At 65.9% G+C, this 47,407-nt stretch carries 46 protein-coding genes, 1 other RNA gene and 1 pseudogene (1 of these 48 cut by a window edge); 13 read left to right on the forward strand and 35 right to left on the reverse strand.

All coding sequences use genetic code 11. The annotated features are described in order from the left end of the window. From tilS to QX108_RS31395, 11 genes are all read right to left on the reverse strand, one after another. Positions 1 to 882: the 5' portion of a tRNA lysidine(34) synthetase TilS gene (tilS, locus tag QX108_RS31345; RefSeq protein WP_315786336.1), read on the reverse strand. Its footprint begins 222 nt before the window's first position; only the first 882 of its 1,104 coding nucleotides appear in the window; its start codon is at positions 880 to 882; its stop codon lies beyond the left edge, outside the window. A gap of 103 nt (positions 883 to 985) precedes the next feature. Next, entirely contained in the window at positions 986 to 2,026 is a 1,041-nt protein-coding gene (gene ybgF / locus QX108_RS31350) for a tol-pal system protein YbgF (protein ID WP_315786339.1), read from the reverse strand. A gap of 187 nt (positions 2,027 to 2,213) precedes the next feature. Next, positions 2,214 to 2,708, reverse strand: coding sequence for a peptidoglycan-associated lipoprotein Pal (gene pal, locus QX108_RS31355; RefSeq protein WP_172133860.1), 495 nt, complete (start codon positions 2,706 to 2,708; stop codon positions 2,214 to 2,216). 309 nt (positions 2,709 to 3,017) lie between these two features. Then, positions 3,018 to 3,740: an N-acyl amino acid synthase FeeM domain-containing protein gene (locus QX108_RS31360; protein ID WP_315786257.1), complete on the reverse strand. Its 723-nt coding sequence runs from the start codon at positions 3,738 to 3,740 to the stop codon at positions 3,018 to 3,020. Positions 3,741 to 4,025: 285 nt separating this feature from the next. Next, positions 4,026 to 6,365, reverse strand: coding sequence for a putative bifunctional diguanylate cyclase/phosphodiesterase (locus QX108_RS31365; protein WP_315786260.1), 2,340 nt, complete (start codon positions 6,363 to 6,365; stop codon positions 4,026 to 4,028). 251 nt (positions 6,366 to 6,616) lie between these two features. Further along, on the reverse strand, positions 6,617 to 7,951 hold the full coding sequence (gene tolB / locus QX108_RS31370; protein ID WP_315799632.1) for a Tol-Pal system beta propeller repeat protein TolB: 1,335 nt from the start codon (positions 7,949 to 7,951) through the stop codon (positions 6,617 to 6,619). A gap of 26 nt (positions 7,952 to 7,977) precedes the next feature. Further along, positions 7,978 to 8,997 carry a protein TolA gene (locus QX108_RS31375; protein WP_315786265.1) on the reverse strand — a complete coding sequence of 340 codons (1,020 nt, stop codon included), beginning with the start codon at positions 8,995 to 8,997 and terminating at the stop codon, positions 7,978 to 7,980. Further along, positions 8,994 to 9,473 carry an ExbD/TolR family protein gene (locus QX108_RS31380; protein ID WP_172109961.1) on the reverse strand — a complete coding sequence of 160 codons (480 nt, stop codon included), beginning with the start codon at positions 9,471 to 9,473 and terminating at the stop codon, positions 8,994 to 8,996. The genes QX108_RS31375 and QX108_RS31380 overlap by 4 nt, the downstream gene beginning before the upstream one ends. Before the next feature lie 39 nt (positions 9,474 to 9,512). Continuing rightward, positions 9,513 to 10,187: a protein TolQ gene (tolQ, locus tag QX108_RS31385; protein WP_050886856.1), complete on the reverse strand. Its 675-nt coding sequence runs from the start codon at positions 10,185 to 10,187 to the stop codon at positions 9,513 to 9,515. A 456-nt stretch (positions 10,188 to 10,643) separates the two neighbouring features. Then, the gene (locus QX108_RS31390) at positions 10,644 to 11,129 is read right to left on the reverse strand and encodes a DUF2852 domain-containing protein (RefSeq protein WP_172184993.1); all 486 of its coding nucleotides are present in this window, start codon (positions 11,127 to 11,129) and stop codon (positions 10,644 to 10,646) included. A gap of 129 nt (positions 11,130 to 11,258) precedes the next feature. After that, complete coding sequence (locus QX108_RS31395) at positions 11,259 to 11,984, reverse strand: TetR/AcrR family transcriptional regulator (protein ID WP_315724593.1); 726 nt, start codon at positions 11,982 to 11,984, stop codon at positions 11,259 to 11,261. Positions 11,985 to 12,125: 141 nt separating this feature from the next. On the opposite strand from QX108_RS31395, the gene QX108_RS31400 reads away from it, so the two are divergent. Both QX108_RS31400 and QX108_RS31405 read left to right on the forward strand, forming a co-directional pair. Beyond that, positions 12,126 to 12,578, forward strand: coding sequence for a MarR family transcriptional regulator (locus tag QX108_RS31400; RefSeq protein WP_315724591.1), 453 nt, complete (start codon positions 12,126 to 12,128; stop codon positions 12,576 to 12,578). Positions 12,579 to 12,626: 48 nt separating this feature from the next. Further along, positions 12,627 to 13,028: a DUF1398 domain-containing protein gene (locus QX108_RS31405; RefSeq protein ID WP_315724589.1), complete on the forward strand. Its 402-nt coding sequence runs from the start codon at positions 12,627 to 12,629 to the stop codon at positions 13,026 to 13,028. A gap of 96 nt (positions 13,029 to 13,124) precedes the next feature. On the opposite strand, the gene QX108_RS31410 is transcribed toward QX108_RS31405, so the two are convergent. The 5 genes and pseudogenes from QX108_RS31410 to QX108_RS31430 all read right to left on the reverse strand — a co-directional run bounded on the left by QX108_RS31410 (position 13,125) and on the right by QX108_RS31430 (position 16,190). Beyond that, a complete protein-coding gene (locus QX108_RS31410; protein ID WP_315726619.1) occupies positions 13,125 to 13,493 on the reverse strand; it encodes a hypothetical protein in 369 nt (122 codons plus the stop codon). 39 nt (positions 13,494 to 13,532) lie between these two features. Further along, a pseudogene (locus tag QX108_RS31415) lies at positions 13,533 to 13,940 on the reverse strand (YciI family protein); the annotation flags it as partial. Between the two features lie 33 nt (positions 13,941 to 13,973). Further along, positions 13,974 to 14,387, reverse strand: a complete 414-nt coding sequence (locus QX108_RS31420) for a YciI family protein (RefSeq protein WP_315786271.1) — start codon at positions 14,385 to 14,387, stop codon at positions 13,974 to 13,976. A gap of 110 nt (positions 14,388 to 14,497) precedes the next feature. Continuing rightward, complete coding sequence (locus QX108_RS31425; protein ID WP_315786273.1) at positions 14,498 to 15,154, reverse strand: glutathione S-transferase family protein; 657 nt, start codon at positions 15,152 to 15,154, stop codon at positions 14,498 to 14,500. A gap of 484 nt (positions 15,155 to 15,638) precedes the next feature. Next, positions 15,639 to 16,190 (reverse strand): dihydrofolate reductase family protein, encoded by a 552-nt coding sequence (locus QX108_RS31430; protein ID WP_315724583.1) that lies wholly within the window; start codon positions 16,188 to 16,190, stop codon positions 15,639 to 15,641. 106 nt (positions 16,191 to 16,296) lie between these two features. Here QX108_RS31430 and QX108_RS31435 point away from each other — a divergent pair, with 106 nt between their 5' ends. Next, a complete protein-coding gene (locus QX108_RS31435) occupies positions 16,297 to 16,815 on the forward strand; it encodes a helix-turn-helix domain-containing protein (RefSeq protein WP_315786277.1) in 519 nt (172 codons plus the stop codon). A 54-nt stretch (positions 16,816 to 16,869) separates the two neighbouring features. Here QX108_RS31435 and QX108_RS31440 read toward each other — a convergent pair whose 3' ends face one another. Further along, positions 16,870 to 18,168: a hypothetical protein gene (locus QX108_RS31440; RefSeq protein WP_315786279.1), complete on the reverse strand. Its 1,299-nt coding sequence runs from the start codon at positions 18,166 to 18,168 to the stop codon at positions 16,870 to 16,872. A gap of 952 nt (positions 18,169 to 19,120) precedes the next feature. Here QX108_RS31440 and QX108_RS31445 point away from each other — a divergent pair. After that, complete coding sequence (locus tag QX108_RS31445) at positions 19,121 to 19,918, forward strand: SDR family oxidoreductase (RefSeq protein WP_315786282.1); 798 nt, start codon at positions 19,121 to 19,123, stop codon at positions 19,916 to 19,918. A gap of 7 nt (positions 19,919 to 19,925) precedes the next feature. Then, positions 19,926 to 20,372, forward strand: a complete 447-nt coding sequence (locus QX108_RS31450; RefSeq protein WP_315724575.1) for a hypothetical protein — start codon at positions 19,926 to 19,928, stop codon at positions 20,370 to 20,372. 5 nt (positions 20,373 to 20,377) lie between these two features. Here QX108_RS31450 and QX108_RS31455 read toward each other — a convergent pair whose 3' ends face one another. The 5 genes from QX108_RS31455 to QX108_RS31475 form a co-directional block, all read right to left on the reverse strand. Further along, the gene (locus QX108_RS31455; protein WP_315724573.1) at positions 20,378 to 20,797 is read right to left on the reverse strand and encodes a VOC family protein; all 420 of its coding nucleotides are present in this window, start codon (positions 20,795 to 20,797) and stop codon (positions 20,378 to 20,380) included. A gap of 30 nt (positions 20,798 to 20,827) precedes the next feature. After that, complete coding sequence (locus tag QX108_RS31460; protein ID WP_315726617.1) at positions 20,828 to 21,196, reverse strand: DoxX family protein; 369 nt, start codon at positions 21,194 to 21,196, stop codon at positions 20,828 to 20,830. 138 nt (positions 21,197 to 21,334) lie between these two features. Further along, entirely contained in the window at positions 21,335 to 22,606 is a 1,272-nt protein-coding gene (locus QX108_RS31465) for an RNA polymerase sigma factor (RefSeq protein WP_315724571.1), read from the reverse strand. Continuing rightward, positions 22,603 to 22,971, reverse strand: coding sequence for a YciI family protein (locus QX108_RS31470; protein WP_172109975.1), 369 nt, complete (start codon positions 22,969 to 22,971; stop codon positions 22,603 to 22,605). The genes QX108_RS31465 and QX108_RS31470 overlap by 4 nt, the downstream gene beginning before the upstream one ends. 100 nt (positions 22,972 to 23,071) lie before the next feature. After that, positions 23,072 to 23,392: a hypothetical protein gene (locus QX108_RS31475; RefSeq protein WP_315786285.1), complete on the reverse strand. Its 321-nt coding sequence runs from the start codon at positions 23,390 to 23,392 to the stop codon at positions 23,072 to 23,074. Between the two features lie 90 nt (positions 23,393 to 23,482). Here QX108_RS31475 and QX108_RS31480 point away from each other — a divergent pair, with 90 nt between their 5' ends. Beyond that, positions 23,483 to 24,448 (forward strand): glyoxylate/hydroxypyruvate reductase A, encoded by a 966-nt coding sequence (locus tag QX108_RS31480; protein ID WP_315786287.1) that lies wholly within the window; start codon positions 23,483 to 23,485, stop codon positions 24,446 to 24,448. Between the two features lie 4 nt (positions 24,449 to 24,452). Here QX108_RS31480 and QX108_RS31485 read toward each other — a convergent pair whose 3' ends face one another. Next, a complete protein-coding gene (locus tag QX108_RS31485; protein ID WP_315786288.1) occupies positions 24,453 to 25,121 on the reverse strand; it encodes a TetR/AcrR family transcriptional regulator in 669 nt (222 codons plus the stop codon). 91 nt (positions 25,122 to 25,212) lie between these two features. Here QX108_RS31485 and QX108_RS31490 point away from each other — a divergent pair, with 91 nt between their 5' ends. Then, positions 25,213 to 25,857, forward strand: a complete 645-nt coding sequence (locus tag QX108_RS31490; RefSeq protein ID WP_315786290.1) for a glutathione binding-like protein — start codon at positions 25,213 to 25,215, stop codon at positions 25,855 to 25,857. A gap of 132 nt (positions 25,858 to 25,989) precedes the next feature. Then, entirely contained in the window at positions 25,990 to 30,780 is a 4,791-nt protein-coding gene (locus tag QX108_RS31495; RefSeq protein WP_315786293.1) for a DUF3320 domain-containing protein, read from the forward strand. Between the two features lie 4 nt (positions 30,781 to 30,784). Here QX108_RS31495 and ybgC read toward each other — a convergent pair whose 3' ends face one another. From ybgC to QX108_RS31530, 7 genes are all read right to left on the reverse strand, one after another. Next, on the reverse strand, positions 30,785 to 31,234 hold the full coding sequence (ybgC, locus tag QX108_RS31500) for a tol-pal system-associated acyl-CoA thioesterase (protein WP_315786295.1): 450 nt from the start codon (positions 31,232 to 31,234) through the stop codon (positions 30,785 to 30,787). Positions 31,235 to 31,294: 60 nt separating this feature from the next. Next, positions 31,295 to 32,215, reverse strand: coding sequence for a metallophosphoesterase (locus QX108_RS31505; protein WP_315786297.1), 921 nt, complete (start codon positions 32,213 to 32,215; stop codon positions 31,295 to 31,297). Between the two features lie 83 nt (positions 32,216 to 32,298). Further along, positions 32,299 to 33,348, reverse strand: coding sequence for a Holliday junction branch migration DNA helicase RuvB (gene ruvB, locus QX108_RS31510; protein WP_172109983.1), 1,050 nt, complete (start codon positions 33,346 to 33,348; stop codon positions 32,299 to 32,301). Beyond that, entirely contained in the window at positions 33,345 to 33,764 is a 420-nt protein-coding gene (locus QX108_RS31515; RefSeq protein ID WP_315724553.1) for a cytidine deaminase, read from the reverse strand. The genes ruvB and QX108_RS31515 overlap by 4 nt, the downstream gene beginning before the upstream one ends. 46 nt (positions 33,765 to 33,810) lie before the next feature. Further along, positions 33,811 to 34,428: a Holliday junction branch migration protein RuvA gene (ruvA, locus tag QX108_RS31520; RefSeq protein ID WP_315786300.1), complete on the reverse strand. Its 618-nt coding sequence runs from the start codon at positions 34,426 to 34,428 to the stop codon at positions 33,811 to 33,813. Beyond that, positions 34,425 to 34,952, reverse strand: coding sequence for a crossover junction endodeoxyribonuclease RuvC (ruvC, locus tag QX108_RS31525; protein ID WP_012046730.1), 528 nt, complete (start codon positions 34,950 to 34,952; stop codon positions 34,425 to 34,427). Before ruvC ends, ruvA begins: the two co-directional genes overlap by 4 nt. Before the next feature lie 84 nt (positions 34,953 to 35,036). Further along, positions 35,037 to 35,783, reverse strand: a complete 747-nt coding sequence (locus tag QX108_RS31530; RefSeq protein ID WP_315724547.1) for a YebC/PmpR family DNA-binding transcriptional regulator — start codon at positions 35,781 to 35,783, stop codon at positions 35,037 to 35,039. A 223-nt stretch (positions 35,784 to 36,006) separates the two neighbouring features. On the opposite strand from QX108_RS31530, the gene QX108_RS31535 reads away from it, so the two are divergent. After that, a complete protein-coding gene (locus QX108_RS31535; RefSeq protein ID WP_315786304.1) occupies positions 36,007 to 37,752 on the forward strand; it encodes a methyl-accepting chemotaxis protein in 1,746 nt (581 codons plus the stop codon). A 44-nt stretch (positions 37,753 to 37,796) separates the two neighbouring features. Continuing rightward, the gene (locus QX108_RS31540) at positions 37,797 to 39,227 is read left to right on the forward strand and encodes a methyl-accepting chemotaxis protein (protein WP_315724543.1); all 1,431 of its coding nucleotides are present in this window, start codon (positions 37,797 to 37,799) and stop codon (positions 39,225 to 39,227) included. A 10-nt stretch (positions 39,228 to 39,237) separates the two neighbouring features. Here the strand turns inward: QX108_RS31540 and QX108_RS31545 are convergent, their stop codons facing one another. The 3 genes from QX108_RS31545 to ssrS form a co-directional block, all read right to left on the reverse strand. Beyond that, a complete protein-coding gene (locus tag QX108_RS31545; RefSeq protein ID WP_315786306.1) occupies positions 39,238 to 40,062 on the reverse strand; it encodes a TIGR00282 family metallophosphoesterase in 825 nt (274 codons plus the stop codon). A gap of 1 nt (position 40,063) precedes the next feature. Then, complete coding sequence (locus QX108_RS31550; protein WP_315786343.1) at positions 40,064 to 40,645, reverse strand: 5-formyltetrahydrofolate cyclo-ligase; 582 nt, start codon at positions 40,643 to 40,645, stop codon at positions 40,064 to 40,066. A 151-nt stretch (positions 40,646 to 40,796) separates the two neighbouring features. Further along, positions 40,797 to 40,958: non-coding RNA, 6S RNA (gene ssrS, locus QX108_RS31555), on the reverse strand. 1,241 nt (positions 40,959 to 42,199) lie between these two features. On the opposite strand from ssrS, the gene QX108_RS31560 reads away from it, so the two are divergent. Further along, entirely contained in the window at positions 42,200 to 42,655 is a 456-nt protein-coding gene (locus QX108_RS31560) for a DsrE family protein (protein WP_172109990.1), read from the forward strand. Positions 42,656 to 42,775: 120 nt separating this feature from the next. Further along, positions 42,776 to 44,056 carry a TAXI family TRAP transporter solute-binding subunit gene (locus tag QX108_RS31565; RefSeq protein WP_315724537.1) on the forward strand — a complete coding sequence of 427 codons (1,281 nt, stop codon included), beginning with the start codon at positions 42,776 to 42,778 and terminating at the stop codon, positions 44,054 to 44,056. 329 nt (positions 44,057 to 44,385) lie between these two features. Here the strand turns inward: QX108_RS31565 and QX108_RS31570 are convergent, their stop codons facing one another. Together QX108_RS31570 and QX108_RS31575 are read right to left on the reverse strand one after the other, a co-directional pair. Then, a complete protein-coding gene (locus QX108_RS31570; RefSeq protein ID WP_315786309.1) occupies positions 44,386 to 45,027 on the reverse strand; it encodes a glutathione S-transferase in 642 nt (213 codons plus the stop codon). Positions 45,028 to 45,030: 3 nt separating this feature from the next. Beyond that, positions 45,031 to 46,299, reverse strand: coding sequence for a serine hydrolase domain-containing protein (locus tag QX108_RS31575; protein WP_315786311.1), 1,269 nt, complete (start codon positions 46,297 to 46,299; stop codon positions 45,031 to 45,033). A 438-nt stretch (positions 46,300 to 46,737) separates the two neighbouring features. Here QX108_RS31575 and QX108_RS31580 point away from each other — a divergent pair, with 438 nt between their 5' ends. After that, positions 46,738 to 47,133, forward strand: a complete 396-nt coding sequence (locus QX108_RS31580; RefSeq protein WP_315786313.1) for an ester cyclase — start codon at positions 46,738 to 46,740, stop codon at positions 47,131 to 47,133. Positions 47,134 to 47,407 lie beyond the last annotated feature (274 nt).

The following is a 47,407-nucleotide window of genomic DNA, read 5'->3' on the forward strand; positions in this document are numbered from 1 at the left end:
GGCGCGCATCAGCAGGCGCAGCCTGATTTCCGCCGGGAGTGCGACAAAGGCGCGCGGCTCGAACATCTGTCCCTGATCCGGCCCGACGGCGCGGGCGCCAGCCCCGAGCAGCGTGAGGTCCTTCTCGGCGCCATCGACCATGAGCTCGATCGCGGCATTGGCGCGGCCGAGGCGGGCGGCGAGCGTCGCCAGCGTCCGCGCATCGCCACCCTCGGCAGCCAGAGCCGGCATCAGCGCCCGCAGACGGGGCCGCGTATACGCGAGATCGCGATTGGTCGGATCATCGGCAAACACGAGACCAGCGGAGCGAAGCGTCGCCACGAGGCGGGCCTTGGGCAGCGCGAGCAACGGCCGCGCCAGGAGCATGCCGTCGCGCTCGCTGATCGCCGCCATGGCCGCGAGCCCGGCGATGCCGCTGCCGCGCAGCAGCCGCATCAGCACGGTCTCTGCCTGGTCATCGCGTGTGTGGGCCGTGACGACATGGCTGGCGCCGGCCCGGCGCGCCGCCGCTGCCAGCAGGCGGTATCTCGCCCGGCGCGCCGCTTCGGGAATTCCGGCCGCCGGCTTCTCATCCCTCCAGCGCAACGTCCGATGCGCCATCCCGAGCTGCCGCGCGATCTGCTTGACCATCTGCGCTTCCCGCCGCCCCTCGGGGCGCAGACCATGGTCCACCGTGACCGCGACAAGACGCGGGCCGTCGGTCCGCGCTTCGCGCCATCGCGCCGCCAGCCACATCAGCGCCATCGAATCGGGCCCGCCGGAGACGGCAAGCACGAGCGCCGGCGCAGTGGCGAGCGGTGCGAACAGGCGCTCGGCTTCGGCTGCGGAGATCGGATCGCCGTCCTCGGAAGCCTGGTCCTGCGCGGTCTTGCTTGCTGCCATGGCAGCGGACATTAGGCGCGGGACGCCGGAACAACAAACTCCGGCAGCGGCGGACATGCCCGCCGGTCGACGCTCCGGATGGCACCGCCGCGCGAGGTCGCCGTCAGCACTTCACCCGCTTCTGCTCGCGGTCGACCGTGCTCTTCACGCCGGCCGACGCGCGCGGATATTTGCGTGTCACCTCGCCGAACGCGGCGCAGGCCGCCTCCTTCTCCTTCAGCGCCGCCAGCGACTGACCAAGCCGCAGCAGCGCGTCCGCCGCCTTCGACGACTTGTCGTGCTTGGTCGTTACGGCGAGGAAGATCTCGGCGGCATCGCGGTATTGCTGGCGCTGGTACAAGCTCTCGCCAAGCCAGTATTGCGCGTCGCCGATCATCGGATCGTTGGGATATTTCTGGGTGAAGTTGCGCATGGTCTGCTCGGCCAGCGCATAGTCGCGGCGCTGCATGTAGCCGATGCCGAGATCGTATTCGTCGCGCGGCGTCTGCCGCGGCGGCGCGGTCTCGAGGCCGCCGGCGCCCGGCGCAGCGACCGGCGCGCCCTGCGGATAGCGGCCACCTGTGGTGTTGGCGGACATTGCGGGGTCGGCGGCGGGACGACCGACGGGCTGGCCGCCGCCGGGCTGGATCGGCAGCGGGCCGCCGCCGAGCGCCTGCGGTGCGCCCGGCGCAGCCGGGTTCTGAGTGGGGTCGAACGCATCACCGCGGCGGCGGACGCCGGCGCCTGCGGCTGGCGGGTCCTGGGCGATCGGTGCGGGAGCCGCGGCCTGCGGCGGCACATAGCCTGGCTGCTGCTGCGGATAGGCCTGCTGCTGTTGACCGTATTGCGGCTGGCCATAGGCGGGCTGAGCCGGCTGCCCGTAGCCGGGAGAGAGCTGGGTTGGCGGCGCTGCCGCGCTTGGCTGGGGTGCAGGCGCGGTTGGCTGGGCCCCGCTCTGCAGCTGCCGCAGCCGCTCCTCGAGCTGGCGGTTGCGATATTGCAGCTCCTCGTTCTGCCCGGTCAGTTGCCGGAGCTGGTTTTCGAGCCGCTGAATGCGGATCTCAGGGTCGTCGTCGACCTGGGCGAGCGCCCGCGACGACAAGGCCTGGCACGAGAAAACGACGAGCGCTGCGAGAACCGCGGCGACGCTCCTGGAAAGAAACATGAACGACATGTTGCCCTGACAACCGGATCGGCGAGACGTTGGAAATAATAACCCTGAACGCGAGGCTCTACGTCAGAACGGCCATACAGACAAATGACGTTCGAGCGAAGACAAAACAATGAAGACAAAACAACGAAGCCGGCGTCGGTGGCGACGCCGGCTTCGTGAGCAAACAATCCGTTCAGCTTTATGAACTGGCGTTCAGCACGGTGACCGCGCGCCGGTTCTGCGACCAGCACGAGATGTCGTTACAGACCGCGACCGGCCGCTCCTTGCCGTAGGAGATGGTACGCATCCGCCCCTGATCGATGCCGCGCGAGGCCAGGAAATTGCGGACCGACTGCGCGCGGCGCGCGCCGAGCGCAATGTTGTACTCGCGGGTGCCGCGCTCATCGGCGTGGCCTTCGATCGTGAAGCTGTAGCGCGGATAGCTCTGCAGCCACTGCGCCTGCTTTTCCAGGGTCGCGATCGCCTGCGGCGTCAGATCGGTCTGGTCGCTCTCGAAGAAGACGCGATCGCCGACGTTCACGACGAAATCCTGCTGGCTGCCTGGAGTCGCAGCGCTTGCCATCGCACCATCTGCCCCGGTGAGATTTTTGTTGGCGCACGCGCCCATCGACAGCGCGACCGCGAGCACGGCGGCCAACTTCAATCCCTGGAGGATACGCATCTGATATTTCATTCCGGGAGCCTCCACGCTCACGTTCTTAGACTGCCATCCGGTCTACAGGGCGATGGTTAAGCGAACGTTCCGTCAACCTTGATGGGGTCTTGCCGAACCCCGTCAAATGCTAACGAAACCCGAAAAAGCGACCGCGATGGTTAATGGGTTGTAAATGTGGCGCCAGGGTGAAGGCAAGCGGCCGCGCGCCTGGAGCACGGCGCTTTTTCGCTGATTTTTGCGTCAAAGCCGCGAAACGGGCTGCGCGCCCGCCCCTGCGCCCGTTTATCTTGGGAACGATCGGCGCCGTCTTGGTCAAATCAGACCTGGTCAGCCGGCTTTGGCGACCGGCTGAATGCGAAACGAATCAGAGAAGGCGTCCTGCGTCGGACGATCGAACAGCATCCGCCGTTCGAAGGCGCTGGAGCGCATGAACGGGAAGCGCTGGAACACGCGGTCGCGGATCCTGGGATAGTGCGCCGCCACGAGGCCGACCGGCTTGGTCAGGCCGGAGTAGAGCCGCGGCTCGCCCCAGGGTTCCTGCAGGAACACCTTCTTGTAGAAGGCACGATGTTCCGGCCGCACGTTGGCGAGGCCGATGTCCGCGTGGAAATGAGCGCAGGCGACGTAGCCGAGCCGCACCGTCACGTAAGGAAGCGCCGGAAACAGCCGGGCCTTCTCATAGTCGGCGACGAACCGCGTCGGGTCGATGATCACCTTGCCGCGGTCGAGCTCGGGATGCAGCAGGTCGGCGAACATGTCTGACGACAACGACTTGCGCCACTGCGAATTCAGCACGCTGATGCGGATCGAGCTGTAGAGCTCGCCATTGACGTAGACGCCGAAGATGAAGCTGTTGGGGAGATCATCGTACTCGTCGGTGACGCGCTCGCTGGCCGAGGGGAGGATGGCGCCTTCGCGCAGATAGGCCCGGTAGCGCAGCCGATAGATCTCGTCCTTGTCCTCAGCAGTCAGAGCCAGCCGATAGTCCACGTTCTCGAGCGCATCCAACTTCTGATCAGCAACGGCAGTCACTCTAGCCGCCGACTTCATTCGCAACCCCTTTTCACACAACTCCTGCGAGCAGTTATGAGATTAACAGCGCGTTAATTCGGATGCAAAGCTTTCGGCGGTACACAGTTAACGGCACGTAGAATCCCGGTGCCGCAACCGTGACTTACGGGGGGAGCGACATGACGGGAGAGGATCGCTTCAGATCAGCTGCGTATCAATACGAAACGAATTCGCTTGGCATACGCGCCCGCTGCCCTCGCATGATACGACGTGCGGTTGTCCTGCATGGCTGCAGCCGCAGCCATGCCCTGAGCTCAGGGCAGATCAGGCGATCGAGCGCGTGGCGGCAAGGGCTGGGACCGGATCATCCGCGGATCGCCGCCCGTGAGAGGCGTTCAGGAGCTGACGAATGCGCACTGCGGGCACCGGGCGGCTGAACAGATAGCCCTGAGCTTCAGTGACGGTGCCGTCGACGCTGATCAGCTCCAGCTGCTCGTTGGTCTCGATGCCTTCGACGACGACCGACATACCGAGATCAGCCGACAGCCGGGCGACGCCGCGCAGCAGCGTAAGCGGCCGGTCACTGTCGATGCCCTCGAGGAACGAGCGGTCGATCTTGACCTTCTCCAGCGGGAAGTTGTGCAGATAGCTGAGGCTCGAATAGCCGGTGCCGAAGTCGTCGAGCGAGATCCTGACGCCGAGCATGTGCAGCTGCGACAGCACGTCGTGGGTCAGCTGCGTGTTGCGCAACAAGGAGGATTCGGTGATCTCGATCTCGAGGCGGTGCGGCGGCAGGCCCGACACTTCGAGGGCGTAGCGCACCTCGCTCAGCACGTCGCGCTGATGGAACTGCTGCGGGGAGAAGTTGACCGCGACGCTCACCGCCTCCGGCCACTTCATGCATTCCAGGCAGGCCTTGCGCAGGATCCAGCGGCCGAGATCGACGATCAGGCCCATGTCCTCGGCAACCGGGATGATGTCGACCGGCGACACCGTGCCGCGCACCGGATGGTTCCAGCGCAACAGCGCCTCGCAGGTCGAGATCTTGCCGGATTTGAGATTGACCAGCGGCTGATAGAACAGCTCGAACTCCTCATTGGCCAGCGCCTTGCGCAGGTCGAGCTCGAGGATGCGGCGCGCTTCGACGGTCTGGGCGAGCTCGTCGCGGAAGAAGCAGAAGGTGCCCCGTCCCTCCGCCTTCGCCCGGTAGAGCGCCATGTCGGCGTTCTTGAGCAGCGTGTCGGCGCTGATCCCCGGCGCCGTCATGGCGATGCCGACGCTGGCGCCGATCTCGACCAGGTGATTGTCGATCTTGTAGCGTTCGCTCAGCTGATCGACGATGCGCCGCGCCAGCACGGCGGCGTCGTCGTTGGAACGGATGTTGCGCTGGAACACGACGAACTCGTCGCCGCCGAAGCGCGCGACGAAATCCTCAGGCCTGAGCATGTCGCGCAGCCGCTCGGAGACGGCGCAGAGCAGCTGGTCGCCGCAGGGGTGGCCAAGCGTGTCGTTGACCTGCTTGAAGCGGTCGAGATCGACGAACAGCAATGCCGACAACTCGCCATGGCGTTGCGGAATCTTGAGCAGGCGCTCGATCTCGTCGCGGAAGCTGACCCGGTTCGGCAAGGTCGTGAGCTCGTCATAGCGCGCCAAGTGCGAGATCCTCGCCTCGGCATTCTGCCGCTCGGTGATGTCCTCGAGCAGGACCACCGCGCCGCCATCCGCCATCGGCTGGAAGGTCCAGGACAGCGAGCGGTCGCGCACCACGTCGGGGTCGCTGGTGATGATGTTGTGCGTCTTGGTGTTCTCGATCTCGGACAGAATCATCCGGCCGCTCGAGGCCGAGATCGTCCCGGAGATGACGCAGGCATTGATGATGTCGGCCGCCTTGCCGCCACGCTGCAGCGTGTCCTCCGGCAGGCCCATCATCTGGCCGAAGCGATGGTTCATCACCGCGAGGCGTCCGTCCGGGCGGAACATGCACAGACCGTGCGGCATGTTGTTCAGCGCCGTGTCGAACTGCTTGGCCAGCGCAGCCTCGCCTTCGCGCGCCACGAAGGCTTGCACGAAGATGCGCTGCAGATTGGTCGAGATGTGCTTCAGCGACAGGAAGAACAGTACGCAGAACGCCGCCATCCCCATGTAATAGGGACTGCCGTGCAGCGCGAGCGCCAGCGCAAGCGGCCCGCAGGCGAGCAGGATCTGGACGTGGAAGATCCAGGGCCGGCCATAGGTGCGGCCGGCGCCGGCGGACATGTAGCAGAGCGTGACCGAGATCGCGATCAGGTGGACGACCGGATCACCATTGTCGGCGACAGCCACGACGCACCATACCCCGAGCACGACCGCGTAGAGCATCGCGCCGATCTGATAGCGGATCTCCCAGCGCGCCACGGCTTCCTGGGTGAGCCGCCCGGCATCGCACAGATGGCGGTAATAGCGCATGTCGAGCGAGCGGAGCGCGCCGACGACGATGAGTATGACCGCGCAGGGCCATAGGTTGGCGTCACCGCTCTTGACGGCGGTCATGACGGCGGCGATGGCGGCGCAGAGTGCGCCGGCAAACATCGGGCCGGGATCCTGGAAGAGAGAGTCGACGAGAGCCGCCTGGATCGCAGGCGACAACTTTCGATCGTCTTCTCCGTTTTGACTAGCAAGCTGCATTCGTGCGCACGCGTCCTGTTCGGTGCGCAAACATTACCGTTCGCAGGTGAAGTCTTTCTGAGGGAACATCGTTAGCGGAGCGTTGCCGCAGCGCAGGAGCACACAAAAACCGCCGAAAATTCAGCAAACTAGGCAAACCCTACCCAGTTCCTGCAACGAATGGTTCCAATTTTTCCAACAACACGCATCGCGCGACTCGAAAAATCATGTCCACCGAAGCGTGAGCATGCCGGAGCGGGCCCGCCTTCGGGTTACGACAATAGCGGCGACCACGCCGGATCCGACGCGTAGCCCGGCGTCGGCACCTTCTGCTCGAAGCGACCGGAGACGTCGATCGTGTAGAGGGACGGGCCGGCGGTACCGCCGGGATCACGGAAGAACATCAGCACGCGACCGTTGGGCGCGAAGGTCGGGCCCTCATTGTGGAAGCCGGAGGTGAGGATGCGCTCGCCCGAGCCGTCGGTCTTCATGATGCCGATCGCGAACTGGCCGCCGCCCTGCTTGGTGAAGGCGATGTAGTCGCCGCGCGGCGACCACACCGGCGTCGAGTAGCTGCCCTCGCCGAACGAGATGCGCTGCGCACCGCCGCCGGTCGCCGGCATCACGTAGATCTGCGGCTTGCCGCCACGATCTGATTCGAAGCAGATCTGGCTGCCGTCGGGCGAGTAGCACGGCGAGGTGTCGATCGCCGGCGTGTCGGTGAGGCGCGTGGTCGAGCGCGAGCGCAGGTCCATCACGAACAGGTTGGAATTGCCGCCCTGCTGCAGGCTCAGGATGATGCGCTGGCCGTCCGGCGAGAAACGCGGCGAGAATGACATGCCCGGAAAATTGCCGACGATCTCGCGCTGACCGGTCTCGATGTTGAACAGATAGACTTTCGGGTCGCCCTGCCCGAACTCCATGTAGGTGATCTCCTGGCTCGACGGCGAGAAGCGCGGCGTCAGCACGAGGTCGGCGCCGCGGGTCAGATAGCGGACGTTGGCACCGTCCTGGTCCATCAGCGCCAGCCGCTTGACGCGGCGATCCGACGGCCCGCTCTCGTCGACGAAGACGACGCGGCTATCGAAATAGCCCTTCTCGCCGAGCAGGGTGGTGTAGATCTGGTCCGAGATGATGTGGGCGATCCGCCGCCAATATTCCGGCGCGGTGACGTATTGCTGGGCGGCCGACTGCTGCCCCGAATTGACGTCCCACAGTCTGAACTCGGCCTTCAGCCGTCCATCGCCCTGGCGGGTGGCACGGCCGGTCAGCAGCCCCTGCACGCTGAGCGGCTTCCAGCTCGCGAACTGCGGCACCTGGTCGAAATTGGTGATGCGCTCGGCGAACGCGGCCTGATCGAGCGGCGCGAAATAGCCGCTGCGCTTCAGATTGTTGGTGATGACCTGCGCAATGCCGTTGGCGACGTCGGCATCGCCGGGTCCGCCAGGGACGAACGGCGGAATCGCGATCGGGATCGGCTTGAAATCGGTTGGATCGATGCGCAGACGGCCTTGCTGGGCCTGCGCCAAAGCGGCAGACAATCCAAGAGCCGCAGTGCCGGCTCCTGCGATGAAACCGCGGCGCGATACTCTGGTGATGGATTGCATGGGAACCTTGGAGCCGAACTTCGAAATCATCGCGAATCTTTCAGACCAAATACGAGTTGAATCAGCTTCCAGGATTCATACTGGGTCTTGGGCAAGAAGGAGTAGGATTGGCATTGGATGATGGCGCGCCTGGCGCTCTCGGCCATCGCCATGGCAACCGACCGGGACGGTCCCCGCACCGCGACAATCCTCGGCTCGCCCGCGACCGTTCCGTCGGGTCGCATCGGAATGTCGATGTCGGCCTCGTACAGGTCCGCATCCTGGCCGTTATAGGGGAAGCCGAAACAGCGCCGCACGGCGGTCTGGAACGCGCCGCTCCAGCTCGCGATGTTGCTTTCAGCCATGCCCCGCGCCGAGCCCAGCGCCGCATTGGCATTCAGCTCGGCTCCCGTCACGGCCTGCCGCGTCGGGTCCTTCTGGTTGATCAGGCTCGCCATCTTCTCGGCGTCGAACTTGCGCTCGCTCTTGTGCTTCGGCGGCTCCGGCGTGGCGGCCGCGGTCTGCTGCGGCTTCGGCGGCTGCTTCGGCTTGTCCTTGTTCAGCACGCTGGCGATCTGATCCGGATTGAACGGGTCAGGCTTCTTCTCCTCGGGCTTCGGCTTCTCGGCGGGCGCGGGCTTGGGCGGCTCCGGCTTCTTCTCGGCCACCGGCTTGGGCGTGTCCGGCTGCTTCTCGACCGGCTTCGGCGGGTCGGGTTTCTTCTCGACCGGCTTTTCCGGCTTGGGCTGCGGCGTCGGCGCGGCGTCGGTCTCGGTGACCGGCTTCGGATCGACCTTGCCGACGATGTCTTCGGTCGGCTTCTTCTCACCGATCTTGTCGGCCAGGAGCTTGGCGACCTCCTTCTTGCCGGTCAGCGCGCCGGCCTTGGCCTTGGACGTATTGTCCTCCGAGATCACGTCGACCGGCACCAGATCCTCCGGCGGCGCCACCATCGAGCGCGCGGAGAAGCTGAACAGACCCCAGCCCAGCACGAGCACGTGCAGGGCCACGGAGAGGACCGTGCCCTTGCGCGTACGAGCGAACCGGATGAGGTCTTTCGCCGTCATGAGCCCTGTTCCGGCAGCACGACGATGCTGGCGCGATAGCCGGCGTCGCGCGCCAGGCCCAGCACCTTCATCATGTCGGAATAGCACGCATCGCGGTCGCCACGGATCTTGACGACGTTGTCGGCGCCGCCGGCGCCCGCGTCCTTCATCGCCTTGATCTTGGGTCCGAGCTCGCCGATCGCGATCGGGGTCTCGCCGAGATAGACGTCGACCTTGGATGCGCAACCGCCGCCGGTCTTCTTCACGGTGACCTCGAGCGGCGGCTTGGCATCGGCGGTCGACGCCGAGCCACCCTGCGCCTGCGGCAGGTCGACCTGGATGTTCACGGTGAGCAGGGGCGCCGCGACCATGAAGATGATCAGCAGCACCAGCATGACGTCGACCATCGGCGTGACGTTGATCTCCGACATCACCGGTGCCTTGCGCCGACCGCGGCGACCACCGCCGCCGGACGCGCTTCCCATGCTCATGCCCATGTTCTGGTGCTCACGATCACGACGCCACTATACCTGCCCTCATCCCCGCTCGTCGATCTGACGGGACAGGATGGCCGAAAATTCATCCGCGAAGCCTTCCAGCCGCTGCGCCTGCCGGTTCACCTCGGAAGAGAACTTGTTGTAGAAAATCGTCGCCGGAATGGCCGCGATCAGGCCGATGGCGGTGGCGAACAGCGCCTCCGCGATGCCCGGCGCGACCACGGCCAGCGACGTGTTCTTCGAGCCGGCGATGGCCTGGAAGCTCGTCATGATGCCCCAGACGGTGCCGAACAGGCCGACGAAGGGGCCGGCGGAACCGACCGTGGCCAGCACGAGGAGCCGGCGCTCCAGCCGCTCGACCTCGCGGGCGATCGAGACGTTCATCACCTTCTCGATCCGCATCTGCAGCCCGGCAAAGGAGCGCGCGTGGCCCTCGAACGAGCGCTTCCACTCGCGCATCGCCGCCACGAAACAGGCCGCCATCGACTGCGTCGGCTTGGCCGAGAGCACCCGATACAGCTCCTCGATCGACTCGCCGGACCAGAACGCCTGCTCAAAGCGGTCCATCGAGCGGCGCGTCCGGGAATAGAGGAACAGCTTGTCGATCGCGATCGCCCACACCCAGACCGAACAGGTGATGAGGCCGAGCATCACGCCCTTCACGACCCAATGCGCCTGCCAGAACAGCGCGATCAGGGAGAAGTCGCCTTCCATCCGCAGTATCCTCTCAACCAACCATCCCGGGCACCCCGGGACCATGCATCTGCCGTTCCACGGCGGATGCCGTCGCGGCGCACTGCGCCTACGCAAGAAAACCCTGAACTGATCGCTTTAAGAGGCCCGCCGAAGCCACAAGTGGCCTGCTTCCTCCGCCAACGTGTCAAAACAAGGGCTCCGGCGCCCGTAAGCGCCCCTTAACCAAACCCCCTCCGGGGTTAAGGCGGGGTTACCGCGGAGTTCTACCGAGGTCAAAGGTCCAGCCGGGCCAGCCAGATAGAGCCTTTGTGATCAGGGCCTTGCCGGATCATGGCCGTGCAGGCAGCGGCGAGCCGCCGCAGGTCGGCGATACCCGGGCAAACGCAAAACGCCCGCCAGCGGGGAACCGCAAGCGGGCGTCTCGTGCCGTCAGGGCGGGGCTGAAAGCCCTGCGGCGTCAGGATCGGCAGGCGATCAGCTCTGCGGCTGGTCGTTCGGCGGCGTCGGGCGCGGCTTGTGCTGGGCCATGAACGCGTCGAACTCTTCCTTGTCCTTGGCGTGGCGCAGGCGGGTCAGGAAGTCCCGGAACTCCTGCTGCTCCTCCTCCAGGCGCCGCAGGGTCTCCATGCGGTACTCATCGAAGGCGCGGTTGCCGCTCGAGGCCGGCTGCGCGAACCCGAAGCCGAAGCCGCGGCGCTCCATCTTGTCGCGCATGCGGTCCATCTTCCACTGCATCCGCTCCATCTTGTTCGACCAGCGATCACCGCCGTTCCAGCACGCCATCTTTCTGCTCCCGAGTGTGAAAAAGAGAAGGGCAAGTCCGATCGGCCACCAAATGATGAAGCCGAGCACGGTCACGGCGATCCAGCCGGGATGCCAGGGCGACTCCATCATGCGGGGCCGATACCTCTGCTCCTCCTCCGAACCGCGCCATCGATTGACATCTGCGGTGTAGGCCATCTCCCTCTCCATTCGCGGCGCCATGCCGTGTGAATGTAAATAACATTTACATAGCTAGACCAACCCGGGATTTTGTCAAGGCGGCCGCCTGACGCGCCGCCCGAATTATTTTTCGCGTTTGCTTGAACCTTATTTCGGCCGGCCCCACGGGCCCGCCGGCTTGTCGTCCTCCGGCAGCGGCGGAGGTTCTGCACCCGACGCCGGCGCCGGCCGGCGGTCGGTGGGGAAGCCCAGCCCGCGCAGATAGATCAGCACCTCGGCTTCCAGCAGCTCCTCCGGCGACATCGGCAGCTTGCGCCGGGCGGCATCGCCGCGCGCGAACAGCGAGGCAATGCCGTGCGCCATCGACCAGATGTGCAGCGCCATCATCATCGCCGGCGGCCGCGGCACGCCCGGCGGCGCCAGCGCCGCCAGCCGCTCCGCCGCGGCGCGGATCACGCCGAAAGCGCGCTCTCCGGCCGCCATGAGACCCGCCGTGGAATCCGCCGGCACGCCGGATTCGAACATCGCCGAATAGAATGCCGGCTCCGAACGGGCGAAGGCGAGATAGGCCTTGCCGACACGCTCGAACGCCGTGACCGTATCGGGACGGCCGTCATCCCACGCCGCCGACAGTTGCGACTCGAACTGCTCGAAGCCGCGCTGGGCGATGCTGGACAGCAATTCGTCGCGATCTCGGAAATGCCGGTACGGCGCGGCCGGGCTGACGCCGGCCATGCGCGCGGCGTCGGCGAAGGTGAAGCCGGCGGCCCCCTTCTGCGCGATCAGGTCGAGCGCCGCCTGCAGCAGCGCCTCCTTCAGGTTGCCGTGATGATAGCCGCGCTCGGCGCGGCGCTCTTCCTTGCGCCAGCTCATGTGAAGGGCTTTTACATGAGCGGGGTGAAAAGAAGCCAGCGCGAGTTTTCGACGTGCACCGGAATAGCGGCTCGAAGGCCTGCAAACAGTTGACTAGGAAACAAATGGGGGATAGTTTCCTAGTCAACCATAGGATCTCTTATGCTTGCCGTCTCTCAGCTTGCCGATCACACCGGGTTCTGGCTTCGCATGGTCTCCAATGCGGTGTCGCAGGACTTCGCCCGGAAGGTGGCAAGACAGGGCGTGACCGTCGCGGAGTGGGCGTTCATGCGGACGCTCTATGATCAGGACCCGATGTCCCCCTCGGTTCTCGCTGGCCTGATGGGGATGACCAAGGGCGCGATCAGCAAGCTTGCCGACCGCCTGCTGATGAAGGGTCTGATCATCAGGACCGAGACGCCCGGGGATCGGCGCGCGCACCGTCTCTCCCTGACGGCCGAAGGAAAGGCCAAGGTGCCGGTGCTGGCAATCCTGGCCGACGACAACGACACCGCCTATTTCGGCATGCTGGCGAAGGAGGACCACGACATGCTCCGTCGCATCCTTAAAGCCCTCGCCGAGAGCCGCGGCCTGAAGGTCATGCCGGTGGACTGAACGTCACCCGCCCACTCAACTCGATCGTTTCGGAAAAAGGATGCCGACATGGACGCGGACCAGATTGCCGTCGCCAGGACCTGTCTCGATGCCGCCCATGACGGAAGCCTCAGCTTTTCAGACATCGTGGGCCGGCTGATGGCAGCCGGCTTCGAAAGCTACGCGGTCGATTATCGCTGCAACACGCAGACCTGGTATTTGCCCGACGGCGATCATGTCACACTCGCGATGCGACCGACGGTCGAACGCGTCGCATCCACATTCGATGCTCCCGTGATCGGGCACCTCGTCCGATGGGCGCAGACCAATCCAGCCGACTACAGCTACGCGGCCTTCAGCGAGAAGGCGAAAGCTGCCGGCTGCGCAGGCTACGTCGTATCGTTTCTCGGCCGCCGCGTACTCTATTTCGGCCGCTCCGCCGAGACTCATGTCGAGCATTTTCCCAACTGACATGAGCGGACGAGCGCGGCCAAACGCTCCAATCGGCTCATCGCAACGGATGCGGTGGATCGCGCGGCGTCAGCCACGCGATCCGCGCACGTCCGCCTAGCCACCCGGAATCGGCATCACCGGCATGATCTCGACGCGCTCGCCGGGGAAGATCGTAAAATGCGGATGGTTCACGAACATCTTCGCGGCGTCCTCATGCGAGGCGGCGCGGATGACCGTGAAGCCGGCCATCTGGTTGGTGATGTCGTTGATGCCGTCCGGGCCGACCCGCTTGGTCTTGCCGAGCGGCCCGCCCATCGCGACGACGGCGTCCTTGTGGGTGTCGACCCAGGCGTGCCACGCTGCCATGCCTTCCCGCTCACGCGTATGCCGATCCGCGTCCGACAGCGCATCCCAGGCCTTCCAGGCCGGGCTGGTCCGGCTGCCGAGAAAGATCGCGAGATAGGTGTTGCTGTTGTCGCTCATTGCGCTTCCCTCCTGCTGTGAAATGGATGATCCGGCCCGGCCGGCATGCGGCAGCTCGGCAAAGCCCGCCGCCGCCTGCTGCACCTCTTCGGAAAAGTCCGTCATCTCCTGGACCTGCCGAATCTCGATGATCTCGTTGTCCGACGCCGGACATTGCCTGGCCCAGGCGATCGCCTCCTCGCGCGAGGCCACCTCGATCATCCAATAGCCGCCGAGCACCTCCTTGGCCTCGGCGAACGGGCCATCGGTCACCACAGGTTTGCCGCCTGCGAACGAGACTCGGGCACCCATCGACGGCGGATGCAGCCCTTCCAGCGTGATCAGCACGCCGGCATCCTTCAACGCCTCGTTGTAGCGCATCATCGCCGCGACCCGCTCCGGATCGAGCTGCACATCCGGCGGCGCGCTTTCATAGCCGAGCGGGATCATCAGCATCATGAAACGCATCACGTTCTCCCTTCCTGATCGAGTCGGCTTCGTTCAGCGCTGCGAACCCTGGGCCCGCAGCCGCTCCTCCTGCTCGCGCAGCTCCGGCGTGAACGCCTCGCCGAAATCCTCGGCTGCATAGACCCGGCGAATCTCGATCTGACCGCTCGGAAGCGGCGCCCGCTTCATGCGCTCGATCACCTCGTCGAGCGAGCCGGCCTTGAGCATCCAGAAGCCGGCGGCGAGATCGCCGGAAAGATCGAATGGACCGCGCATCACGCGCGCCTCGCCCTGCGAGAAGTCGATCCGCGCACCCTTGGCGGTCGGATGCAGGCCTTCGCCCGCCTCCATCATGCCGGCCTTGACCAGTTCCTCGTTGAACCGACCCATGGCGGCGAATTCCTCGGTGGTGGGCAGGATGCCGGCTTCCGTATCCTTGGTCGCCTTCACGATCACCATGAACCGCATGGTCACTCTCCCTGATGCTGTCGGGCAGGATGGCCCCTGCCCTCATCAGTAAGACGATCCGGTCCCGGTGCCGCCGACACGACACGGCGATTATTTTGGAAGTCCCAGGCTCAGCCCGGCTCCTGCGGGAACATGTGGAAATAGGGCTCGGCCTCGGCGAGCACCCGCGCCACCGACCGCCGTGCCTTGAGACGGTCGAGATAAGCCCGCACCGTGGCGAGCTCATCACCGAAAGGTTCCACCTTGTCGGCATAGAACAGCGCCGGCAGCGCCGCGCAATCCGCAAGCGTGAACCGCTCACCCATCGCCCAGCCGTCCCGCGGCAGCTCGGCCTCCAGCATCGCGTAGGATGTGCGCAGCCGGGCACGGGCATCGGCGACGCCGAGCGGATCGCGGGCGTCGCTCGGCCGCAGGCGGTCGAACACGACGGCCTGCGTCGGCATGTGCAGATAAAGATCGAGAAAGCGATCGCGCAGCCGCGTCTGCAGCGCCAGATCGATCTCTTCAGGAATGAAGCGCGTCGCACCCGCAAATTGTTGGTCGAGATATTCGATGATGATGCTCGACTCCGGGATCGTGCGCCGGCTTTGCTCGTCGCGCAGCACCGGAAACTTGCCGACCGGCCACAGCTTCAAGAACGCCGCGCGCTCGTCCGCATCGCCGAGGTTGATCAGCTTCGGCGTGAACGGAACGTCGTTCTCATACAGCGCGATCAGCACCTTCCAGCAGAATGACGACAAGGGATGGTAATAAAGGGTGAGAGACATCGTTCGCTCCTGATGAAGACATCGCAGAACAGCTTCGCTCGAGCCTCCGCTCCCACACGGAGGACGGAGCGCTCCCTCTCCCCGTTCTTACGGGGAGAGGGTTGGGGTGAGGGGCAGACGCACGGATGGTGCAAATGATTAGACACCTGTCCCCCTCACCCGGATCACGTTTTGCAAGGCAATCTGACCTGCCCTCGCAAACGGTAGAGCTCTCGCATGTGTCGATCTGCATGTGGCGCCCGTCTGTTTCCACGTCATCATGGCCGGGCCTGTCCCGGCCATCCACGTCGCCTTGCGCACTCGGAAAGACGTGGATGCCGGGGACAAAGCCCGGGCATGACGGGAGTCACTAATTGGCGACCAATTCGGCAAAGGCGATCGCGCTGCCGCGAGCGGGGCGAGGGACGCGGGTGCGCCGCGCGACAGTCGCGTCTCAATGACGGTATTCTCGCATCGGAGGCGACGCGCGCGCTCCGACATAAGCTCACACCTCCCGCACGGGAACATAGCGCACGATCACGACGCCGCTGGACAGCGCGCGACTGTCGATCAGCCGGAGCTTCATCGCCTGCCCCGGCTTGAACAGCGGCGCACCGCCGCCGAGCACGCACGGATTGATCGCCAGGCGAAACTCGTCGATCAGATCATGCGCGATGAGCGTTGAGGCGAGGTCGGCGCTGCCGAACAGGAAGAGATCCTTGACGCTGCCCTTCTTCAGCCGGTCCACGTCGGCGGCAAGATCCGGGGCCAGCAGATGCGCGTTCGACCATTCCAGGCGCGAGAGCGAACGTGATGCGACGTATTTCGGCACGCGGTTCATGAAGTCGGCGATGACGCCGCTCTCCTTTGGCCAATAGCCGGCCATCAGATCATAGGTCACCCGCCCGAACAGCAGCCCGCCCGCCTCCTGCAGCTGCGCCTCGGAGAACTGCTCCAGCTCGGGCCCCCAGACGTCCTCATGCCAGGAGATGTCGCCGTTCGCGCCTGCGACCATGCCGTCGAGCGTCATCATGTTCCACAACACCAGCCTGGCCATCGGCAGCACGCCTCCCTAACTGCTTTCATTTTGCAAGCAGTTTGAGAATGCCGGGACCGATGCGATATTGCAAGCGGTTATTCGCGACTCCGCCGATGAGTTTTCAATGTCAGACGTTCAGCGCTCCGGCTGCCCGATCAACCTCACGCTCGAAGTGGTCGGCGACAAATGGAGCCTGCTGATCATCCGCGACCTGATGTTCGGGAATCGCCGGCACTATCGCGAGCTGCTCGCCGGCTCGGAGGAAGGCATCTCCTCGAACATTCTGGCCGACCGGCTGAAGACGCTGCTCGCGGCCGGCATCATCAGCCGTGAGGATGATCCGAGCCATAAGCAGAAGGGGATCTACTCCCTGACCGAGCAGGGCATCGAGCTGTTGCCGATCCTCGCGCAGATGGCCGGCTGGGGTTACAAATATCTGCCGGTGTCGGAGGAGCTCGGTATCCGGGCCAAGCTGTTGATGGAAGGCGGGCCCAGGATGTGGGCCGAGTTCATGGACGAGCTGCGCGAGATCCATCTCGGCGTGAAAAAGCGCAGGAAGGCTGGACCAAGCGTCGGCGAGCGGCTGCAGGCGGCGTATCAGAAGATCGTCGCCGCCAACAAAGCCGGGACGTCCAACATCTGATTCGCAGCGGCGCCGAGCCGCGTGGATCGAATGGCTCGCGCCGGTCGATCTTCCTCAGAACGGCGTGTTGTCGGCCCTATAGCGCGATGATTTCCGCATCGGTCGCTCGGGCACCTGCTCGAGCTGTGCAATCGGGCGGCGGTAGGTCTCGGCGCGGCGTAGCCAGCCTGCCTCCCAGACGCGGTTGGAGGGCAGGTTGCGAACCCGCTGCTGCAGGACGACCTGCACGGCGTCGGAATATTCCGCGAGGACGGCCTTCGGCTCGGTGGTGGTGCCGTTCATCTTGAGCAGCACCTGCTTGAGACCCCAGCCCTGACGCTGTCCGGTTTCCTTGTCGACCGCGGTCTCGGCGGGATTGGTGCCCTCGCCCTTGAAGTTGATGTAGTCGATCAGCGGATAGAGGTCGTCGGAGGCGCGCACGACACGCGAATATTGCGCGACGATGTGCTCGCGCTCGGCACCGTCGGGCGTGTTGGCCAGGATCTTGTCCATCGCGCCCTGCGCGCGCGCCACCAGGAACTGCGTCTGCTCGGCGATCGTATCGAGCAGGAACTGCCGCAACTGGCGCATCTGCGGCGAGTTGAAATTCTTCTTGAACTCGGCCCGGCTGTTCCACGGACAAGGCGGGACCGGGTTCTTGTCGAGCCAGGCCGGGAGCGGCGTCTTGCCCTTGCGCAGAAACGCGACCAGCCCCGGGAAGCCCTCCTCGAACGGCGGCTTCGCCGTGACGGGGTACCAGATGAAATGGCCGATCCCGAGCGAGGCGAATTGCTCACCGGCATTCCACGACGTGATGGCGTCGCGCCGGCCGCCCGCTTCATTGAGCCAGATCTTGCGGCCGATCATCTGCGCCACGTCGGCCGGCAGCACCCGCTGCGGGACCGACAGGTTCTTGGCGTCCTTGCCATCCTTGGTGTCGCGGCCGGCGGTGCGCGGGTCGGTCTTGCGCTCGGCCGTGGCCGGCTTGGCCGGGTCGCTCGACGGCAGGACGACCTTGGGCCCCTGCGTCGGCGCTTCCGCCGGCCGTCCCACCGTCTCAGGCTCCGTTTTCTGCAACGCCTGTTGCGGAGGCGGCGACTGCGGCGGCTGGGATTGTGCAGGCTGCGACTGCGACGTCTGAGATTGCGAAGTCTGCGATTGCGATGGCTGTGGCGGTGAGGCGGCCTGCTCCGTGGCTGCGGGTTTTGCCGCGGCCGGAACTTCCGCCGAGACAGCGCCGTTCGCCGCAAGGCCGAGCACCACGCAGGACAGCAGCAGCGCGCGACGCGCGCGCAGCAAGCCGCCCGGCAGCGCCTGGGGCTCGGTGCTTTGGAAGGAAGGTATGATTCGGTGGCTGATGACCTGACCGCCCATGTCGATTCTACCGAGACTCTTAAACTCTACGCTACGGGTTCAGGATTCGTCCAAAGGCCGACCCGACGGGCAAATCAACCCGCGGCGTGACCGTCGCATGCCCCACGGAAAGCTTTCCCGAAGGCTCTGCTCCGACCGCTTCCACGCTGCGCCACAGAGCTTTTTTCGTGAAGACTTTCAAGCCGATCACCTCTGTCCAGTCCTTCCCGCAAAAATTTTCTCGTTTCGTTTTTCCAGAATATCTGGTCTCTTAACCATGTCCTGCTGCCGATCGAGAGGGACGTTTCGCGGTCGTCACGAACGTTGGGAGCGGGATGCGGTGGACGCGTCGATGTTGCAGCGTGGAGCATGATTCGGAACCGGAGGCTGTCGACGCCCATTGCGCCACAGCTTTCCGACAAGATCATGCTCAGAAGAGGACACGCAGACGAACAACGTGGCGCGTACGGCGAAATCGTGTGGTCCTGGCATCCCGACGCTGATGCCGTGTCCGGTGCGTGTGCGCATTGTGGCAAAAACGGGGGCAAGACAGCCGGTCCCCGGGGAGAGCACGTATAAGCCGTCAGACCGTCGCGCAGGGAGGGCCGGGATGTCCCAGCCGAACCTGTGGTTCCTGCCCCGTGCACTCTTACCGCACGGGGGCCATGGGGGCGGCGAGCTCCCGGCCTTCCCTGCTCCCTCCGATTGCGAGGGACACCGATACCGACAAGACTCGGACGCTGCCGCGCCGCGAGAACGCGAACCGGCGCGCTTGTTACTACCCCTGGCTGTTTGACAAGGGCCGCGATCTTCGCTGCGCTGGGGGGGCGGAGCTGGATTGAACGCACACTGACAAATGTGACGGCCTTCACAGCGGCTCCGCACCGCGCGTGTTAGGAACCACGCGTTAGGAAGGCCGTATTAGCAACCACAAGAGCAAGAGCCGGGCCGCCGGCCAAGGGAGCCGATTGCCGTGACGGAATTACCGACGACGACGAGCGAAAAGGTCGCCCTGATCACCGGGGCGGCGCGCGGCATCGGACTGGCGACCGCCAAGAGATTTCTGGACGAGGGCTGGCGCGTGGCGCTGCTCGACATCGAGACGAAGCTGCTCGACGATGCCACGTCAGCGCTCGACTGCCCCCAGCGAACCCTCGCGCTGCATTGCGACGTCTCGGATGCGGCGATGGTGGCCGACGCCCTGGAGCGCATCAACGGACGGTTCGGCCGCCTCGATGCGCTGGTGAACAATGCCGGCGTCGCCCGCTTCGCGCCGATCATGGAAACCAGCGAGACCGACTGGCAGCGCATCCTCGACGTCAACCTGACCGGGCCGTTCCTGTGTACGCGGGCGGCGGTGCCGTTGATGCGCGAGCACGGCGGCGCGATCGTCAACATCACCTCGATCTCAGCCGTGCGTGCCTCGACGCTGCGCTCGGCCTACGGCACCAGCAAGGCGGCGCTGGCGCATCTGACCAAGCAGCTCGCGGTCGAACTCGCCTCGGCCGGCATTCGCGTCAACGCGGTGGCACCAGGTCCGGTCGAGACCGCGATGGCCAAGGCGGTGCATACGCCGGAGATCCGCGCCGACTATCACGATGCCATTCCGCTCAACCGCTACGGGCTTGAAGAGGAGCTCGCGGAAGCCATCTTCTTCCTCAGCTCCGAGCGATCGAGCTACATCACCGGGCAGGTGCTGGCCGTGGACGGTGGATTCGATGCCGCCGGAATCGGACTGCCGACGTTGCGCGGTCAACGCAGGAACGCCTGAGACGACGATGCCGAGCCGAGTGCGCATCATCCTGACCCTGCTGCTCGCGATCGCCTTGTGGGCGATCGCGACCATGCTGGCGCGTGCCGATGTCCGCATCATCTCCTCGCCGGGCGGCGAGGTCGGACCGTTCCTCGCCTTGTTCGAGAAGGTGCGCGCATCCGGCGAGCGCGTCGTGATCGACGGCCCTTGTTTGTCGGCCTGCACGCTGGTGCTGAGCGTCGTGCCGGAGGAGCGCATCTGCGTGACGCGGCGCGCCTCGCTCGGCTTTCACGCCGCCCGTTCGATCGACCGGCGCGGCCGCGTCTATGCCGAGCCCGAGGCGTCGAAGCTGGTGCTGCAGACCTACCCCACACCAGTGCGCAGCTGGATCGAGCGCCGCGGCGGCTTGACGTCGCGGCTTCTGCTGTTGCGCGGGCGCGAGCTCAAGGCGATGTACGCCTCCTGCCGCTAGCGGCATCAGGCCTCGTAGCCGTCAGCCGGGGAGTTGATCATCCAGGGAATACCGAAGCGGTCGACTCCCATGCCGAAGCCCTTGGACCAGAAGGTCTGGCCGAACGGCATGGTGATGGCACCACCTTCGAGCAGCGCCTTGAACTTGCGTTCGGCCTCGGCCGGATCTGCGATCTGCAGCGAGACCGAGATGCCGTGCGGCTTGCCTTGATAATATTCGGGCGGCGAGTCGGAGGCCATCACGACACTCCCGCCGATCGAGAAGCGGACATGCATGATCCTGTCCTTGTGCTCCGGCGCGGACGGCATCTCCGGCGGAGCCTCGCCATAGCGCATCATCATGTCGACCTTGGCGCCGAGCACCTCGCCATAATGCTTGAGGGCCTGCTCGCAGTCGCCGTTGAAGGTGAGATAGGGGCAGATCATGTCATCCTCCTTGGTTGAACCCGTCACATCTCAGCGCAGCGGCAGCAGCGCGCGCAGGCGGCGGTCGCGCAGCCACAATCCGCCCCACACCATCAGCCCGAGATAGAGACCGAACAGCACGTGGCTGAACAGCGGACTGCCGATGCGGACATGCGAGGCGATAGCGCCGCCGAGATAGCCAGTGAGCAGGATCGCGCCGAGCAGCGAGGTCGCCGGCAGCGCATAGAGCGCGGTGCAGAGCAGCGTGAGCAGCCCGAGCGCGCGCGCCATGCCGTCGCTGCCGCCATAGCCCATCTGATCCATGGTCTGAGTGACGACACCGAGCGGGATGAGCTTGATCGCGCCGTCGAACAGCAGGAACAGGATGACCAGCCCGCTCAGGATGCGGCCGCCCCACAACTCGGCGCGCGAGACCGGCTGGTCCAGGGTGATCATCGACATTCCAGGCTCCCCTCAGTGATGCTGTTCCAAGGACGACGGACCTATCGCGCATCCGACAATGGTGCAAAAAATTTCGAGCCGGTCCTCAGGCGCCCGTTACGGGTTCGCCCGGACCTGCACGGTCGCGCTGTCGCGCATCAGCCGGTCGAGCTGCATGCGGATATGCGCAGCCTCCGCCGAGCTGTGCGCCAGCGCGATGGCGCGGTCGAACGCCGTCCGGGCCTCGTCATTGCGCCCGAGCTGCATCAAGAGCGCGCCGCGCACGCCGAAGAAATAGAAATAGTTGGCCAGCCGCGTCTCGAGCGGCGCGATCAGGTCGAGCGCGGCCTGGGCGCCGCGCACCTTGGAGACGGCCACGGCGCGGTTGAGCGTCACCACCGGCGACGGCTGCACCACTTCGAGCGCGCCATACAACAGGTCGATCTGGGTCCAATCGGTCTCGTCGGGCTTGGCCGCGCGCGCATGCAGCGCCGCGATCGCAGCCTGGATCTGGTAAGGACCGCTGCGCCGATGCCGCATCGCCTTGTCGATCAGCGCCAGGCCTTCCGCGATCATCGGCTGATTCCACAGCGTGCGGTCCTGGTCCTCCAGCAGGATCGGCAGTCCCTCCGCATCGAAGCGGGCTTCGGTGCGGGCATGCTGCAACAGCAGCAGCGCCGTCAGCCCCATGATCTCGGGCTCGCCCGGAAACAGCCGCAGCAGCAGCCGCGCCAGCCGGATCGCCTCCTCCGACAACGGCTTGCGCAGCTCCGCGGTCTCGCCGCTGGCGGAATAGCCCTCGTTGAAGATCAGATAGATCATGGCAGCGACCGCCAGCAGGCGCTCGGAGCGCTCGACCGCGCCCGGCGTCTCGAACGGCACGTTGGCCTGCGCCACCCGCGCCTTGGCCCGGGTGATGCGCTGCTCCATCGCGGCCTCACTGACCAGGAAGGCGCGCGCGATCTGCTTGACCGTCAGGCCGGACACCACGCGCAGCGCCAGCGCGATCTGCTGCGTCGCGGGCAGCTCCTTGTGGCAGCAGATGAATAGCAGACGAAGGATGTCGTCGCGATAATGCGAGCCGTCGAGCCTGTCGGCGATGGCGCTCTCGGCGTCGTCGAGATCGGAGATCGCCTCGTCCTCCGGCAGCGGCTGCTCGCGGCGGACGCGCCGGACATCGTCGATTCCCGCATTGCGGCCGACCATGATCAGCCACGCCGCGGGATCGCGCGGCGGACCGTTCTGCGGCCAGCTCTTGAGCGCACGCAGGCAAGCGTTCTGGAACGCCTCCTCCGCCGCGTCGAGGTCGCGAAAATAGCGCAGCAATGCGCCGACGGCCTGGGGACGTGCTGATGTCAGGGCCGCGTCGATCCAGGCCGCATCGCTCATGCCAGCGCTCCGCCGGGCCTGAACGTGCCGACGGGACGGATCTCGTAGGAGCCGCCGGGATTGGCCTCGCCGAGCTCGCGCGCGACCTCGAGCGCCTCGTCGAGATTGGCGCAATCGACGAGGTAGAAGCCGAGCAGCTGCTCCTTGGTCTCGGCGTAGGGGCCGTCGATGACGAGCGGTGGATCCTCCTTGCGCAGCGTCGTCGCGGCCGTGGTCGGCAGCAGCCGGGCCACCGGCCCGAGCCGCCCCTGACTGGCGAGCTTCTCCTGGATCACCGCGAGCTTGGCCATGACCGCGGCATCCTGGTCCTTGCTCCAGGCGCAGACGACATCCTCGTCGTGATAGCAAAGCAGCGCGTACAGCATCGGCAGACATCTCCCTTCGTCTTCAAGACGGCGGAGTATGCCCGGAGCCGACAGGCCGGCGAAGAATTTTCGCGAGGTTCCGCCGGCAGGAACGACCCGCCTACCAGGAGATGCCGTACTTGGCCGCGATGTTGCGCGCACGCGTCTCCTGGGCGCTCTCGCGCGGCTGTTTGCCGCGCCCGGCCTGCCGTTGCTGCGACTGGCCTTGCCCCTGCCCTGCAGCGCTCTGACCGCCGGGGTTGCCGGCCCCTTGCGCCGTCCCCGGCGCGGCACCACCCTGCTGACCGGCGGCCTGCGTCTGCCCGCCTCCCTTGCCGATGGAAATGCCGTTGGCCGACAGGATCGAGCCGACATCGATGGTCTGGGCCTGGACCGCGGCCGGCGCGATGATCAATGCGGTCGCGAGAAGGAATTTGCGCATGGCGTTATCTCCGTGTTGATGGAGCGGAGATTGGCCTGCCCGCGCGATCTGGTATGTGGGACAGGTCACTCAAAGCTCGAGGATCCTCCGATGACCAAAGGCGCGCTGGCGCTCCTGATCCATGGCGGCACCGACAACTGGTCGCCACAGCGCTGGAAGGCGCGTTTCGACGATGTCTGCGGCGACCGTCCCGTCGTGCTGCTGCCCGATGCGGGCCTCGACCCCGCCGACGTGCACTACGCCGCCGTGTGGAAACCGGTCCCCGGCGAGCTCGCGGGCTTTCCGAACCTGCGCGTCATCTTCAATCTCGGCGCCGGCGTCGATGCACTGATGGCCGACAAGACGCTGCCGAGCCTGCCGCTGGTCCGGGTCGCGGTCGACGACCTCACGCAGCGGATGACCGAATGGGTCGTGCTGCACGTGCTGATGCATCATCGACAGGAGCTGTATCTGCGCGAATCGCAGCGCGCGAAGCGCTGGGCACCGAAATATCAGTGGCCCGCCGCCGCGATCGGCGTCGGCATTCTCGGACTGGGCACGCTCGGGATCGATGCAGCCGAGGTGCTCAAGCGGCTCGGCTTTCAGGTCGCAGGTTGGAGCCGCAGCGAGAAGCAGGCCGACGGCATCGAGTGCTTTCACGGTGCGGCGCAGCTCGATGCGTTCCTGGCGCGGACCGACATCTTGGTGTCGCTGCTGCCGCTGACGCCGGACACCCGCGGCATTCTCGACCGCAAGATGTTCGCAAAGCTGCGGCGCAGCTCGCCGCTCGGCGCGCCCGTCATGATCAATGCCGGCCGCGGCGGCCTGCAGAACGAGGCCGACATCCTCGCCTGTCTGGACGAGGGTACGCTGGGCGGAGTGTCGCTCGACGTGTTCGGCCAGGAGCCGCTGCCGGCCGACAGCCCGTTCTGGACCCATCCGAAGGTGGTGCTGACACCGCACAATGCCGCCGACACCGACGCCGACGCGATCTCACGCTATGTCGCCGAGCAGATCGCGACCTTCGAATCCGGCGGCGCGTTGCGCAACCTCGTCGATCGCGTCAGGGGGTACTGAGGGGCTATTTTCGACCCACCATCACATCGATCGCGCCGGCGACGATCGCCTCCAGCTCCTGGCGCGGGACCCGCGCCCGGGCCCGGACCGCAATCGAGTGGACCGTCGCCGAGGCGAGTTGCGCCAATACGAGGGGGTCGGCGCTGTCGGGCAACTCGCCCTTTTCCTTGGCGCGGCGGAAGCACTGCGCGAACGCCTTGTCCAGCTCGGTCAGCGCGTTCTGCACCATGGCGCGGATGTCGGGGTCGGCGACCGCCTCCGAGCCCGCGGTCATCACCGTGAAGCAGCCACGCGGTCCCTCCTCGCCGGAGAGATAGATGTCGAGCGCGGCTGCGAAGATCTTCTGCAATTGCTCCCGCACCGGCCGGTCGTCGCGAAAGATCCCGCCCATGACGGCACGGGCGTTGTCGCGGTAGCGCTGGTAGCTCTTGATGTAGAGCTCGCGCTTGTCGCCGAACGCGCCGTAGAGGCTCGGCCGGTTCATGCCCGTCGCGGCGCTGAGATCATCCAGCGATGTCGCCGCAAAGCCGGTCGATCGAAAGAGATCGAGCGCCTTGCCGAGCGCCACGTCCGGTTCATAGGCCCGCGGCCGTCCGCGCCGCTTCGGCTCGGCAGGCGTCGCACCCTTCTCGCCGGAAGCGCCGCCTTGCGGCTCCTTCTTTTTTTGTACCATTTCGCACTAAATTCCTTGACCATCTCTATATTATGCGAGACAGTATAAAAATCAATCGAAGCTCCCCGTCGCGGAGCCCAGGGAGACGTCCATGGACCTGTATTTCTCGCCGCTCGCCTGCTCGCTCGCCACCCGCATCGCGCTATACGAAGCTGACGCCGCGGCGAGTTATTTCGAGGTGGATCCCAAGACGAAGATCGTCCTCAATGATGGATCCGATTTTCGTGCCGTGAATCCGCTCGGCCTCGTTCCGACCCTGCGCACCGACGACGGCGAGCTGCTGACCGAGAACGCCGCGATCCTTCAATATGTCGCAGACCGCTTTCCCGCGGCGAAGCTCGGCACCGGCCCCGGCATGGACCGTAGCCGGCTGCATCAATGGCTCTGCTTCATCGGCACCGAGCTGCACAAGGGCCTGTTCATTCCCATCCTCGACAAGACCGCGCCCGACGAGATGAAGACGCACGTTCTGAAGAAGAATCTGTCGCGGCTCGATCATCTCGAGAATCATCTGCAGGGCCGAGAGTATCTCCTCGATCATTTCACCGTCGCTGACGCCTACCTGGTGACGGTGATCAATTGGACCATGGCGACCCCGCCCGTCGAGCTCGCCAAATGGCCGGCCGTGAAGGCCTATTACGAACGCCTGCGTGCACGGCCATCGATCGCACGCGCCATCGCCGAGGAGTTCGTGCTCTACAAGGCGGAACTCGCACGGCACAAGGCGGCGGCGTAGCTGCATGCCTGTCTCGCCTCCTCTGCAGAGCGATCGAGGGGGCGAGACAGCGCATCAACGTGGCGCCTCGGTATCGGATGCTTGACCGCGAAGACGTCGAGTTGCAATCCTCGAATCGCAGGAGGGTTGCACGTGGCAAGCACATCCGTAAGAGACCGATTGCTGGCGGACCGGCGCGCGCTGCTCGATCTGGGCACGCGCAACCGGCTCGTGCACATCCCGCTCAAGACCAAGACCATCCGCACCATCGACATCGTCGGCGCACGCTCGGCGACGTTGTTCGAGCTGCTCGGGGAAGGCAAGCGCTTCACGTTCCTGCCGACAATGGCGGACATGCCTGCAGACAAGGTGGAACGGCCTGCGGAGGCGCCGGACACCGCTCCGGCTCTCCCGCTGCCTGAACCCAGCGCGCCGCCTGCGAGTACAAGACAGACCGACAACGTTTCGGAGCCACAGCCTCGGCCAGCCGACACGCGCCTTCGGACCCGCCTGTCATCCGAGGCATTGCAGAAACGCCTCCTCGACATCTGGTACGACGCGCGCACGCTGGAGGAGGAACAAGGCGTCAACATCCTCTATCTCGCCTTCGGACTGCTGAAATGGTTCGAGGACGACAAGTCGGACACCGAGCGCTTCGCGCCGCTCGTGTTGCTACCCGTGCGACTCGAACGCAGCAGCGCGGCTGATCGGTTTCATCTGGTCTCGCGCGCCGAGCCACCCTCGCCGAATCTTTCCTTGCAGGCCAAGCTCGACGCCGAGTTCGGATTGAAGCTCGCGGATTTCGGCGACGAGGACGATGTCGATATCGCGGGATATCTGGCCGGCGTCGCCGAGACGGTCGCGAACAAGAAGGGATGGGAGGTGAAGACGGACGCGATCGTCCTCGGCTTCTTCTCCTTCTCCAAGTTCCTGATGTATCGCGACCTCGATCCGGAGAACTGGCCGTCGGACGGCGCGCTCGACCGCCATCCGCTGATCACGGCGCTGCTGCAGAACGGCTTCGAAGCGTCCGCGCCGATCGTTGCCGAAAACGGCAAGATCGATCCCGTGATCCAGCCGATCGCGATGAACCACGTCGTCGACGCGGATTCGTCGCAGGCCGTGGTGATCGAGGAAGTCGTCCGCGGCCGCGATCTCGTCGTCAAGGGACCGCCGGGCACCGGCAAGTCGCAGACCATTACCAACATCATCGCCTCGGCTGCGGCCGAGGGGAAGACGGTGCTGTTCGTGGCCGAGAAGATGGCGGCGCTCGACGTCGTGCATCGGCGGCTGAAAGCCGTGGGGCTCGGGTCCCTCGCGCTCGAACTGCACTCCAACAAGGCGAACAAGCGCGTCCTGCTCGAGGAGCTGAAGCGCTGCAAATCGGCTGCCGCTCAAGCGCCGCGTGCCGAGGCAACCCTGGTGCAGCGCCTGACCGACAGTCGCGACAGTCTCAACCGACACGCCGACATGATGCACCAGCCGCATCAGCCGAGCGAGCTCACGCCGTTCCGGTTGCTTGGCCATCTCGTACGCTGCGGCCAGACCTCCACACAGCCTGCGCTTCCATTGCAAGGCGCGCCCTCCTGGACGCCGCTGAACCTGGAGCGGCGACGCGAGCTGATCGCAGAGCTCGCCGAGCGGATTGCAGCCGATGGGCCACCTCATCTGCACCCGTGGCGCGGCGTCGGCCGTCACGCGCTCGATCCGGCCGAGATGGTGGAGCTGCGGACATCGCTGGACGACGTCGCAAGCGTTCTCGGCCGCGCCACCGCAGGCGCCGCGCGCGTGAGTACACGGCTCGAAGAGCCGCCACCGGTCACGTTCGCCGACGCTGCCGGACTGCTGGCCTTCGCCGAAGCCACAGCCGCGATGCCCGAATGCGACAAGACAGCCTTCTGCAACCCGATCTGGAGCCGGCCGCAAGATGTTGCCGACATCGTCGACAAGGGACTCCGCTACGCCAAGCTGAAAGCCGCGTTCGAATCCGCCTTCGTCGAGTCCGCCTGGGAGGCCTCGATGGTCGATTGCCGCAAGGTGATCGCGGAGAAAGGCGGTTCCTGGCTGCGCTTTCTCAGCGCCGGCTATCGCGGACAGATGGCGCTGCTGGCTTCGTACCTGAAGGTGCCGATGCCGAAGCCGCTCGATCAGCGGCTTCTGCTGATCGACGGTCTCATCGCCGCGCAAGCCGCGCGCAAATCCTTCGAGGAGGTGGAGAGTGCCGGCCGCGCGGCCTTTGGAACCGCGTGGCAGAAGGAGCAGTCGGACTGGGATGCTCTTGCAAAGCTGACGGCCTGGTGGAGCGCCTTCCCGAAATCGTCAGCGATCAAGGACGTACGTCAACGCCTGGCGACTCTCTCGCTATCCTCTGACGACAGGCAAACGATCGATCAATTCAGGAGCGATCTCGCGAGCCTGACCTCGGGCCTTCGGCATCTGATCGAATTCCTGCAGTTGGAGCCCGGCCGCATCCCGCTCGACACAGCCGATCAGCTGCGGCTCGGCGAGCTGTCGCAGACACTCTCCGAGTGGCAGAACTCCACCGAGCGCCTGACCCGCTGGATCGCGTTCATGGAGCGCGTCCGCCTCGCCCGTGCGGACGGCCTCGCGGCGCTGGTCGATCGTGCGCTGGATGGCTCGCTGCCGGGCGATGCCCTGCAGCAGACCTTCGATAATTCCTATTACGACGCCATGCGCAGCGTGATCTTCGCCCAGCATCCGCAGCTCAAGCGGTTCGACGGCGAATCGCATGACCGGCTGGTCGATGGCTTCCGCAAGCTCGACGTCGAGCGCATGCAGCTTGCCCGCGACCAGATCGCCTATGAGCATGCCGCGGCGCTGCCGCGCAACGCCGGCGGCATCGGCCCGCTCGGCGTGCTCAATGGCGAGCTCGCCAAGAAGCGCAATCATTTGCCGATCCGCCAATTGCTGGAGCGCGCGGGTCCGGTCATTCAGCAGATCAAGCCGATCTTCCTGATGAGCCCGCTGTCGGTGGCCCAGTTCCTGAAGCCCGGCGCGATCGCATTCGACCTGCTCGTCGTCGACGAGGCCTCACAGATCGAGCCGGTCGACGCGCTCGGCGCGGTCGCGCGCTGCCGGCAGATGGTGGTGGTCGGCGACGAGCGGCAATTGCCGCCGACGCGCTTCTTCGCGAAGCTGACCGGCAATGATGACGACGACACCGAGGACGAGGATCAGCCGACCTTCCAGGTGAAGGACGCCGAGAGCATCCTCGACCTCTGCCTGGCCAAGGGCCTGTCGCATCGCATGCTGAACTGGCATTATCGCAGCAAGCACCAGTCGCTGATCGCGGTGTCGAACAAGCAGTTCTACGACAACCGGCTGTTCATCGTGCCGAGCCCCTATGACGCCGTGGCGGGCATGGGGCTGAAGTTCAACTACAACCCCGATGCGCATTACGAGCGCGGCAGCAGCCGGACCAACCCCAGGGAGGCGCGCCTCGTGGCCGAGGCCGTCATGCGCCATGCGAGGGAGACTCCGGAACGAAGCCTGGGAGTCGCGACCTTCTCGGTGGCGCAGCGCCAGGCCATTCAGGATCAGCTCGAAATCCTGCGCAAGGAGAGCCCCGATACGGAGGAGTTCTTCTCCCGTGGCACGAGCGAACCGTTCTTCGTCAAGAACCTCGAGAACATTCAGGGCGACGAGCGCGACGTCATCTTCATCTCGATCGGCTACGGCAAGACGAAGGAAGGCTTCGTTTCGATGAGCTTCGGCCCGCTGAACTCGGACGGAGGCGAACGCCGCCTGAATGTGCTCATCTCCCGTGCCAAGCTGCGCTGCGAGGTGTTCTCATCGATCACCGGCGACGACATCGACCTGTCGCGCGCCAAGGGTCACGGCATCGCGGCGCTGAAGACATTCCTGACCTTCGCACAGACCGGCCAGCTCGGCATCGCGCAGGAGACAGGTCGCGATCCCGACTCCGTCTTCGAGGAGCAGGTCGCTGCCAGGCTGCGGGCGCTAGGCCATGATGTGAAGACGCAGATCGGCACCGCTGGCTTCTTCGTCGATCTTGCGATCGTCGACCCTGAGAAGCCCGGCCGCTTCGTGCTCGGCATCGAATGCGACGGCGCGCAATATCACGCCTCCCGCTCGGCGCGGGATCGCGATCGGCTGCGGCAGAACGTGCTGGAAGCACATGGCTGGGTGCTGCATCGGATCTGGTCGACGGACTGGTTTCTCCGCCCCAAGGAGGAGACCGAGAAGGTGCTGCGCGCAATCGACGCCGCGAAGGCGCATTGGCGCGAGGTCGACCAAGGCGCCGCCGAGGCGCAGCCCGAACCACCGGCCAAGCCGGCCGAACCGCCGCCAGAGCAGACCGAGTCCCGGCCCCTGGAGATTGTCGCACAGGCGCCGGCAGCTGTTGCTTACGAGGAGGCGAAGCTGCGGGTGCGGCGTGAGGTCGAGCCGCACGAGACGTCACTCTCCAACATGACGCGGCACGTCGTCGAGATCGTCGCCGTCGAGGGGCCGGTGCATGAATCGGAAATCATCGTTCGGATCCGATCGGCCTGGGGCCTCGCTCGCGCCGGCAATCGCATTCGCGACGCGGTGAAAGCGGCGTTGAACGCGGCGGTGGCGAAGGGCCAGATCGCCGGAGGTCCGTTCTACTCGGTCCCGAGCCAGATGATCGTTGTCCGAAACCGCGAGGAGGTGCAATCGTCGACGCTGCGCAAGCCCGAGATGTTGCCGCCGGAGGAGATCAAGACGGCCATCATGCAGGTGGTGGAGCAGAATTTCGGCGCAGAGGAGGACCAGCTGATCCAGGCGGTCGCCCGGCTGTTCGGCTTCGGATCGACCAGCGCCCAGCTGCGCGAGGTCGTACAGGACGGTCTCAAGGATCTTCTCGAAGCGGGACGTCTGCGCCGCGACGGCGAACTGCTGAGCAAGCCTCCGGAGATCTCGCCGGCCGCGCCGGCCTGACCGATTAGGCGAGGTCCGCCTTCATCAACTCGCGCAGCGCCTTCGGAATGGGCTGCGCCTTGCCGCCGCTGATGAAGGCAACCCGGACATCGGCCTTGACGAGCACCTCCTCAGCCCGCCGCACCTCCTGGGCCAGGGTGATCGAGGCGCCCTTGACCGCGATCGGCCAGGTCACGACGTCGAGCACATCGTCCATCCGCGCCGGCCGAAGGAAGTCGAGCGTCATCGAGCGGACCACGAAGGCGAAGCCCGGCGCTTCGGTGGCAGCCTCCGCAAACAGCGCATGCTGCTCGGCGCCCATCAGCCGCAGATGGTTGGTGCGGCCGCGCTCCATGAAGCGGAGGTAGTTGGCGTGGTAGACGATGCCCGAAAAATCCGTGTCCTCGTAGTAGACGCGGACCTGCATGTGGTGGCGGCCGTCGCGGATGTCGCCGTCGAGATGGGGTTGGGTCACTGGAAATCCTCGATCGCCGGAAATGCGATCGTTTCGCGCAAGTGAGCCGCGAGCGCAAGCTCAAGAGGTCACCTCCATCGGTTCCCCGCCGACCGTGACAAGCACGATCTCGGGCGGCATCCCGATCCGCACGGGCATCAGGCTGCAGCCGAGACCGCCGGAGACGATCACGTCGCATTGCGTGCGGATATGGCCATAAGCAAGGTCGACTCCGTTGCGGGCCGGCACGGCGGGCGACCAGCCGAGCACGCGCACCTGGCCACCATGCGTATGACCGGACAGTTGCAGCGAGACCCGCGACGGGACGCGCAATGCCACGTCAGGCTCATGCGCCAGCAAGATGACCGGCGCACCGTCCGTGACCTTGCGTAGCGTGCCTGCGAGATCATCAATGCCGATCCGCGGCACCGGGCGAAACCGCCGCGCGGCCATGTAGGCGAGTTGATCTCCGAGGCCGGCGAGCCAGAAGGCATGGCCATCCTTGGTGAGTCGGACGACCTCGTTCTCATAGACCGGAATGCCGACAGCCTCGAGCGCTTTCTGGGCAAAGGGCGCGCCATGGCCGTCGCGCTGCACCGTCCTGTCATCCCAATAGTCGTGATTGCCGAGAATGGCGTGGACGCCGAGCGGCGCCTTCAGGCCGCCGAGAACCGGAGCCCACTCCGAGGCGTCGATGCGCCCGACATGACGACGGTGACCGGCGACGTAGTCGCCGAGCAGGACGATCAGGTCGGGCTTCAGCGCGTTGGTTCGCTGGACGATGCCGTCGATATGCGCCAGCGACATCCAGGGATCGCAGGCGTGGATGTCCGCGATCGCCGCGATCTTCAGCTTCAAGCCGGCCGGCCAGTTGCGCGGGCGAACGTGGTAGTCGGTGACTCCGAGGCGGAGCGGCTCGATGCCGACGCCATAGGTGGCGGTGGAAAAACCGGTGGCGGCGAACGCGCCAGAGAATTTCAGAAAGCGGCGGCGTGACAGCATGGACGAACTCCTCGCACGCAATCCTTTTCCCCGCTCATTGCAACCGATTTCGGGTGCGTCTGTGCAGATTGTCAGCAGATTCGTTAATCATCGTCGTCATTGCCGAACAGGCCGATCTGGCTGGGATCGCGGTTCGCGGGCTCGGCCATGCCGAGATGCTTGAAGGCATGCGAGGTCAACAGCCGTCCGCGCGGGGTGCGCTGCAGATAGCCGCATTGGATGAGATAGGGCTCGATGATGTCCTCGATGGCGTCGCGCGGCTCGGAGAGCGCCGCCGCCATGGTCTCGACGCCAACCGGCCCACCCCCGTAGTTCAGCGCGATGGTCGAGAGATAGCGCCGGTCCATGGCGTCCAGTCCCGCGGCATCGACCTCCAGCGCGCTCAGCGCGTGATCGGCAATGGCACGATCGATCGCGCTGGCGTTAGCGGCGGAGGCGAAGTCGCGCACACGGCGCAGCAGCCGCCCGGCGATGCGCGGCGTACCGCGGGCGCGGCGGGCGATCTCGTTGGCGCCATCAGGCGTCATGCCGACACCCAGCACGCGGGCGCCGCGCGTCACGATGCCTTCCAGTTCTTCCACCGTGTAGAAGTTCAGCCGGATCGGAATGCCGAAGCGATCGCGCAGCGGATTGGTCAGCAGGCCGGCGCGTGTCGTCGCGCCGACCAGCGTGAACTTCGACAGATCGATCTTGACAGAGCGCGCGGCCGGGCCCTCGCCGATGATGAGGTCGAGCTGGAAATCCTCCATCGCCGGATAGAGCACTTCCTCGACCGCGGGGCTGAGGCGATGAATCTCGTCGATGAACAGCACGTCGCGCTCTTCGAGATTGGTGAGCAGCGCCGCGAGATCGCCGGCCTTGGCAATCACGGGCCCCGAGGTCGCGCGAAAACCGACGCCGAGCTCGCGGGCGACGATCTGCGCCAACGTCGTCTTGCCGAGACCGGGCGGGCCGACGAACAGCACATGGTCGAGCGCCTCGCCGCGCTTGCGCGCCGCCTCGATGAAGATCGACAGATTGGCGCGCGCCTGCTGCTGGCCGACGAACTCCGACAATTGCTGCGGACGCAGCGCGGTGTCCCCGACATCGTCGGAGCGCCGCTCCGGACTGACCATGCGCGCGGGCGGCTTCATTCGTTGCCGCGCCGGTATTTGTTCGGCAGCAGCTCGCCGATGGTGACCGCCGCAGGCCCCTTGCCGTTGGACGGCACGATGACGCGCGCCTTGGCATCATAGTCATGGATCAGCTCGCGGCAGGTGCCGCAGGGCGAGACCACCGCGACCTCGCCGGGCTCACCGGGCTTGGGGTGGCGCACCGCGACGATGGTCTCGATGCCGTGATCGCCGAACTCGGTGATGGCGCGGCCGATCGCGATGGCTTCGGCGCAGACGGCATTGCGGCCGAGATAAGCGTCGATGTTGACGCCGGTGATGATGCGGCCGTCGCGGGTGCGCATGGCCGCGCCGACCTCCTGCCAATCGTTGCGGTAGCGGTTCTTCACCGCCAAAGTCGCCGCCTCGATCAGCTCCTTGTCCTTCTTGGTCACCATGGTCGAGATGTTTGTCCTTCTGCGCTCCCGTCACAGCGGCGCGCGGCTATTTCGCCAGCTCCTTGAGGCCGAGGCGGATGAGTTGCGCGGTCTCGGCCTTGTCGCCGGCGGCACGCGAAGCGGCAGCGATCGCGGCGGCCGCTTGCGGCTGGCCGTAGCCGAGATTGATGAGCGCGGAGATCGCATCCGCGATCGGCTGCGGCGCGCGGGATTCCTCGATCGCGCCGGACAGCCTGACCACACCGGGATCGACATCCGCAAAAGCCGGCGCCTTGTCCTTCAACTCGGTGACGATGCGCTCGGCGACCTTCGGCCCGACGCCCGGCGTGCGCGCCACCGCGGCCTTGTCGCGCAGCGCGATCGCGTTGGCGAGATCGGCCGGCGGCAAGGTGCCAAGCACGGCAAGAGCGACCTTGGCGCCGACGCCTTGCACGGTCTGCAAAAGACGAAACCATTCCCGTTCGACATCCGAGCGAAAACCGAACAGCTTGATCTGGTCCTCGCGCACATAGGTCTCGATCGATAATGTGGCGGCTTCCCCCGGTGACGGCAAGGCCTGCAGGGTACGCGCCGAGCAGTGCACCTGGTAGCCGACGCCGCCGACATCGAGGATCACGAAATCCTCGGTGGTGGAGTCGATCAGGCCCTTGAGCTTGCCGATCATAGGCCGGCCACCTTCATGCGCAGCGCCTGACCCTGGCGGTGATGGGCGTGGGTGATGGCGATGGCCAGCGCATCGGCGGCGTCCGCCGACGGCGGCTCGGCTTTGGGCAGCAGGATCTTCAGCATCACCGCGATCTGCCCCTTGTCGGCATGGCCCGCTCCGACCACGGTCTTCTTGACCTGGTTGGGGGCATATTCGGCGACCGAAATTCCGAACATCGCCGGCGCCAGCATGGCGATGCCGCGGGCCTGGCCGAGCTTCAAGGTCGCGACGCCGTCCTTGTTGACGAAGGTCTGCTCGACCGCGGCTTCCAGCGGCTGGAAGTCGTTCAGGACCTTGGCGAGCCCCTCGTGAATCGCCAGGAGCCGGTTGGCCAGCGGCAAATCGTCGGGCGGCTCGACCGAGCCGCAGCCGACATAGATCAGCCGGTTGCCCTCGCTCTCGATCACGCCCCAGCCGGTGCGGCGGAGGCCGGGATCGATCCCGATGATGCGGACGGCTGCGCGAATCGGCTGGGCTTTCATGGGTTAGAGATAGCCTCGCGCCGTCCTGGTGGAAACATAAACGGAACAGCCGGCCGCCCAGGCCGCCAAATGGTTAACCGTCCGTCAACCGCCCATCTTCGCCATCAGCGCGTCGGATATCTCGAAATTGGCATAGACGTTCTGGACGTCGTCGTGCTCGTTGAGCAGATCCATCAGCTTCACCAGCTTCTCGCCGGTCTCATCGTCCACCGCGACCGTGTTCTGCGGCTTCCAGGTCAGCGCCGCCTTGCGCGGCTCGCCGAACTTGGCCTCGAGGTTCTTGGCGACCTCGTGAAAACTGTCCGGCGAGGCATAGACCTCGTGGCCGCCCTCGCCCGAGATGACGTCGTCGGCGCCGGCCTCGATCGCGGCGTCCAGCACGGCGTCATCGGAGGCGACGCTGCGCTCGAACTCGATGATGCCGACGCGGTCGAACATGAACGAGACCGAGCCGGTTTCGCCGAGGTTGCCGCCGGACTTGGTGAAGTAGGAGCGGATGTCGGAGGCGGCGCGGTTGCGGTTGTCGGTCAGCGCCTCGACGATGACGGCGACGCCGCCCGGGCCATAACCCTCGTAGCGGATCTCGGCGTAGTTCTCGCCTTCGCCGCCGAGCGCCTTCTTGATGGCGCGCTCGATATTGTCCTTCGGCATGTTCTCGGCGCGGGCGGCGACCACGGCGGCGCGCAGGCGCGGGTTCATCGCCGGATCCGGCGTGCCGAGCTTGGCGGCGACGGTGATTTCGCGCGCCAGCTTGCCGAACAGCTTGGACTTCATCGCATCCTGCCGGCCCTTGCGATGCATGATGTTCTTGAATTGGGAATGGCCGGCCATGCGAGGTCTCTTGTAATCGTCTGGAGGTCAGTTGCGGGAAGCGCGGCCTTATAGGCCGGGAATCGTCAAAATCAAAGATTTGGGGTGGTTTCAAGGGGGTGAGCGGTCCCCGGGGATCCCCGCCGCCTTGTCCCATAAGGCAAATGTTAACCATGGCTTCACTGTCAAGTGCAAGGATGCCGGGCTTCTGCACCTTTTCACGCACGACCGGGGGGCCACCCCAATGGCGTTTGGTTTGTTTGCGAGACGTGCCCCGGCGTCCGAACCGGTGGCCGAGCCAAAGCCGGTCGCCGCGCCTGAGCCGCCGGCTGCGCCGGATGATTCGGCCAAGGCCATTCTCGATCTCCTGGAGCTCGAGCTCGGCGGCATGATCCGCCAGCTGGAGCGGGCCGCGAACGCTGTCGCGAGTGGCGCCGAGGCGACGGCGGGAACGCTGACCGACATCCGCCAGCGCGCCGATGCTTTGAGCGGACGCAGCAGCGCCGCGCAGGGAACGGCCACGACGTTTGCCCAGGCCGCCGAGAAGGTGACGCAATCCGCCCATGGCATCCGGGCCCAGGTCGAGGACGCCGGCCAGCTCGCCGACCTGGCCAGCGCCGCCGCTCGCGAGGCGCGCGAGAATGTCGACCGTCTGCGCGAATCCTCCGCCGCGATCGGCAACGTCGTCAACCTGATCTCCCAGATCGCGCGTCAAACCACCCTGCTCGCGCTGAACTCGACCATCGAGGCCGCCCGTGCCGGCGAGGCCGGCCGCGGCTTCGCGGTGGTCGCCACCGAGGTCAAGGCACTGGCGGTGCAGACCCAGAACGCCACCGAGGAGATCACCCGCAAGATCGAGGCGCTGCAAAAGGACGCCGCCGGCTCGGCCGACGCGGTCCACCGCATCGCCCAGGCGATCGAGGCGATCCGCCCCGTCTTCACCAACGTCAACGGCGCGGTCGCCGAGCAGAACCAGACCACCGGCGAGATGTCTGACAATGCCGCCCAGGCGTCGCAGTTCATCTCATCGGTGGTCGACAGCGCCGCCGATATCGGCAGCGCCACCCAGCAGGCGGAAAGCTATGGCGAGCGCGTCACCAGCGCCGGCCGCGCGGTGACGATGTATGCCCAGAAGCTGAAGGCGCGCTGCGCCGTGCTGTTGCGCCAGGGCGACCGCACCGCGCGAAGCGGGGACGAGCGCCTGCCGTGCCATCTCAAGCTCGACATCAAGAGCGGCGGACGCGCAGTTACGGCTCAGGTCTACGAGATTTCCAAGGACGGCGTCCTGATCACCGGTCCGGAGGCCGGCCGCCTTGCCGTCAACGCGCAGTTCGACGCCGTGCTGGAGGATGTCGGTCCCTGCCGCTTGCGGATCACCGAGCAGGTCAAGGCCGGCGCCCAGGCTCGGTTCGACGCGCCCGGAGCCGAGCTGCGCGAGAAGATCGAGGACAAGCTCTGGGCGCTGCACGAGGAGAACAACGAGTTCGTCACCCGCGCCATGGAGGCCGGCACCGAGCTGAACCGGATCTTCGAGAGCGCCCTCGCCCGTGGCGAGATCACGCTGGAGGACATGTTCGACACCAACTATGTCGAGATCCCCGGCACCAATCCGCAGCAGCACCGCAGCCGGATTCTCGACTGGGCCGAACGCGCGCTGCCGTCGTTCCAGGAGGCCTTCCTGGCCAGGGATCAGCGAATGGCGTTCTGCGTGGCGATCGACCGCAACGGCTATCTGCCGGTACACAACAAAATCTACTCGCATCCGCAGCGGCCGGGCGATGTCGCCTTCAACACCGCCAACAGCCGCAACCGCCGCATCTTCAACGATCCGGCCGGGCTCGCGGCGGGCCGCAACCAGCGGCCTTATCTGATCCAGAGCTACGCACGCGACATGGGCAACGGCAACACCGTCATGATGCGCGAAATCGACGTGCCGATCCGCGTTCGCGGCCGGCACTGGGGCGGCTTCCGCACCGCCTACAAATTGTGAGCCGTGCGGTGACCTGCTGAATCTTGACGCCCGGGAGCCCGAACATGTCTGTCGCACAACGCGCCATTCTGGAAAGTCACGATGCGCGCTCCGGCGCCGAACGGCTGATGGACGAGATCGCCGACCGCATCGGCGGGCTCGGCGTCGAGCTCGCCGACGTCGCCGGCAACGTCCAGGAGGTCGCCAACCGCGTCAGCTACCAGTCGCAGCGTTTCGGCCATCTGCAGGCGACCGCCAAGACGATGGTGGCGGCCAATCACGACATCGCCACCGCCTCGCAGGCGGTGCAGACGGCCACCTCCGCCGCGGTCGGCGACATCGCGCAGTCGCGCAGCGTGGTGGAAACCGCGGTGCAGCACATCTCCGAACTGGTCGACTCGGTCGAGCGCATCGAGCAGCGGCTGGGCTCGGTCGGCGATGCGCTGTCGCAGGTCGCCAAGGTCTCGGTCGCGATCGAGGCGATCGCCAAGCAGACCAATCTGCTGGCGCTCAACGCGACCATCGAGGCCGCTCGCGCCGGCAGCGCCGGCCGCGGCTTCGCCGTCGTCGCCAGCGAGGTGAAGTCGCTCGCCGAGGCGACGCGGCAGGCGACGCAGCAGATCGGCGACACCCTGCGCGGGCTGGATTCGCAGGTGAAGAGCCTGCTCGGCGAGAGCGGCCAGGCCTCCTCGCGCGCCAAGACCGCGGGCGAAGGCGCCCAGCAGATCGGCGGCATCATCGTCCGCGTCCAGGACGGCTTCACCAGCGTCGGGCAGGAGATCGACGGCGTGGCCAAGGCCGCGACCTCCAATCTGGCGCATTGCGACGCCGTCATCAGCGAGCTCGCCGAACTCGCCAAGGGAGTCGACCAGTCCTCGATCGAGCTCAAGCAGGCCGACGGCCGCATCGCCAAGCTGCTCGACCATTCCGAAGCCTTGATCGGACTGATCGCCGAGAGCGGCGTCGAGACCGCCGATGCGCCGCTGATCCGCACCGTCGTCGAGACCGCACGGCAGATCTCGGCTGTGTTCGAGGCGGCGGTCGACCGCGGCGAGATCACGCTCGCCGACCTGATGGACGAGAGCTACCGCGAGATTCCCGGCACCAACCCGAAGCAATATCTCACCCGCTACGTCGAGTTCACCGACCGCGTGCTGCCCGCCATCCAGGACCCGATCCAGGGCAGCGACCCGCGCATCGTGTTCTGCGTCGCCTGGGCGCGCGGCGGATACCTGCCGACGCACAATCCGAACTACCGCAAGCCGCAGGGACCCGACCCGGTCTGGAACAACGCCAACTGCCGCAACCGCCGGCTGTTCGAGGACCGCGCGGTGAAGAAGGTCGCCGCCGCCAGCAACAAGCCGTTCCTGCTGCAGACCTACCGCCGTGACATGGGCGGTGGGCAGTTCGTGCTGATGAAGGACCTGTCCGCACCGATCTTCATCAAGGGCCGCCATTGGGGCGCGTTCCGCATGGGTTTCCGCATCAAGGCCTGACCCGCTCTCCTCAGGCTCCCCAGAATGTCGGCTTGGTTTGCGACAGCCGGCCGCCGATGCGCACCGGCGCGATCCGCTCGGCGAGCCCGGTCGCATCGTCGGTCTCGACCGCGACGCCGCTCAGGGTCGCCTCGCCCATCGCCGGCTCGAAGCGCGCCGAGGGGATGCCCGACTGGAAGCGGCGCAGCGGCTCGACCTTCTGCATGCCGATGATCGAATCATAGTCCCCGGTCATGCCGGCGTCCGTCATGTAGGCGGTGCCGCCGGGCAGGATCTGGTGATCGGCCGTGGGCACGTGGGTATGGGTGCCGACGACGAGGCTGGCGCGGCCGTCGCAGAAATGACCGAGGCCCTGCTTCTCGCTGGAGGCCTCGCAATGCACGTCGACCACGACGGCATCCGCCGCCTCGCGCAACGGACAGGCGTCGAGCTCGCGGCCGATGGCGGCAAACGGATCGTCGAACGGCGTCATGAACACACGGCCAAGCACGTTCACCACGAGCGCGCGGGCGCCGTTCTTGGCCTCTACCAGCGCCGCGCCGCGGCCGGGCGTACCCGCCGGATAGTTCGCAGGCCGCACCAGGCGCGGCGCGCGCTCGATGAACACCAGCGCCTCGCGCTGATCCCACGAGTGGTTGCCGAGCGTCACCGCGTCGGCGCCGGCATCGACCAGCTCCTGATAGATCGCCTCGGTGATGCCGAATCCGCCGGCCGCGTTCTCGCCATTGACGATGACGAGATCGAGCGCCCAGTCGCGGATCAGGCCTGGAAGATGGTCCGAGACGGCGCTGCGGCCGGCCCGGCCGACGACGTCGCCGACGAAGAGAATGCGCAACTCAATGGCTCCGAAAATCCAAGGTCTCACGCTCGGTTAGCACATAATCCAGCGCCGCGTCGTGGGCCAAGGCCGGGATCGCCTCGGTTTCCTGCACGGCGAAGCCGAGGCCGACCCCGGTGACGTGGTGTGCTTTGCGCAGGTGCGAGAAGGTGTAGTCGTAGTAGCCGCCGCCATAGCCGATGCGATGACCGGTGCGGTCAAACGCGGCGAGCGGCACCAGCATGACCTGAGGGACCAGCTCGGCCGCAACCGGCGACGGCTCGGGGATGCCGAGCGCACCCAGCGTCAGCCGGTCGCCCGGCGACCAGGCCCGAAACGAGAGCGAATGGCCGCGCGCCAGGATGACCGGCAGCGCCAGCCGCGCCCCCTGCGCGGTCAGCGCCAGCATCAGCGGCATCGGATCGAGCTCGTTGCGGATCGGCGCGTAGCCGGAGACCACCGTGCCGGCCTCCAGCGCAAACGGCAGCCCGCGCGCGGCAATGGCCTGCGCGGCGGCGCTGCGCGCCTCCTCGCTCAGGGCGTCGCGCGCGGCGAGCGCCGCAGCCCGCAATTGCTGCTTGGTGTGCTGAGCGGCCTTCATCGGCATGCGACGGGACCTCCGTTCAGAGCGCGCGGACGCGGGCACTTCAACGTTGCAGAAACGTAGCAGGTCGGCAACCGAAGGGGACAGACGAAGGAGAACTGAGAGGCAGGAGAACGGAGGAGCAGAACAGAGACGCAGGGGAAACAAGCGCGAAGCCGCAATCGCCGTTGAAACGCTCGATCCCGGAGTTCCCTACGAAAGTAGGTGGGCACCATATGTCCAGGTCCACGGACCTGGCCAGGGACAGTTCCCTAAAGGATCGATAAGGCCCCGGGGATATGTTGGTTCCGGACGCGCGTCGCAGCCTCGCAGGGGCAATGTAACCATGGCCCGGTGATTTTGCCAGCGGCGGACGTGGATAAGGCAAGACTTGGCCAACCACTCGGTGTCGTCGCCCGGCTCGCCGCCTTCGCTGAAGCTTCGGCGCGCCCTGTCCATTCGCGGCCGCGTCGAAGCCGAAGGCGAAGACGGGACCGGGCGACCCAGTACGCCGCGGCAGCAGTGATTGAGCCGAAAGGCCTCGGCGTACTGGATCGCCCGCCTGCGCGGGCGATGACGGTTGTGGCGAGGTGAGGGCCGAGCTGACCACGACGACAGAACAGGTCAAAACACGCATGGCTTCGCATCCTCGCGGCGCTTGGCGTCCGAGTTTTTCGACGGTTCGCCCCCTTCGAAACAGAGGGCGCAGGGAAGGCCGGGCGTCGGCTGACGCCCATGGCCCGCCTGCGAGAAAAAATGCAGGCGGCAGGTACCACAGGTGCAGCCGGAAACACCCGGCCTTCCCTGCGCGACGGTTGAACGGCTGCTTCGCGCTCTCCCTGGTGCGCCGGGCTTGTTGGCCACCATGTCGCACAGCGCGCTCACGCGCGTTGCGCGGGGGACACCAGCTTCGGGGTGTCGGGACCACGCGACTTGACCGGTCGTGTCTCACCGTTCGTCCGCGCGAATCGCTTCACGCTGCGTCGACACACGCCCATCGCATCCCACTGCCCACGTCTCGTGACGGTCGCGACACGCCCCTCATGCGGCACCAGGACGAGCGGAGCATCGGCTTGATTTGCCCGACGAGACAAGTGAAGCAGCCTGCGACATCGTAACGCGACGGGCAGTTTGCGCATGAGGCCCATGCGCGGATAGCCCGTCGTGTCGTGCTGCCAGGAGTCGCGTGCATCGATTGGCCGTGACGCATCCCGACATTCCGTCGTCATCCCGGCGAACGCCGGGATCCATACCGCGGGATCCATCAATGGGCACAACGGCAGTCATCGAGCGCAGCCAACTAACAGCGGTGGCTATGGGTCCCGGCGTTCGCCGGGACGACAGCGGTGAGCCTTGCAACGGCGGTGGCCCACACAAGATTCCCGGTCCGGGCCCATCGCGCGTGATGACGAGCCGGCATCATCGCGACCCTCGCGCGGCGGGCTCGCGCCGTCAGCGCATAGTCTCGCCATGATTGGGGCCCATCGGTTGGAAGCAAGGGTTGTGGCAGATCACGCCCACATCCAATATCTGGTATCGTGCATTCCTGTTTGCGTCCATCGGAGTCCTGGCATGCGTTTCGATCTGAAAACTCTCACGGCCGCCTGCGCGCTTCTGATTGCGTCGGGGGGCGCGAGCCTCGCGGCCGACGTCAAGATTCACCGCGTCTCGATCCAGGTCGATCAGAACGATCCGGCGATCATGAATCTGGCGCTGAACAACGCCACCAACATCATGGAGACGTTCAAGGAAAAGGGCGAGGAGGTCGAGATCGAGCTCGTCACCTACGGGCCCGGTCTGAACATGCTGCGCGAGGATACCTCGCCGGTGAAGGACCGGCTGAAGCAGATCGCCGAGCTCAGCTTTCCCGCCAAGATCAAGTTCTCCGCCTGCAACATCACCAAGCGCGGCATGGAGAAGCGCGAGGGGCATCCGATCGCGATCGTTGCCGAAGCGAGCCTCGTGCCTTCGGGCGCCGTCAGGCTGATGGAGCTGCAAGAGAGCGGCTGGAGCTATCTGAAACCTTAAGTAGTCGCCGCCCCAAATCCGCCAGGTTTAGGGCTCAATAGAGCACGACCTTAGATTGACGCGGTTTAATCAGTCTGCTCGTGGGGACGCGCTGGCAGACGCGATCGGGGGACTACTGTCATGCGTCGAACGCTCGCTGGCCCAGCGCTGATGGCGCTGGCATCGATCTCTGCCGTCCTGCTCATCTGCCAAGGCGCGGCGCTGGCCGAAGGACGGCCACTGGAATTCGCCCAGGCGCTGACCCCGGAGCCGCCGACGACGCCGCTCTCCATCAGGCCGGCGCGCGCGCCCGAGCGGCGCGCCGAGCCGCGCATGTCGGAGGCGCGCGCGCCCGAGCCACGCAGCGCGTCCGACGAAGCCGCGATCAAGGCGCGCATGAACCAGTGGACCGTCGGCCTCGCCGCCGGTCTGCCCGACGGCGGCTTCGTGCGCTTCGCCAGCGAAATGGCGCGGACGATGGATGACGGCGACAACATGCGCCTGATCCCGATGGTGACGCGCGGCACCACGTCGAACATCGCCGACCTGCTCTATCTGCGCGGCGTCGACGTCGCGATCACCTATGCCGACGCGTTCGACTTCTATGCCAAGCAGGCCGGCCTTTCCAACATCAACGACCGCATCCGCTATGTGCTGCGCTTCTTCATCTCCGACGTGCACATCTATGCGCGCGAGGAGTTCAAGACGCTGCAGGACCTGAAGGGGCAGAAGATCGCGGTGGGCACGGCGGGCGTGGCGGCTGCGCATACCGGACCGCTGATCTTCCGGCGCCTCGGCATCGACATCGAGCCGGTCGCGGTCGGCGGCCCGGTGGCGCTGGAGAAGCTGCACAAGGGCGAGATCGCGGCGATGGTGTATGTCGCGTCCAAGCCCGGCGAGCTGTTCAGCGGCAAGAAGGCCGATCCCGGATTCCACTTCGTGCCCGTGCCCTACACGCAGCAATTCTCGGATTTCTACTATCCGACCAGCATCAAGCCCGAGACCTATCCGGGGCTGGTGGCGCCCGACACGGCGGTCGAGACGATCGCGGTCCCCTCGGTGCTCGCCGTGTACAATTGGAAGCCGGGCAGCGACCGCGCCGACCGCGTCAACCGCTTCGTCGACACGCTGTTCACCAACCTCGCCCGGCTGCAGCAGCCGCCGTTCCACCCCGGCTGGAAGGACCTCAATCTCGAGGCCCAGGTGCCGGGCTGGCAGCGCTACCCCTATGTCGAGACCGTGCTGGAGCGCATGAAGAAGGAAGCCGACATCGGCCTGCCGCCGGCCGCGACCGGCGGCCTCACCCAGCAGGAGCGCTTCGAGGCGTTCCTGGCCTCGCAGGCCAAGGCGCCGCCGTCGAAGGCGGAGAAGGAGGAGCTGTATCGCTCGTTCCTGGAATGGAGCCGGAAGCGGCAGAGGTGAGGGAGCCCCCCCGAAGGGTTACGGGACGGGCCTCCAACTCATCAGTCGATAATGGTTGAGTGAGACGATCTCTCGCCGCTCGGGCAGTCTGCTCCCTCGCCCCGTTCTTCACGGGGAGAGGGTTGGGGTGAGGGGCAGCCGCACGGGAGGTGCAGCCAGTTGCGCGACGCTGATCCATCCTGCCCGTCCGATGCACTTCAGCCTGGGCTCCGCGCGTGCCATGCCCCTCACCCGGATTGCTACGCAATCCGACCTCTCCCCACAAAGGGCGGGGAGAGGTTTGCACCGAGCAAGCCGCTGGACTCTTCGTCCAACGAACGTCCTGCAGATCAGCTCAACAACAACGCCATCCCCGGATCCCCCTTCGCCATCGCCCGCTGATAGGCGGAGCGTGCGGCGATGCGCGACAGATATGTGCGGATGTTGGGGTATGGCGCGAGATCGTAGGGCAGGAAGTAGCGCATGGTAGTGAGTGAGAACACCGTCATGATATCGGCCGCCGTCAGCGTGTCGCCTGCGAGATAGTCCGATTCACCGCAACGCGCCTCTACGAGCGCGAACGCGCGGTCGAGCCGCGCGCGCATCGCGCCGAGCATGGCGTTGTCGTCCGGCAGATTGAGCCGGTTCAGGATCATCAGCCGCCCCATCGCCGCCTGCAAGGTGCCGTTGGCGAAATGAAACCAATACAGGAACGGCGCGAAGCCGGGGTCGGCGGGCCCGGGCCGCAAGCGCCCCTGGCCGTATTTCGCGATGATGTAGTCGACGACAGCGCCGGACTCCGCGAGCACCAGCTCGCCGTCGGTGATGACGGGCGCAGCGCCGATCGGATGCAGCGCCTTGTACTCCGCCGGCGCCAGGATCGTCCTGGCGTCGCGCGCGTAGCATTTCAACTCATACGGGATCTCCAGCTCCTCGCAGAGCCAGACGATACGTTCGGATTGGGATTTTCCGAGGTGATGAACGGTCAGCATGCGCTACTTGACCATGGCGCCGTAGACGATGTCCTGCACCTGCTCGCGATAATATTTGCGCAGGTCGCCCGGCGCGGCCGTACCGACCACCACCACGAGCCGCTCCTTGGGATCGCAGAAGAACTGCGTGCCGTAGGCGCCGTTCCAGCTGAACTCACCGGGATTGCCGGGCACCGCCGACAATCCCTCGCTGACGCGCACGGCGACGCCGAGCCCGAAGCTAAAGCCGGCGCGATGCGGCTCGACATTGGCGACGGTGTTCTTGATCTCGGGGCCGAGATGGTTGGAGGTCATGTGATGCACGGTCTTCGGGCTGAGGATGCGCGCGCCATCGAGCTCGCCGCCATTGAGCAGCATCTGGCCGAAGCGGATGTAGTCGCCGATCGTGGCGAACGCGCAGGCACCGCCGCAATCCGACTTCGTCGTGACGTCCAGCAGCTTGATCGCCTGCGGCTTGCCGGTGAGCGGATCGTTCGCGAACGGCCGGGCCAGCCGCGGCCGCTGCGCTTCCGAGGGCGCGAAGGTGGCATCGGTCATACCGAGCGGCTTCCAGACGGTGTTGGAGAGATATTCGCCGAGCCGCTGCTCTGAGACCTTCTCGACCACGGCACCGAGCACGTCGATGGAGAAGCCGTATTCGAACTGCGTGCCCGGCTGATGCGCCAGCGGCAGCTTGGTGATGCGCTCGATGAAGGCCTGGGTGTCGCCCTCGATCGCCGGCGCCGTGCCGTCGGGATAGAGCCGCGCCACGGCGCTCGAGCTGTCGGGCCGGCCGCCATACATCAGGCCCGAGGTGTGGCGATAGAGATCGTGGATCAGGATCGGCCTGATCTGCGGCGTCAGCAGCAGCGATCCGGCCTCCTGCGTCACGCCCACCTTCATATCGGCAAAGGCCGGATAATAGTCGGCGAGCTTGGCCTGCAGCGGCAACCGTCCCTGTTCCATCAGCGTGAGCGCACCGACCGCCGCCATCGGCTTGGTCATGGACGCGAGGGCGAAGACCGCGTCGAGCGGCATCGGCGTGCCCTTGACCGGATCGAGCTGGCCATAGGCCTTGTAGTGCACCAGCTTGCCGTCGCGCGCGATCGCCACGACGGCGCCGGGCACGCGTTTCGCCGCGATCTCGCGGGCGAAGAAGTCATCCATGCGCGTCAGGCCTGCCTGCGAGAAGCCGACCTCGTCGGGCTTGGCTTCGGGCAGCGGCGCGGCGGCGAGCGGCGTGGCGAGCGCGGTGAAGGCTGCGGCGGCCGCCGCGAGAATGAGCTTGTTCAAGAATACCTCCCTGACGCGAACTCGATCCCGCTTGTGGTCACGGGATTCAACGATGTCCGCTTGCCTAAGGAGTAGGGCAGCACGCAGCGAACGACAAGCGCTCGCAACACGATCACGTCGCGGATGATCACGTTCGCGGCTGCACAAGTGACGCCATCTCACTGGCTCGTTCATGCCGCGCTGCCAACCAGCGCGACAACTGGCAGCCACGTCCCTCGACAGATCACGCGGTATGGGTCCCGGCGTTCGCCGGGACGACAGCGGAGGGGATGGCGAGCAGCGCGCCACGCCCTTCCGACGTCGTCCCGGCCTTGAGCCGGGACCCATAGCCACCGATGCTGGACTTGGATGCACTGGAGCCACATCGCCGAATCAACGGCGGGAACAGTGCACGGCGGGGAGGATTGATCACGATCCACCCTCGTTGAGATCACCACCATGACCGCAGCCGAACTCGCCAATCACTATCGCGCCTATATCGTCTGCCTGAATGCGCAGGCCTGGCCGGCGCTCGGCGACTTCGTGCATGACCGTGTCGTGCATAACGGCCAGCCGCTCGGCCTCGCCGGTTATCGCGACATGCTGATCGGCAACTTCGCCGAGATTCCCGATCTTCGCTTCAACATCGGCCTGCTGCTGTCCGACCCGCCGCGGATCGCGAGCCGGCTGGACTTCGACTGCACGCCGAAGGGCGAATTCCTCGGCCTGCCCGTGAACGGCCGGCGCGTCGCCTTTGCCGAGAACGTGTTCTACGAATTCCGTGATGGCAGGATCGCGCAAGTGTGGTCGGTGATCGACAAGGCGGCGATCGAGGCGCTGCTCGCACCGACGTGAGCGACGCGGAGAGAAGCGCGAAATTCCGGCGTGCTGTCAGATACAGCGCCCTCTCCCCTTGCGGGAGAGGGCATGTAGGACAGAGCAGCAAGCTCGGTTGGGTGAGGGGTATGCCTCCGCAAGCGCGGTATCCGCGGAGAGATACCCCTCACCCAACCGCGTACGCGGACAGGCCGGAGATGCCCTCTCCCGCAAGGGGGCTAGTCTGAGCACACATCTCCGAGGAAGTAACCTTCGGTGATTGCGTTGAAGCGGGTCAGTCCGCGGGACATGG

It is taken from the genome of Bradyrhizobium sp. SZCCHNR1002 (assembly GCF_032381435.1).
GTDB lineage: Bacteria > Pseudomonadota > Alphaproteobacteria > Rhizobiales > Xanthobacteraceae > Bradyrhizobium > Bradyrhizobium aeschynomenes.

Excerpts from the sequence above, each read along its gene's own strand:
- QX108_RS31480 (WP_315786287.1), top strand. The coding sequence starts at position 23,483 with ATGACCAAAGGCGCGCTGGCGCTCCTGATCCATGGCGGCACCGACAAC.
- pal (WP_172133860.1), bottom strand. The coding sequence starts at position 2,708 with ATGAAATATCAGATGCGTATCCTCCAGGGATTGAAGTTGGCCGCCGTG.
- QX108_RS31425 (WP_315786273.1), bottom strand. The coding sequence starts at position 15,154 with ATGTCTCTCACCCTTTATTACCATCCCTTGTCGTCATTCTGCTGGAAG.
- QX108_RS31540 (WP_315724543.1), top strand. The coding sequence starts at position 37,797 with ATGTCTGTCGCACAACGCGCCATTCTGGAAAGTCACGATGCGCGCTCC.
- QX108_RS31450 (WP_315724575.1), top strand. The coding sequence starts at position 19,926 with ATGCCGAGCCGAGTGCGCATCATCCTGACCCTGCTGCTCGCGATCGCC.
- QX108_RS31570 (WP_315786309.1), bottom strand. The coding sequence starts at position 45,027 with ATGCTGACCGTTCATCACCTCGGAAAATCCCAATCCGAACGTATCGTC.
- QX108_RS31395 (WP_315724593.1), bottom strand. The coding sequence starts at position 11,984 with ATGAGCTGGCGCAAGGAAGAGCGCCGCGCCGAGCGCGGCTATCATCAC.
- QX108_RS31515 (WP_315724553.1), bottom strand. The coding sequence starts at position 33,764 with ATGGTGACCAAGAAGGACAAGGAGCTGATCGAGGCGGCGACTTTGGCG.
- QX108_RS31420 (WP_315786271.1), bottom strand. The coding sequence starts at position 14,387 with ATGCGGTTCATGGTGATCGTGAAGGCGACCAAGGATACGGAAGCCGGC.
- QX108_RS31375 (WP_315786265.1), bottom strand. The coding sequence starts at position 8,997 with ATGACGGCGAAAGACCTCATCCGGTTCGCTCGTACGCGCAAGGGCACG.
- QX108_RS31430 (WP_315724583.1), bottom strand. The coding sequence starts at position 16,190 with ATGGCCAGGCTGGTGTTGTGGAACATGATGACGCTCGACGGCATGGTC.
- QX108_RS31505 (WP_315786297.1), bottom strand. The coding sequence starts at position 32,215 with ATGCTGTCACGCCGCCGCTTTCTGAAATTCTCTGGCGCGTTCGCCGCC.
- QX108_RS31485 (WP_315786288.1), bottom strand. The coding sequence starts at position 25,121 with ATGGTACAAAAAAAGAAGGAGCCGCAAGGCGGCGCTTCCGGCGAGAAG.
- QX108_RS31580 (WP_315786313.1), top strand. The coding sequence starts at position 46,738 with ATGACCGCAGCCGAACTCGCCAATCACTATCGCGCCTATATCGTCTGC.
- QX108_RS31360 (WP_315786257.1), bottom strand. The coding sequence starts at position 3,740 with ATGAAGTCGGCGGCTAGAGTGACTGCCGTTGCTGATCAGAAGTTGGAT.
- QX108_RS31440 (WP_315786279.1), bottom strand. The coding sequence starts at position 18,168 with ATGGGCGGTCAGGTCATCAGCCACCGAATCATACCTTCCTTCCAAAGC.
- QX108_RS31405 (WP_315724589.1), top strand. The coding sequence starts at position 12,627 with ATGGACGCGGACCAGATTGCCGTCGCCAGGACCTGTCTCGATGCCGCC.
- QX108_RS31470 (WP_172109975.1), bottom strand. The coding sequence starts at position 22,971 with ATGCTGTACGCGCTGCTTTGCTATCACGACGAGGATGTCGTCTGCGCC.
- QX108_RS31550 (WP_315786343.1), bottom strand. The coding sequence starts at position 40,645 with ATGAAGGCCGCTCAGCACACCAAGCAGCAATTGCGGGCTGCGGCGCTC.
- QX108_RS31560 (WP_172109990.1), top strand. The coding sequence starts at position 42,200 with ATGCGTTTCGATCTGAAAACTCTCACGGCCGCCTGCGCGCTTCTGATT.
- QX108_RS31365 (WP_315786260.1), bottom strand. The coding sequence starts at position 6,365 with ATGCAGCTTGCTAGTCAAAACGGAGAAGACGATCGAAAGTTGTCGCCT.
- QX108_RS31435 (WP_315786277.1), top strand. The coding sequence starts at position 16,297 with ATGTCAGACGTTCAGCGCTCCGGCTGCCCGATCAACCTCACGCTCGAA.
- QX108_RS31565 (WP_315724537.1), top strand. The coding sequence starts at position 42,776 with ATGCGTCGAACGCTCGCTGGCCCAGCGCTGATGGCGCTGGCATCGATC.
- ybgF (WP_315786339.1), bottom strand. The coding sequence starts at position 2,026 with ATGTTTCTTTCCAGGAGCGTCGCCGCGGTTCTCGCAGCGCTCGTCGTT.
- ruvB (WP_172109983.1), bottom strand. The coding sequence starts at position 33,348 with ATGAAGCCGCCCGCGCGCATGGTCAGTCCGGAGCGGCGCTCCGACGAT.
- QX108_RS31390 (WP_172184993.1), bottom strand. The coding sequence starts at position 11,129 with ATGGCCTACACCGCAGATGTCAATCGATGGCGCGGTTCGGAGGAGGAG.
- QX108_RS31410 (WP_315726619.1), bottom strand. The coding sequence starts at position 13,493 with ATGAGCGACAACAGCAACACCTATCTCGCGATCTTTCTCGGCAGCCGG.
- tolB (WP_315799632.1), bottom strand. The coding sequence starts at position 7,951 with ATGCAATCCATCACCAGAGTATCGCGCCGCGGTTTCATCGCAGGAGCC.
- QX108_RS31400 (WP_315724591.1), top strand. The coding sequence starts at position 12,126 with ATGCTTGCCGTCTCTCAGCTTGCCGATCACACCGGGTTCTGGCTTCGC.
- QX108_RS31380 (WP_172109961.1), bottom strand. The coding sequence starts at position 9,473 with ATGGGCATGAGCATGGGAAGCGCGTCCGGCGGCGGTGGTCGCCGCGGT.
- tolQ (WP_050886856.1), bottom strand. The coding sequence starts at position 10,187 with ATGGAAGGCGACTTCTCCCTGATCGCGCTGTTCTGGCAGGCGCATTGG.
- QX108_RS31455 (WP_315724573.1), bottom strand. The coding sequence starts at position 20,797 with ATGATCTGCCCCTATCTCACCTTCAACGGCGACTGCGAGCAGGCCCTC.
- QX108_RS31530 (WP_315724547.1), bottom strand. The coding sequence starts at position 35,783 with ATGGCCGGCCATTCCCAATTCAAGAACATCATGCATCGCAAGGGCCGG.
- QX108_RS31490 (WP_315786290.1), top strand. The coding sequence starts at position 25,213 with ATGGACCTGTATTTCTCGCCGCTCGCCTGCTCGCTCGCCACCCGCATC.
- ruvC (WP_012046730.1), bottom strand. The coding sequence starts at position 34,952 with ATGAAAGCCCAGCCGATTCGCGCAGCCGTCCGCATCATCGGGATCGAT.
- ruvA (WP_315786300.1), bottom strand. The coding sequence starts at position 34,428 with ATGATCGGCAAGCTCAAGGGCCTGATCGACTCCACCACCGAGGATTTC.
- QX108_RS31465 (WP_315724571.1), bottom strand. The coding sequence starts at position 22,606 with ATGAGCGATGCGGCCTGGATCGACGCGGCCCTGACATCAGCACGTCCC.
- QX108_RS31475 (WP_315786285.1), bottom strand. The coding sequence starts at position 23,392 with ATGCGCAAATTCCTTCTCGCGACCGCATTGATCATCGCGCCGGCCGCG.
- QX108_RS31535 (WP_315786304.1), top strand. The coding sequence starts at position 36,007 with ATGGCGTTTGGTTTGTTTGCGAGACGTGCCCCGGCGTCCGAACCGGTG.